Origin of the sequence: Cupriavidus basilensis, assembly GCF_000876015.1 — a bacterium.
Classification (GTDB): Bacteria; Pseudomonadota; Gammaproteobacteria; order Burkholderiales; family Burkholderiaceae; genus Cupriavidus; species Cupriavidus basilensis_B.
The window spans coordinates 52,846-108,806 of sequence record NZ_BBQM01000031.1 but is presented as its reverse complement, the minus strand read 5'-3'; the positions used below and the strand labels follow the sequence as shown (position 1 = coordinate 108,806).

General features: G+C 69.9%; 50 protein-coding genes (2 of these 50 only partly in view). 17 read left to right on the top strand and 33 right to left on the bottom strand.

What is annotated here, in order from left to right; genetic code table 11:
* Positions 1-451, bottom strand: partial view of a zinc-binding alcohol dehydrogenase family protein gene (locus KF708C_RS31740; RefSeq protein WP_059415677.1) — the start only. Its footprint begins 557 nt before the window's first position; the window shows 451 of its 1,008 coding nt (coding positions 1-451); its start codon is at positions 449-451; the stop codon falls past the left edge of the window.
* A 160-nt stretch (positions 452-611) separates the two neighbouring features.
* On the opposite strand from KF708C_RS31740, the gene KF708C_RS31735 reads away from it, so the two are divergent.
* On the top strand, positions 612-1,520 hold the full coding sequence (locus KF708C_RS31735; RefSeq protein WP_059415675.1) for a LysR family transcriptional regulator: 909 nt from the start codon (positions 612-614) through the stop codon (positions 1,518-1,520).
* Between the two features lie 16 nt (positions 1,521-1,536).
* Here KF708C_RS31735 and KF708C_RS31730 read toward each other — a convergent pair whose 3' ends face one another.
* The gene (locus KF708C_RS31730; protein ID WP_020204928.1) at positions 1,537-1,872 is read right to left on the bottom strand and encodes a DUF2917 domain-containing protein; all 336 of its coding nucleotides are present in this window, start codon (positions 1,870-1,872) and stop codon (positions 1,537-1,539) included.
* A 204-nt stretch (positions 1,873-2,076) separates the two neighbouring features.
* On the opposite strand from KF708C_RS31730, the gene KF708C_RS31725 reads away from it, so the two are divergent.
* Both KF708C_RS31725 and KF708C_RS31720 read left to right on the top strand, forming a co-directional pair.
* Positions 2,077-3,483, top strand: coding sequence for an aminotransferase-like domain-containing protein (locus tag KF708C_RS31725; protein WP_020204927.1), 1,407 nt, complete (start codon positions 2,077-2,079; stop codon positions 3,481-3,483).
* An 87-nt stretch (positions 3,484-3,570) separates the two neighbouring features.
* On the top strand, positions 3,571-4,347 hold the full coding sequence (locus KF708C_RS31720; RefSeq protein WP_197090456.1) for an enoyl-CoA hydratase: 777 nt from the start codon (positions 3,571-3,573) through the stop codon (positions 4,345-4,347).
* A 42-nt stretch (positions 4,348-4,389) separates the two neighbouring features.
* Here the strand turns inward: KF708C_RS31720 and KF708C_RS31715 are convergent, their stop codons facing one another.
* The 3 genes from KF708C_RS31715 to KF708C_RS31705 all read right to left on the bottom strand — a co-directional run bounded on the left by KF708C_RS31715 (position 4,390) and on the right by KF708C_RS31705 (position 7,982).
* Positions 4,390-4,833 carry a MarR family winged helix-turn-helix transcriptional regulator gene (locus KF708C_RS31715; protein WP_059415670.1) on the bottom strand — a complete coding sequence of 148 codons (444 nt, stop codon included), beginning with the start codon at positions 4,831-4,833 and terminating at the stop codon, positions 4,390-4,392.
* A 271-nt stretch (positions 4,834-5,104) separates the two neighbouring features.
* On the bottom strand, positions 5,105-6,622 hold the full coding sequence (locus tag KF708C_RS31710) for a CoA-acylating methylmalonate-semialdehyde dehydrogenase (RefSeq protein ID WP_059415668.1): 1,518 nt from the start codon (positions 6,620-6,622) through the stop codon (positions 5,105-5,107).
* Positions 6,623-6,650: 28 nt separating this feature from the next.
* Positions 6,651-7,982, bottom strand: a complete 1,332-nt coding sequence (locus tag KF708C_RS31705; RefSeq protein WP_059415666.1) for an aspartate aminotransferase family protein — start codon at positions 7,980-7,982, stop codon at positions 6,651-6,653.
* A 369-nt stretch (positions 7,983-8,351) separates the two neighbouring features.
* On the opposite strand from KF708C_RS31705, the gene KF708C_RS31700 reads away from it, so the two are divergent.
* A complete protein-coding gene (locus tag KF708C_RS31700) occupies positions 8,352-9,893 on the top strand; it encodes an aminotransferase-like domain-containing protein (protein WP_020204920.1) in 1,542 nt (513 codons plus the stop codon).
* Between the two features lie 32 nt (positions 9,894-9,925).
* Here the strand turns inward: KF708C_RS31700 and KF708C_RS31695 are convergent, their stop codons facing one another.
* The 6 genes from KF708C_RS31695 to KF708C_RS31670 all read right to left on the bottom strand — a co-directional run bounded on the left by KF708C_RS31695 (position 9,926) and on the right by KF708C_RS31670 (position 17,033).
* On the bottom strand, positions 9,926-10,504 hold the full coding sequence (locus KF708C_RS31695) for an acyloxyacyl hydrolase (protein WP_020204919.1): 579 nt from the start codon (positions 10,502-10,504) through the stop codon (positions 9,926-9,928).
* A gap of 356 nt (positions 10,505-10,860) precedes the next feature.
* Positions 10,861-12,681: a putative bifunctional diguanylate cyclase/phosphodiesterase gene (locus tag KF708C_RS31690; protein WP_059415664.1), complete on the bottom strand. Its 1,821-nt coding sequence runs from the start codon at positions 12,679-12,681 to the stop codon at positions 10,861-10,863.
* 242 nt (positions 12,682-12,923) lie between these two features.
* Complete coding sequence (locus tag KF708C_RS31685; protein WP_059415662.1) at positions 12,924-13,808, bottom strand: alpha/beta fold hydrolase; 885 nt, start codon at positions 13,806-13,808, stop codon at positions 12,924-12,926.
* 27 nt (positions 13,809-13,835) lie between these two features.
* The gene (gene leuD, locus KF708C_RS31680) at positions 13,836-14,534 is read right to left on the bottom strand and encodes a 3-isopropylmalate dehydratase small subunit (RefSeq protein WP_269432203.1); all 699 of its coding nucleotides are present in this window, start codon (positions 14,532-14,534) and stop codon (positions 13,836-13,838) included.
* A complete protein-coding gene (gene leuC, locus KF708C_RS31675; protein WP_020204914.1) occupies positions 14,527-15,945 on the bottom strand; it encodes a 3-isopropylmalate dehydratase large subunit in 1,419 nt (472 codons plus the stop codon). Before leuC ends, leuD begins: the two co-directional genes overlap by 8 nt.
* Before the next feature lie 68 nt (positions 15,946-16,013).
* Positions 16,014-17,033, bottom strand: a complete 1,020-nt coding sequence (locus KF708C_RS31670) for a tripartite tricarboxylate transporter substrate binding protein (protein ID WP_082080167.1) — start codon at positions 17,031-17,033, stop codon at positions 16,014-16,016.
* 143 nt (positions 17,034-17,176) lie between these two features.
* On the opposite strand from KF708C_RS31670, the gene KF708C_RS31665 reads away from it, so the two are divergent.
* The gene (locus KF708C_RS31665; protein ID WP_059415660.1) at positions 17,177-18,097 is read left to right on the top strand and encodes a LysR family transcriptional regulator; all 921 of its coding nucleotides are present in this window, start codon (positions 17,177-17,179) and stop codon (positions 18,095-18,097) included.
* A gap of 25 nt (positions 18,098-18,122) precedes the next feature.
* On the opposite strand, the gene chrA is transcribed toward KF708C_RS31665, so the two are convergent.
* Positions 18,123-19,472 (bottom strand): chromate efflux transporter, encoded by a 1,350-nt coding sequence (gene chrA, locus KF708C_RS31660; RefSeq protein WP_059415656.1) that lies wholly within the window; start codon positions 19,470-19,472, stop codon positions 18,123-18,125.
* A 203-nt stretch (positions 19,473-19,675) separates the two neighbouring features.
* Between chrA and dmeF the strand changes: the two genes are divergently transcribed.
* Positions 19,676-20,632: a CDF family Co(II)/Ni(II) efflux transporter DmeF gene (gene dmeF, locus KF708C_RS31655; protein WP_059415654.1), complete on the top strand. Its 957-nt coding sequence runs from the start codon at positions 19,676-19,678 to the stop codon at positions 20,630-20,632.
* A gap of 47 nt (positions 20,633-20,679) precedes the next feature.
* Here dmeF and KF708C_RS31650 read toward each other — a convergent pair whose 3' ends face one another.
* A complete protein-coding gene (locus tag KF708C_RS31650; protein WP_059415652.1) occupies positions 20,680-21,588 on the bottom strand; it encodes a response regulator transcription factor in 909 nt (302 codons plus the stop codon).
* Positions 21,572-24,949 carry a hybrid sensor histidine kinase/response regulator gene (locus KF708C_RS31645; RefSeq protein ID WP_059415650.1) on the bottom strand — a complete coding sequence of 1,126 codons (3,378 nt, stop codon included), beginning with the start codon at positions 24,947-24,949 and terminating at the stop codon, positions 21,572-21,574. The genes KF708C_RS31650 and KF708C_RS31645 overlap by 17 nt, the downstream gene beginning before the upstream one ends.
* Before the next feature lie 298 nt (positions 24,950-25,247).
* Between KF708C_RS31645 and urtA the strand changes: the two genes are divergently transcribed.
* The 7 genes from urtA to KF708C_RS31610 all read left to right on the top strand — a co-directional run bounded on the left by urtA (position 25,248) and on the right by KF708C_RS31610 (position 32,259).
* Positions 25,248-26,471, top strand: a complete 1,224-nt coding sequence (gene urtA / locus KF708C_RS31640; protein ID WP_052165975.1) for an urea ABC transporter substrate-binding protein — start codon at positions 25,248-25,250, stop codon at positions 26,469-26,471.
* A 438-nt stretch (positions 26,472-26,909) separates the two neighbouring features.
* A complete protein-coding gene (gene urtB, locus KF708C_RS31635) occupies positions 26,910-27,824 on the top strand; it encodes an urea ABC transporter permease subunit UrtB (protein WP_029044011.1) in 915 nt (304 codons plus the stop codon).
* 61 nt (positions 27,825-27,885) lie between these two features.
* Positions 27,886-29,091, top strand: coding sequence for an urea ABC transporter permease subunit UrtC (gene urtC, locus KF708C_RS31630; protein ID WP_197090455.1), 1,206 nt, complete (start codon positions 27,886-27,888; stop codon positions 29,089-29,091).
* A gap of 16 nt (positions 29,092-29,107) precedes the next feature.
* Positions 29,108-29,851: an urea ABC transporter ATP-binding protein UrtD gene (urtD, locus tag KF708C_RS31625; RefSeq protein WP_020204904.1), complete on the top strand. Its 744-nt coding sequence runs from the start codon at positions 29,108-29,110 to the stop codon at positions 29,849-29,851.
* 29 nt (positions 29,852-29,880) lie between these two features.
* Complete coding sequence (urtE, locus tag KF708C_RS31620) at positions 29,881-30,570, top strand: urea ABC transporter ATP-binding subunit UrtE (RefSeq protein WP_020204903.1); 690 nt, start codon at positions 29,881-29,883, stop codon at positions 30,568-30,570.
* 56 nt (positions 30,571-30,626) lie between these two features.
* Positions 30,627-31,856, top strand: a complete 1,230-nt coding sequence (gene fmdA, locus KF708C_RS31615) for a formamidase (protein ID WP_059415648.1) — start codon at positions 30,627-30,629, stop codon at positions 31,854-31,856.
* Between the two features lie 70 nt (positions 31,857-31,926).
* Positions 31,927-32,259 carry an FmdB family zinc ribbon protein gene (locus KF708C_RS31610; RefSeq protein WP_029044091.1) on the top strand — a complete coding sequence of 111 codons (333 nt, stop codon included), beginning with the start codon at positions 31,927-31,929 and terminating at the stop codon, positions 32,257-32,259.
* A gap of 127 nt (positions 32,260-32,386) precedes the next feature.
* Here the strand turns inward: KF708C_RS31610 and KF708C_RS31605 are convergent, their stop codons facing one another.
* From KF708C_RS31605 to KF708C_RS31595, 3 genes are read right to left on the bottom strand one after another with little or no spacing between them, the layout of a single operon-like run.
* A complete protein-coding gene (locus KF708C_RS31605; protein ID WP_059415647.1) occupies positions 32,387-33,022 on the bottom strand; it encodes a flavin reductase family protein in 636 nt (211 codons plus the stop codon).
* Between the two features lie 2 nt (positions 33,023-33,024).
* Positions 33,025-33,855, bottom strand: a complete 831-nt coding sequence (locus KF708C_RS31600; protein WP_231586650.1) for a GntR family transcriptional regulator — start codon at positions 33,853-33,855, stop codon at positions 33,025-33,027.
* A 40-nt stretch (positions 33,856-33,895) separates the two neighbouring features.
* Positions 33,896-34,876 carry a polysaccharide deacetylase family protein gene (locus KF708C_RS31595; protein WP_059415645.1) on the bottom strand — a complete coding sequence of 327 codons (981 nt, stop codon included), beginning with the start codon at positions 34,874-34,876 and terminating at the stop codon, positions 33,896-33,898.
* Between the two features lie 293 nt (positions 34,877-35,169).
* On the opposite strand from KF708C_RS31595, the gene KF708C_RS31590 reads away from it, so the two are divergent.
* From KF708C_RS31590 to KF708C_RS31580, 3 genes are all read left to right on the top strand, one after another.
* Complete coding sequence (locus KF708C_RS31590; RefSeq protein WP_020205252.1) at positions 35,170-36,345, top strand: ABC transporter substrate-binding protein; 1,176 nt, start codon at positions 35,170-35,172, stop codon at positions 36,343-36,345.
* A gap of 74 nt (positions 36,346-36,419) precedes the next feature.
* Positions 36,420-37,298 (top strand): branched-chain amino acid ABC transporter permease, encoded by an 879-nt coding sequence (locus KF708C_RS31585; RefSeq protein ID WP_020205251.1) that lies wholly within the window; start codon positions 36,420-36,422, stop codon positions 37,296-37,298.
* Positions 37,295-39,877: a branched-chain amino acid ABC transporter ATP-binding protein/permease gene (locus KF708C_RS31580; protein WP_059415643.1), complete on the top strand. Its 2,583-nt coding sequence runs from the start codon at positions 37,295-37,297 to the stop codon at positions 39,875-39,877. The genes KF708C_RS31585 and KF708C_RS31580 overlap by 4 nt, the downstream gene beginning before the upstream one ends.
* On the opposite strand, the gene KF708C_RS31575 is transcribed toward KF708C_RS31580, so the two are convergent.
* Together KF708C_RS31575 and KF708C_RS31570 are read right to left on the bottom strand one after the other, a co-directional pair.
* Positions 39,871-40,998: a bifunctional nicotinamide-nucleotide adenylyltransferase/Nudix hydroxylase gene (locus tag KF708C_RS31575; RefSeq protein ID WP_082080165.1), complete on the bottom strand. Its 1,128-nt coding sequence runs from the start codon at positions 40,996-40,998 to the stop codon at positions 39,871-39,873. The genes KF708C_RS31580 and KF708C_RS31575 overlap by 7 nt on opposite strands.
* A 37-nt stretch (positions 40,999-41,035) precedes the next feature.
* Entirely contained in the window at positions 41,036-41,479 is a 444-nt protein-coding gene (locus KF708C_RS31570; protein WP_020205248.1) for a GNAT family N-acetyltransferase, read from the bottom strand.
* An 859-nt stretch (positions 41,480-42,338) separates the two neighbouring features.
* On the opposite strand from KF708C_RS31570, the gene KF708C_RS31560 reads away from it, so the two are divergent.
* Positions 42,339-43,028, top strand: a complete 690-nt coding sequence (locus KF708C_RS31560) for an SOS response-associated peptidase (protein WP_059415639.1) — start codon at positions 42,339-42,341, stop codon at positions 43,026-43,028.
* 20 nt (positions 43,029-43,048) lie between these two features.
* Here the strand turns inward: KF708C_RS31560 and KF708C_RS31555 are convergent, their stop codons facing one another.
* From KF708C_RS31555 to KF708C_RS31490, 14 genes are all read right to left on the bottom strand, one after another.
* Positions 43,049-43,339, bottom strand: a complete 291-nt coding sequence (locus KF708C_RS31555; RefSeq protein ID WP_059415637.1) for a hypothetical protein — start codon at positions 43,337-43,339, stop codon at positions 43,049-43,051.
* On the bottom strand, positions 43,336-43,737 hold the full coding sequence (locus KF708C_RS31550) for a hypothetical protein (protein ID WP_059415635.1): 402 nt from the start codon (positions 43,735-43,737) through the stop codon (positions 43,336-43,338). The genes KF708C_RS31555 and KF708C_RS31550 overlap by 4 nt, the downstream gene beginning before the upstream one ends.
* Entirely contained in the window at positions 43,734-44,447 is a 714-nt protein-coding gene (locus tag KF708C_RS31545; RefSeq protein WP_059415634.1) for a hypothetical protein, read from the bottom strand. Before KF708C_RS31545 ends, KF708C_RS31550 begins: the two co-directional genes overlap by 4 nt.
* On the bottom strand, positions 44,423-44,758 hold the full coding sequence (locus KF708C_RS31540) for an oligosaccharide flippase family protein (RefSeq protein ID WP_156174042.1): 336 nt from the start codon (positions 44,756-44,758) through the stop codon (positions 44,423-44,425). The genes KF708C_RS31545 and KF708C_RS31540 overlap by 25 nt, the downstream gene beginning before the upstream one ends.
* 3 nt (positions 44,759-44,761) lie before the next feature.
* Entirely contained in the window at positions 44,762-45,031 is a 270-nt protein-coding gene (locus tag KF708C_RS31535) for a hypothetical protein (RefSeq protein ID WP_059415630.1), read from the bottom strand.
* Between the two features lie 87 nt (positions 45,032-45,118).
* Positions 45,119-45,469, bottom strand: a complete 351-nt coding sequence (locus KF708C_RS31530; RefSeq protein ID WP_059415628.1) for a hypothetical protein — start codon at positions 45,467-45,469, stop codon at positions 45,119-45,121.
* Positions 45,466-45,792, bottom strand: coding sequence for a hypothetical protein (locus tag KF708C_RS31525; protein WP_059415626.1), 327 nt, complete (start codon positions 45,790-45,792; stop codon positions 45,466-45,468). The genes KF708C_RS31530 and KF708C_RS31525 overlap by 4 nt, the downstream gene beginning before the upstream one ends.
* Before the next feature lie 7 nt (positions 45,793-45,799).
* Complete coding sequence (locus KF708C_RS31520) at positions 45,800-47,008, bottom strand: phage head spike fiber domain-containing protein (RefSeq protein ID WP_059415624.1); 1,209 nt, start codon at positions 47,006-47,008, stop codon at positions 45,800-45,802.
* 2 nt (positions 47,009-47,010) lie between these two features.
* The gene (locus KF708C_RS31515; protein ID WP_059415622.1) at positions 47,011-47,220 is read right to left on the bottom strand and encodes a hypothetical protein; all 210 of its coding nucleotides are present in this window, start codon (positions 47,218-47,220) and stop codon (positions 47,011-47,013) included.
* Positions 47,220-47,486, bottom strand: a complete 267-nt coding sequence (locus tag KF708C_RS31510) for a spike base protein, RCAP_Rcc01079 family (protein ID WP_059415620.1) — start codon at positions 47,484-47,486, stop codon at positions 47,220-47,222. The genes KF708C_RS31515 and KF708C_RS31510 overlap by 1 nt, the downstream gene beginning before the upstream one ends.
* 628 nt (positions 47,487-48,114) lie before the next feature.
* On the bottom strand, positions 48,115-49,023 hold the full coding sequence (locus KF708C_RS31505) for a tail fiber domain-containing protein (RefSeq protein WP_059415618.1): 909 nt from the start codon (positions 49,021-49,023) through the stop codon (positions 48,115-48,117).
* Positions 49,023-49,952, bottom strand: a complete 930-nt coding sequence (locus KF708C_RS31500) for a hypothetical protein (protein ID WP_059415615.1) — start codon at positions 49,950-49,952, stop codon at positions 49,023-49,025. Before KF708C_RS31500 ends, KF708C_RS31505 begins: the two co-directional genes overlap by 1 nt.
* A 1-nt stretch (position 49,953) precedes the next feature.
* Entirely contained in the window at positions 49,954-51,438 is a 1,485-nt protein-coding gene (locus KF708C_RS31495; protein ID WP_156174041.1) for a hypothetical protein, read from the bottom strand.
* Positions 51,435-55,961, bottom strand: partial view of a tape measure protein gene (locus tag KF708C_RS31490; RefSeq protein ID WP_156174040.1) — the 3' portion only. The gene runs 306 nt beyond the window's last position; only the last 4,527 of its 4,833 coding nucleotides appear in the window; its start codon lies off the right edge, out of view; its stop codon occupies positions 51,435-51,437. The genes KF708C_RS31495 and KF708C_RS31490 overlap by 4 nt, the downstream gene beginning before the upstream one ends.

Below are 55,961 nucleotides of genomic sequence, written 5' to 3'. Positions count from 1 at the left end.
GGTGCTGGCCCGCGCCGCCGCCTTCGGCGATGTGGAGGCGGTCGAACAGCAGTTCCCAGGCGGTGAGCGCGGTCAGCGGCAGCGCGGCGGCGTGGGCATCGCTCAGCGTGGCGGGCTTGTGGCCGGCGATACGCTCGTCGACGAGGCTGTATTCGGCGTTGGTGCCGGGGCGGCCCAGCGTGCCGGCGTAGTAGACCGCGTCGCCGGGCTGGAACAGCGTGACCTCGGCGCCCACGGCCGTCACCGTGCCGGCGGCGTCCCAGCCCAGCACGCGCGGGGCTTCGGTCGGGAAGTTGGCGCGCACCTTGGTGTCCACCGGGTTGACCGAGACGGCGCGGATCGCCACCAGCAGGTCGCGCGGGCCGGGCGTGGGCACGGGCAGTTCGATGTCGACCAGCGAGGCCGGGTCGGTGATGGGCAGGTCGTTGCGGGTGTAGGCGATGGCTTTCATGGCGGACAGGTTCCTGGACATGGGAATCGGGCGAACAAGGCAGGCGGTAAGCGACGGTGAGCGGCGATAAGCGGCAACCGATGCATGCCGCGATGTTCGCCTATCCGGCTTCCGCGAAAAATGCTCTAATCGAGCAAACACTTTCGCTGATCCGAAGAAAATGCTCAGGCTCGACGATCTCCAGGTATTTGTCCGGACCGCCGAGTCGGGCAGCTTTTCCGCGGCGGCCCGGCTGCTGGACATCACGCCGGCGCTGGCCAGCAGCGCCATGAAGCGGCTGGAGCAGGAGCTGGGCCTGCGCCTGTTCGTGCGCTCCACGCGCAGCCTGCGCTTGTCGGAAGAAGGCGAGCGCTACCTGCCGCACGCGCAGGCGGCGCTGGCAGCCATCGACGGCGGGCGCCAGGCGCTGGCGCAGGCCAGCGCCGAGATTGCCGGGCCGATCCGGCTGTCGGCGCCGTCGGACCTGGGGCGCAACGTGCTGCTGCCCTGGCTGGACGCGTTCCAGCAGGCGCATCCGAAAGTCTCGCTGTACCTGCGCATCAGCGACCAGGCCGCGGACTTCTTCCGCCAGCCGCTCGACATCGGCGTGCGCTACGGCACGCTGGCCGACTCCAGCCTGGTGGCGCTGCCGCTGGCGCCGGCCAACCGCCGCACGCTGTGCGCCTCGCCCGCCTACCTGAAGCGCCACGGCGCGCCGGCCTCGCCGGCGGACCTGCGCAAGCACAACTGCCTGCGCTACGTGATGGGCGACCAGACCCACGAACGCTGGACCTTCCACCTGCCGCGCGGCGTGGAAACCGTGACCGTGAAAGGCGACCGCGTCAGCGACGATGCCGACGTGGTGCGGCGCTGGGCCGTGGCCGGCCACGGGCTGGTGTACAAATCGCGCATCGATGTCTCGCCGGACCTGTACGCCGGCCGCCTGGTCGAACTGTTCCCGCCCGAGCACGGCGAGCCGACGCCGCTGCAACTGGTCAGCGCGCACCGCACGCTGCTCACGCCGGCGGTGCAGCGGCTGCACGAGTTCCTGCGCACGCGCTGCGCTGACATCCTCTATCGACGGAAATAACCGGGCCGCGCGCGCCTCACAGCCCCGGCTCCGGGCACTGCGTGGCGCCGGCGCGCCGCTGGCCCAGGCGCCGGCCCAGCGCGCGCCCGAGGATGGCCAGCCAGCGCCACGACAGCGGCACCGGGGTTTCGGCCAGCGTGAAGCGGGCGCCCTCGCTCTCGCCGGACAGCCAGACCCTGGCGCCGGCCGGCAGCGCGCAGCAGGCGCCGGGCAGCAGCCAGATGTCGGCGTGATGGCCTTCGATCGTCAGCCACAGGCGTCCTTCGACCGCCTTGACGGTCTGCCCTTCGCGGGCGCGCCAGCCCACCGGCCGGCCGGGTTCATCCAGTTCGAAGATCCGTAGTTCACGCATGTTGCCGCTCCTGTCTCTGCATTGCGGTGTGCGCCATGCCCTGCCGCGCCAACTGGCGGGGGCACCTCCTCCGCATGCCTTCCATTATTCACGGCGGCAACTACAATCCCATGAACAGTTGTGAACAGTTTTCCATGCACTGTTCAGTAGTTTTTCCTGACACTTGCCTTTTCCGGCACACGTTCTTCCCCGACACGCGCCCTCATGAAGCTCACTCTCGTCCCCGCCACCGGCGTGCCCATCACCGACCAGATCGTCAACGAGGTCAAGAGCTGGATCAGCTCGAGCGAGGTGCGCCCCGGCGCGCGCCTGCCGTCGATCCGCCAGCTCGCCGCCGAGCACGGCATCAGCCGCTTCCCGGTGATCGAGGCCTATGACCGGCTGGTGTCGCAGGGCCTGCTCGATTCGCGCCACGGCTCGGGCTTCTTCGTGGCGGACAGCCCGCTGCTGGCGCGCGGCGCCAACGGCTGGTCCAACCCGAGCCTGGCCGAGGACCTCTCCGACCACATCCTGGAGCAGTTCAACCACCCGAGCGCCACGCTCAAGCTGGCGGGCGGCTTCGTGCCGGAGCAGTGGCGCGACCTCGAAGGCCTGACCCAGGCCATCCGCCAGGTCTCGCGCACGGAAGTGGCCAGCGTGATCCACTACGCCACGCCGATGGGCCTGCCGGAGCTGCGCCAGCACGTGCTCACGCGCGTGCGGCAGCTCGGCATCACCGCCGAGCTGCCGCAGGTGCTGATCACCAGCGGCGCCAGCCAGGCGCTGGACCTGGTGGTGCGCCGCCTGCTCAAGCCCGGCGACACGGTGTTCGTGGAAGACCCCGGCTACTACAACCTGTTCGGCCTGCTGCGCCTGCACGGCGTGCGCCTGGTCGGCGTGCCGCACACCGCCAACGGCCCCGACCCCGACGCCGCCGAGGCGCTGCTGCGCGAGCACAAGCCCAAGCTGTTCTTCACCAACAGCGTGCTGCAGAACCCCACCGGCTCCACGCTGGCGCCGCCGGTGGCGTTCCGGCTGCTGGAGCTGGCGCGCAAGCACGGCTTCCGCTTCGTCGAGGACGACATCTTCTCCGACTTCCAGACCCACTTCACCGACCGCCTCGCCACGCTGGACCAGCTCGAGCACGTGATCTACATCGGCGGCTTCTCCAAGACGGTGTCGGCCTCGCTGCGCATCGGCTACCTGGTGGCCGACAAGGCGCTGGTCAAGGACCTGGTGGACGTGAAGGTGCTGACCAGCGTGGCCGGCTCGCACTTCGCGGAAGCCGTGACCGCGGCGCTGCTCGAGCGCGGCGCCTACCGCAAGTACATGGAGCGGCTGCGCCTGCGCGTGCGCCAGGCCACCGCGGGCGCGGTGCGGCGCCTGCACGGCGCGGGCTGGGAGGTCTATTGCGAACCGGCCGGCGGCAACTTCCTGTGGGCGCGCACGCGCGGCGTGGCGGACTCGCGCGAGCTGGTGACGCTGGCCGAGCAGCACGGCGTGACGCTGGCGCCGGGCAACTACTTCCGCCCCGGCGGCGAGACCTCGGCCTGGATCCGCATCAACTCGGCGTTCGTGGAGGAGCCGCGCGCGCTGGCTTTCCTGGAAGAGGCCGGCGCGCGCCGGGGATAAGCGGGAGCGAAGGCAGGCCCGCTCCGGGTTTACTTCGCATGCAAAGTAGATATACTTTGCATGCGAACTTTATTTCAGGAGACCGCATTGATCCCGGAACTCGACACCGACCTCGCCGGCGGCGTGCTCACGCTGACCATCTCGCGCACCGACAAGAAGAACGCGCTGACCAACGCCATGTACGGCGCGCTGGCGGACGCCATCGAAGGCGCGCAGGATGACCCCGGCATCCGCGTCGTCGTCATCCGGGGTGCCGGCGACACCTTCAGCGCCGGCAACGACGTCAGCGAATTCGCCGCCCAGGCCGCCGGCAACGGCCCGGCCGAGCGGCACGTGACGCGCTTCCTGCACAGCCTCGCCACCGCCAGGCTGCCGCTGGTGGCCGCCGTGCAGGGCAAGGCGGTCGGCGTGGGCACCACCATGCTGCTGCATTGCGACTACGTGCTGCTGGCCGACGACGCCCAGCTCATCACGCCGTTCATCAACCTCGCGCTGGTGCCGGAAGCCGCCTCCAGCCTGCTGATGCCGCTGCGCGTGGGGCACGCGCGCGCGTTCGAGATGTTCGCGCTCGGCGAGCCGGTGGCGGCCGCGCAGGCGCTGGCCTGGGGCCTCGCCAACCGCATCGTGCCGGCGCACCAGCTGCATGCGGAGGCCAAGGCGATGGCCGCGCGCATCGCCGCCAAGCCGGCCGGCTCGCTGCTGGCGATGAAGGGACTGATGCGCGACGGGCAGGCGCTGGTCGCGCAGATGGAGGCGGAAAGCGCCTGCTTCGAAGCGCGCCTGAAGAGCGCCGAAGCCCGGGAAGCCTTCAGCGCGTTCGCGCAGCGCCGCCCGGCCGACTTCTCGAAGGTGGCGCGCGCGTAGGCGCCTGCCTTCGCTCATTCAGTCGCTCGGTCGCCCGGTCGCTCAGTCGTCGACGGCGGGAAACTTCTCCTGCAGGCTCTGCAGCCAGCGCGCGACGATGGCCATCTCCGCCTCGCTGAAGCCTTCGGTCAGCCGGGCGTTGAGCTGCGCCAGCCCCGCCTTGGCGCGGGCCCGCGCGGCGCGGCCCGCCGGCGTCAGCCAGATGCGCGAGGCGCGCCCGTCGTCCGCGTCGGCGCGCCGCTCCACCAGGCCCGCCAGGGCCATGCGGTCCACCAGGCCGCTCATGCCGGGGGCGCCCATGTCGAGCGCGGCGGCCGCCTCGCTCATCAGCGCGCCGTTGTGCTTGCCCAGGAAGTACAGCAGGCCCGCCTGCGCCGCGGTCACGCCGCCGGCCGCGGCGCGCGCCTGCGTCCAGCGCTGCAGGCGGCGCTGGCCCACGTTCAGCAGGTAGACCAGGCGGCGCTCCGAATCGTCCTTTACCGTCAACTTGTCGTCCTCGATCGTCGTCCTCGAATCGGTGGCTGCCCTTGCTCGTGAAAGGCGCGCGAAGAGATTCGCGTGCGAACCTTATCATGCCGGGCGGCGTTCGGGCACGCCGGCAGGACACTTCGACCTGCCGTGCCCGGATGAGAAAAGAGACGGCGCGGGAGCGACGCGGCGCCAGCCGCAAAAGAAAAATGCCCTTGCACCATCCGGTGAAGGGCATTCGCAGCGCCGGGCCAGGGGCGGACATCGCCGCCCGCCCCCGCCGGCAGCGTTATTTCGCCACCGGCATCGTGAACTCCGCGCCTTTGCCGATGCTGTCCGGCCAGCGCTGCATGATGCTCTTGTAGCGCGTGTAGAAGCGCACGCCTTCCTCGCCGTAGGCGTGGTGGTCGCCGAACAGCGAGCGCTTCCAGCCGCCGAACGAGTGCCACGCCATCGGCACCGGGATCGGCACGTTGATGCCGACCATGCCGACCTGGATCTGGCGCGAGAACGCGCGCGCCACGCCGCCGTCGCTGGTGTAGCAGGACACGCCGTTGCCGAACTCGTGCGCGTTGATCAGCGCCACCGCGTGGGCGAGGTCGTTTACGCGCACCACCGACAGCACCGGGCCGAAGATCTCTTCCTTGTAGATGGTCATGTCCGGCGTGACGTGGTCGAACAGCGTGCCGCCCACGTAGAAGCCGCCTTCGTGGCCGTCGACCTTGTGGCCGCGGCCGTCGGTCACGAGCGTGGCGCCCTCTTCCACGCCGCGGGCGATGTAGCCCTCGACCTTGGCCTTGTGCGCGGCCGTGACCAGCGGGCCCATCTCGGCGTCGGCTTCCATGCCGTTGCGGATCTTCAGCGTCCTGGCGCGCTCGGCCAGGCGCGGCACCAGCTTGTCGGCCACGTCGCCGACCGCCACCGCCACCGAGATCGCCATGCAGCGCTCGCCGGCCGAGCCGTAGGCGGCGCCGATCAGCGCGTCCACGGCCTGGTCGAGATCGGCGTCGGGCATCACCACGAGGTGGTTCTTGGCGCCGCCCAGGGCCTGCACGCGCTTGCCGTGCCTGGTGCCTTCGGTATAGATGTACTCGGCGATCGGCGTGGAGCCGACGAACGACAGCGCCTGCACGTCCTGGTGCGCGAGCAGCGCGTCGACGGCTTCCTTGCCGCCCTGCACGACGTTGAACACGCCGTCGGGCAGGCCGGCCTGCTTGAGCAGGTCGGCGATCAGCAGCGAGGGCGACGGATCGCGCTCGCTCGGCTTGAGCACGAAGGTGTTGCCGCACGCCAGCGCCACCGGGAACATCCACATCGGCACCATCACCGGGAAGTTGAACGGCGTGATGCCGGCCACCACGCCGAGCGGCTGGCGCAGGTTCCAGTTGTCGATGCCGCCGCCGATGTTGTCGGTGAAGTCGGTCTTGAGCAGGTTGGGGATGCCGCAGGCGAACTCCACCACCTCGACGCCGCGCGTGACTTCGCCCTTGGCGTCGGAGAACACCTTGCCATGCTCGCGCGTGATCAGCGCGGCGAGGTCGTCGTGGTGGCGGTCGAGCAGTTCCTTGAACTTGAACAGGATGCGCGCGCGCTTGAGCGGCGCGGTCTCGGACCAGGCCGGGAACGCCGCGTGCGCGGCGGCCACGGCGGCGTCAACGTCCCGCGCGCCGCCCAGCGCCACGCGGGCGGCCACGGCGCCGGTGGCCGGGTTGAAGACATCGGCGAAGCGGTCCGAGGAGGCGGCGCGCACGGTGCCGCCGATGTAGTGCCCGATGTCGGCGATCTGCCGGTTTTCTGCGATGTTCACGTCGGTGTCCCCTGTCTGGTCGCCGCGGTTACTGCAATTCCTGCAGGACCTTCTTCACGGTGTCGAACATGTGGCCGATCTGCTCTTCGGTGATGATCAGCGGCGGCGAGAAGGCCAGGATGTCGCCGGTGTAGCGCACCAGCACGCCGCGCTCCAGGCACTTGAGGAAGGCCTCGTAGCCGCGCGCGCCGGGCTGGCCCGCGCGCGGCTCCAGCTCGATGCCGGCCACCAGACCGAAGTTGCGGATGTCCTTCACGTGCGGCGCGCCGCGCACCGCATGCGCGGCGGTCTCGAACGCGGGCGCCAGCGCGGCGGCGCGGCCGAACAGGTCCTCGTTCTTGTAGATGTCCAGCGTGGCGATGGCCGCGGCGGCGGCCAGCGGGTGGCCCGAATACGTGTAGCCGTGCAGGAACTCGATCGCGCCCGGCGCGGCGGAGTTGATCACGGCGTCGTGCACTTCGCGGCGCACCGCCACCGCGCCCATCGGCACGGCCGCGTTGTTGATGGCCTTGGCCATCGTGATCAGGTCCGGCGTGACGTTGAAGCGCTCGGCCGCGGTGGCCGCGCCCAGGCGGCCGAAGGCGGTGATGACCTCGTCGAAGATCAGCAGGATGCCATGCTTGCTGGTGATCTCGCGCAGCTTTTCCAGGTAGCCCACCGGCGGCACCAGCACGCCGGCCGAGCCGGACAGCGGCTCGACGATCACGGCGGCGACGTTGGACGGGTCGTGCAGCGCCAGGATGCGCTCGAGATCCTCGGCCAGGTGCGCGCCCCATTGCGGCTGGCCCTTGGAGTAGGCAGCCTCGGCGATGTTGAGCGTGGCCGGCAGGTGATCCGCGCCGGGCATCAGGTTGCCGGAGAAGACCTTGCGGTTGCCGCCGATGCCGCCCACCGCCATGCCGCCGAAGCCCACGCCGTGGTAGCCGCGCTCGCGGCCGATGAAGCGCGTGCGCTGGCCTTCGCCGCGCGCGCGGTGGTAGGCCAGCGCGATCTTCAGCGCGGTGTCGACCGATTCCGAGCCCGAGTTGGTGAAGAAGATGCGGTCCAGGCCCGCGGGCATGATGCCGGCGAGCTTGGTGGCGGCTTCGAACGTGAGCGGGTGGCTCATCTGGAACGGCGGCGCGTAGTCCAGAGTCTGGATCTGGCGCGCCACGGCTTCGGTGATCTCGGTGCGGCAGTGGCCGGCGGCCACGCACCACAGGCCGGCGCAGCCGTCGAGCACCTGGCGGCCGTCATGGGTGGTGTAGTACATGCCGCTGGCCGAGGCCAGCAGGCGCGGCGCCGCCTTGTACTGGCGGTTGGCGGTAAACGGCATCCACAGGGCGTCGAGATCGGGGATCACGGTCTTGGCGGCATCCATACGTCCTCCTCAGGGGGTTCGGCTAGGGGCGCGGCGTGCGGGCCGCGCCCGGGTTGTTCGGTCGGTTGTCCGGGGGCACTGCTGGTGAATGCGGCCACTGTAGCGGTACGGCCTGTCTTGAAGAATATACGGTCGGCAAAACCTCGCCTGACCGTACAGGTTCTAGTGCAACAACCGTACAGATCACGGCATGGCGCCGATGCCGGCCGGCACGGCCGATGGCAACGCGATTGCGCATTGCGTCATGGAAATCCGCGCCCGCGCGGGCATTGCGCGGCAGCGTGGCATCGAGGTGCCGCGAGGCCGTGCTTCCCGTTGGCTGGGCGGTGCGCTTAAACTGTACAGGTTCATTTTCATCGCGCGTGACGCATGCTCAACCTGGAACTCGTGCGCGGCCGCCGCAGCGGCGACACCCTGACCGAACAGATCGTGGCCGGCATCGCCAGCCTGGTCGACCGCCGCGTGCTGCGCGCCGGCGTGGCGCTGCCTTCGGTGCGGCGCTTCGCCCAGCAGCACGGCATCAGCACCTTCACCGTGGCCGAGGCCTATGGCCGCCTGACCGCGTTGGGCTACCTGAGCGCGCGCGTGGGCTCGGGCTACACGGTGGCGCACCGCCACGCGCCCGCCGGGCAGGTGCCGGCGGCGCGCTGGGAAGCGCCCGGGCTCAACGCCGCCTGGCTGCTGTCGGACGTGTTCGCCGACCACTCGGTGCCGATCAAGGCCGGCGCGGGCTGGCTGCCCGGCGACTGGCTCAACGAGGAAGGGCTGCACCAGGCCATGCGCGCGGCCGCGCGCGTGCCGGCCGCGCAGGTGTCGGGCTACGGCCATCCCTACGGCTTCGCCGCGCTGCGCGAGCATATCGCCGCCGGCCTGAGCCAGTACGGCATGCCGGTGCAGGCCCAGCAGGTGGTGCTCACGCAGGGCGCCACCCAGGCGCTGGACCTGGTGGTGCGCACGCTGCTGCGCCCCGGCGACACGGTGCTGGTGGAAGATCCCTGCTACTGCAACCTGCTGCAGATCCTGCGCCTGGCCGGGCTGCGGGTGGTGGGCGTGCGCCGCACCGCGGCCGGGCTGGACACCGACGCGCTCGACCACGCCATCCGCGCCCACGCGCCGCGCGCGCTGTTCGTCAACACGGTGCTGCAGAACCCGACCGGCGGCACGCTCACCAGCATGAACGCGCACCGCGTGCTGCAGCTGGCCGAGCAATACCGGCTGCTGGTGGTGGAGGACGACATCTACCGCGAGCTGGCGCCGGCCGGCTCGCCCATGCTGGCGGCAATGGACGGGCTGTCGCACGTGATCTACGTGAACGGCTTCTCCAAGACCATCGCGCCCTCGCTGCGGGTGGGCTACCTCGCGGCCAGCCCGGAACTGGCCAAGGCGCTGGCGCGCACCAAGATGGCGGTGGGGCTGACCTCGTCGGAAGTGACCGAGCGGCTGGTGTACTCGGTGCTGGCCAGCGGCCACTACGGCCGCCACGTGGCGGCGCTGGCCGAGCGGCTGCGCGGCCAGCAGGACCGCATCACGGAGAAGATGGAGGCGCACGGGCTGGAAGTGCTGCTGCGCCCGGAAGGCGGGATGTTCGCCTGGGCGCGCGTGCGGCCGGAGGACAGCGGGAAGAACGGGGCAAGCGGAGAAAGAGAAGGAAGCGACGGCGAGGCCGCGCGCTCCGGCAACCGGCTGGCCACGCTGGCGCTGGAGCACGGCATCTGGCTCGCGCCGGGATCGTATTTCGTGCCGGACGAGGGAGATTCGCCGTGGATCCGCTTCAACGTGGCCACCAGCGACGCGCCGGCGCTGTGGCGCTTCTTCGATTCGCTGCGCGGCGGGCAGGACCGCGCCGCGCCGGCGGAAAGCCCGGCGCGCGGCGCGCGTGGCGCGCGCCCGGGGCTGGCGCGGCTGGCCTGATGGGCGCCGGGCGTCAGGCCCGGCGGCTAGCCTCAGAAGCGATAACGCACGTAGCCGGTGTAGAAGCCGCTGCCCGGATTGGGCTGCTTGATGCCGGCGTTGGAGACGTGCTGGTAGCGGAAGCCGGCCTCATAGGCGGTCTTCGGGCCGAAGGCCACGCCCAGGCCCAGCATGTCCGAGAACTGGAACAGGCTGCCCGAACGGTGCTCTTCCGAAGTGTACTTGCTGCTCAGCATGCGCACGCCGACCGCGGCTTCGAGGAACGGCACCCAGGCGCCGCCGCGCTTTTCCAGGCGCCACACCGGCGTGAAGCCGAATTCGGTCAGGTTGTGGTGGTTGGTGCCGCTCAGGGTATTCCACTCGGCGACTTCGGCTTCCCACTGCAGCTTGAACTGCCAGCCCTGCGGGTTGCCCCAGGCAAAGCCGGAATCCCAGTTGACGCCGACTTCGTACTTGTTGATGTTGTGGCCGGGATCGCGGCCGACGGCCACGTGGACCGCGGGATCGGCGTGCGCGGCAGCGCAGGCGCCCAGAGCGGCGACGGCGCCGAGCGCCTTGAATTGCGATGCGAACCGGCGGGCAAGGCCGGCCTTCTTCTTCTGATTGGTCATGTGCAAGGTGGTGGTGAAACCGCGAGAATGGCAAGTCCTGGCGAAAACCTTGCCACCTCCGCGCGGCAAGGCCGACCACCCGTACTCAGGACCAGAGGCGCTCCATCACCCAGCCCGCGGTCACGGCGATCGCAAGCCAGGTGCCGATGCATCCGGCAATAAAACGGTAAGTCATGGTCAAGTTCCGCAACAGACGCCTGGACTCCCAGGCGAACAATCGCGAAATTATACATCCATTCATGAATGTATGTTGAGCCGGTCGACCACTTCGGCCAGGACGTGTCGTACTGGTGGGCGATTATGCACCTCCGGGCCCCATCGTGCTCGGCATGACTGCGGGTTGTTGCCGCGCTGCGTCATCCGCGCCCGGTGGCTCCGCCGCCGCGCATCACGGCGGCGAACTCGGCCGGCGGCAGCGGCCGGCCGAGCAGGAAACCCTGCGCCGCGTCGCAGCCCTCGTCGGCCAGCAGGCGCTGCTGGGCCTCGTTTTCCACGCCCTCGGCGAGGCTGCGCAGGCCCAGCGAGCGCGCCAGCGCGATCACCCCGCGCATCACCGCCAGCGCCTCGGGCGCGCGGCCCAGCGCGGCGACGAACGATTTGTCGACCTTGAGCGTGTCGACCGGCAGGCGCGTCAGGTAGGCCAGGCTGGAGTAGCCCGAGCCGAAATCGTCCAGCGAGGCGCTGATGCCGGCCCGCTTGAGCTCGCCCAGCGCCGCGGCGGCGTTGTCGAGGTCGGTCATCAGCGCGTTCTCGGTGACTTCCACGTCGAGCAGCGCGCACGGCACCCGGTGCTCGCTCGCCAGCCCGGTCAGGACCCCGGCCAGCCCCGGCATCACCAGTTGCCGGGCCGACAGGTTGAGCGAGATCTTGGGCACCGGCAGGCCCTCGCGGCGCCAGCCGGCGATCTGGCCGCACACGGCGCGCATCACCCACATGCCGACCGCGGCCTCGAGCGGCGACTCGAGCACCACGTCGAGGAAGGCGCCCGGCAGCAGCAGCCCGTGCACCGGGTGCTGCCAGCGCAGCAGCGCCTCGGCGCCCACCAGGCGCGCGTCCGGCAGCGACCATTGCGGCTGGAAGTGCAGCACGAGCTGGTCGTCGGCCAGCGCCGCCAGCAGGTCGGCGCGCAGCTGCAGGCGCTGGCGCATGCCGTGCGCGAGATCGCGGTGGAAGGTGCGGAACTGGAAGCGGCCCGCGCCCTTGGCGGCGTACATGGCGGCGTCGGCGTGGTTGAGCAGCGTGTCGGCGCCGCTGCCGGCCTCGGGCCATTGCGCGATGCCCACGCTGGCGCCCAGCAGCACCGTGTGGCCCTCGACCTGGAACGGATGCGAGACGCCGGCCAGGATGGTGCCGGCGAAGCGCTCGGCCTGGCCGGCATGGGCGCAGCGCAGCACGAAGACGAACTCGTCGCCGCCCACGCGCGCGACGAAGGCGTCGGGACCGAGCAGCGCCAGGAAGCGCTCGGCCACTTCGCGCAGCAGGGCGTCGCCGGCGGCGTGGCCGAACGCATCGTTCACTTCCTTGAAGCGGTCCAGGTCGACGAACAGCACGGCCACGCCGTCGCGCGCGCCGTCGCTGCCGCTGCCGCTGCCGCTGCCGCTGCCATCATCGCTGCCGTCGCCGCCGCCCGCCGCTGCGGCGTGCGCCGCGGCCGCCTCGGCCACCGCGTCAGCCAGCACCTGCGTGCAGCGGCGGCGGTTGGGCAGGCCGGTCAGGTAATCGTGGCCGGCGTGGTATTCGAGCTGCGCGGACTGCTCGCGCTCGCTGCTGACGTCGCGGAACAGGATGGCCAGCCCGCCGGCGTGCGGGAACACGCGCGCCTCCAGCCAGCAGGCCAGCGGCGCATGGAACGCGGTGCTGGTGCGGGGCTCGCCACTGGCGGCGGCCTCGACGCCGGCCTGGTAGCTGGGCGAGCCGTCCAGCTCGGGGCAGCAGTCGCGGATGGCGCGGCCCAGCAGTTCGGCGCGGCTGCGCCTGAACAGGCGCTCGGCGGGCCGGTTGACGTAGGTGAAGCGCCAGTCGCGGTCGAACGCGACGACGGCATCGGCGATGCTGTCGAGCAGCAGGTCCGGCTGCCCGGCGGCGGCGGCCACGCCCGCCGCCGCGCTCGCGTCTGCGGGCGCGGCGAACGTGGCGGGAGGTGACGGGATCGGTGCGCGCGGCGGGGTGTCGTCCATAGGGGAGAGAAGTGCCGGGCTGCCGCGCGTCCCGGACCGGGACACGACGGCAAATGGCAGGCATGGCGCGCATTTTATCCCCGAACACCGCGCTTTGTGCCCTCATTGCGCGATAAAGCGCGGGCCGTGGCGCGCATGCACGCGCGGGCTACCCCCCGTCATCCCCACTCGCGCCGGGCGGCGCAATGCGTCTGCGTGCAGCGCGATGTGCCTCAATGTGTCTCGATGCGGCTCAGTGTGGCTCAGTGCGCGGCCAGCAGGAACGGCAGCGTCTCTTCCAGCAGCAGCTCGGGCGCTTCCTCGGCGATGTAGTGGCCGCACGGCAGGCTCTTGCCGCGCACGTCTCGCGCCACCTTGCGCCACTCGTCCAGCGGCGCGAAGCAGCGGCCCACCGCGCCCTGCTCGCCCCACAGCGCGAGCATCCCGCACTCGACCTTGCGCCCGGCGGCGAGATCGGCGCGGTCGTGCTCGAGGTCGATCGAAGCGCTCGCGCGATAGTCCTCGCACAGGCCGTGCGCGGCGCCGGGCAGCTCGAGGCAGCGCAGGTATTCGGCCATCGCCGCGTCCGTGAACGGCGCCAGGCCGGCGCTGCGCGCGCCCATCGTGCTGCGCAGGTAGAGCGCCGGGTCGGCCTCGATCAGCGTCTCGGGGAACGGCGCCGGGCGGATCAGGAAGAACCAGTGCCAGTACGCGGTGGCGAACTGCAGGCTGGTCTGCTCGTACATCGCCAGCGTGGGCGCGATGTCCAGCGTCACCAGCCGCCGCACCGCGCCGGGATGGTCGAGCGCCATGCGGTGCGCCACGCGCGCGCCGCGGTCGTGCGCCATCACCAGGAAGCGCTCGAAGCCGAGCGCGTGCATGAGCGCGACCTGGTCCTGCGCCATGACGCGCTTGCTGTAGTTGGCGTGGTCCGGCAGGCCGGCGGGCTTGCCGCTGTCGCCGTAGCCGCGCAGGTCGGTGGCGACCACGGTGAAGTGGCGCGCCAGCGCGGCGGCCACCTTGTGCCAGATCACGTGGGTCTGCGGATGGCCGTGCAGCAGCAGCAGGGCCGGGCCCTGCCCGCCCACCACGGCGTGGATCTCGACGTCGCCGCAGGGCACGCGGCGCGGGGTGAAGCCTTCGAACACGATCGGTCCTCCTGAATGCGGCCGCGCCTAGGCGGACAGCCGCGCCATCGTCCGGGCCGCGACATCCTGCAGCCACGGCTGTGCATTGTGATGGCGCCGCGCGAATTCCGCTATGCGCGCCTGCTGCGCCAGCGTAGCGCCGATCATGTCCAGGCCCTGGCGGAACATCAGGCGGTGGCGCTCGGCCAGCGCGAAGCCGAAGCACAGCGCGCCGGCGCGCACGGTCATGGCGGCCAGGTCGATCTCGATGCGCGCGGGCGCGGGCGCCGACACCGCGGCCATCAGCGCGTCCACCTCGGCCTGCGGCAGCATCACCAGCAGCAGGCGGTTGTTGATGGCGTTGGAGTAGAAGATCTCGCCGAAGCTCGGCGCGATCACCGCGCGGATGCCGAACTGCTGCAGCCCCCACACCGCGTGCTCGCGGCTGGAGCCGCAGCCGAAGTTGGGCCCGGCCACCAGCACGCCGGCGCCCTGGTACTGCGGCTGGTTGAGCACGAAGTCCGGGCGCGGCGCGCCCTCGGCGTCGAAGCGCATGTCGTACAGCAGCCCGCGGTCCAGCCCGGCCTTGTCGATGATGCGCAGGAACTGCTTGGGCATGATCTGGTCGGTGTCGAGGTTGCCCACCGGCAGCGGCGCGCCAGTGGCGGCGATCAGGTCGTGTCCGGCCTGGCTTGCGCCGTGTCCGGTCTGGCTTTCGGTGCGGATTTCGCTACGGTTGTCAGGCATCGGTCTGCTCCAGGCGGCGCACGTCGGTGATGCAGCCGGTCAGGGCCGCGGCGGCGGCCATCGCGGGACTCATCAGGTGGGTGCGCCCGGCGCGCCCCTGGCGTCCCTCGAAATTGCGGTTGGTGGTGGAGGCGCAGCGCTCGCCGGGCGCCAGCACGTCGTCGTTCATGGCCAGGCACATCGAGCAGCCCGGCTTGCGCCACTCGAAACCGGCGTCGCGCAGCACCTGCGCGATGCCCTCTTCCTCGGCCTGGGCGCGCACCGCGCCCGAGCCCGGCACCACCATCGCGCGCACGCCCTCGGCCACGCGGCGTCCGCGCACGATGCCGGCCACCGCGCGCAGGTCTTCGATGCGCCCGTTGGTGCACGAGCCGATGAACACGCGCTGCACCGGCAGCCCTTCGAGCGTGGCGCCGGCCTCCAGGCCGATGTAGTCGAGCGCGCGCGCGGCGGCGCTGCGCGCCACGTCGTCGGCGGCGTCCGCGGGCAGCGGCACGCGCGCGTCGATGGCGATGGCCTGGTCGGGGCTGGTGCCCCAGCTGACGTAGGGCGCGACGTGGCTGGCGTCGAACGCGAGCTCGCTGTCGAAACGCGCATCGGCGTCGGAATGCAGCTCGCGCCAGCAGGCCAGCGCGCGCTCGCGCAGCTCGCCGGCGATATCCGGCGCGCGCGCCAGCACGTAATCGACGGTGCGCGCGTCGGGGGCGATCAGCGCGCCGCGCGCGCCGGCTTCCACCGTCATGTTGCACAGGGTCATGCGCGCCTCCACGGACAGCGCGCCGATGGCGCTGCCGCAGAACTCCACCACGTAGCCGCGCGCGCCCTGCGCGCCGATGCGGCTGATGACGTGCAGGATCAGGTCCTTGGCGGTGGCGCCGCGCGGCAGCGTGCCGTCCACGCGGATGCGCATGTCCCGCGCCACGCGGTACACCAGCGTCTGCGTGGCCAGCACGTGCTCGACCTCCGAGGTGCCGATGCCGAAGCCGAGCGCGCCCAGCGCGCCGTAGGTGGTGGTATGGCTGTCGCCGCACAGCACCACCATGCCCGGGCGGATCATGCCGTGCTCGGGCGCGATCACGTGCTCGATGCCCTGCAGCGCGTCGTCGGTGTCGAACAGCGCGATGCCGTGCCGCTCGCAGTTGCGCTTGAGGTTGCGCGCCTGCAAGGCGGAGGCCGGGTCCTGGATGCGGCGCGGACTTTCCGCGTGGGTGGGGATGATGTGGTCCACCACCGCCACCTGCTGGCCCGGCGCGGGCACCGCGCGCCCGTGCTCGGCCAGCCCGGCGAACGCCTGCGGGCTGGTGTATTCGTTCATCAGGTGCAGATCCGCGTAGAGCAGCACGTGGTCGGCGTCGAGCGCCGCCACGGTATGCGAATCCACCAGCTTGCGGTAAAAGGTACGGCCTGGCATGAGACTTGTGCTTGTGGGTGCTTGTTTGTGGGTAGCCGGCCGGCGGCGGTGGCCGCCGCGCGGCACGGCTATTCCGGCGTGATGCCGGCCTGCTTGATCTGCGCGGCCCAGCGCAGGGTTTCCTTGTGCAGCATGGCGTCGGCCTGGGCCGGGCTCATGGTGAGCGGCTCGAAGCCTTCCTTGAGCAGGCGCGCCTTCATCTCCGGCGTGGACAGCGCCTGGTTCAGCGTGCGGTTGAGCGTGGCGATGACGTCCTTGGGCGTGCCGGCCGGCGCGCTGACGATGAACCAGGTCTCGAACGTGTAGTTGGGCAGGCCCGCCTCGGCGACGGTCGGCACGCCCGGCATCAGCGGCGAGCGCTTGGGCCCGGTCACCGCCAGCGCGCGCAGCTTGCCGGCCTGCACCTGCTGCTGCGCGGCCGACAGCACCGGGAAGCTGATCTGCACCTGGCCGGCGATGGTGTCGAGCATGGCCGGGCCGCCGCCCTTGTAGGGCACGTGCAGGATGTTGGCGCCGGACTCGGACTTGAACAGCTCCGCCGCCATGTGGAGGGTGCTGCCGGTGCCGGCCGAGCCGAAGCTCAGCTTGCCGGGCTCGCTCTTCGCCAGCGCGATCAGCTGCTTCACGTCCTTGGCCGGCAGGCTGTTGGTGACCACCAGCACATGCTGCGAGGTGCCCATCGTGCCGACCGACATCAGGTCGCGCTCGGTGTCGAACGGCAGCCTGGCGAACAGCGAAGGATTGACCGCCAGCGCCACGTTGTTGATGGCCAGCGTGTAGCCGTCCGGCCTGGCCTTGGCGGCCTGGTCCATGCCGATGTTGCCGGAGGCGCCGGCGCGGTTGTCCGCCACCACCGGCTGGCCGAGCTGGCGGCCCCACGCTTCGGTGATCAGGCGCGCGGCGATGTCCACGCTGCCGCCCGGCGCGAACGGCACGATCAGGCGGATCGGGCGCGCCGGGAAGGTCTCGGCGGCGCCGGCGGGCGCCAGCGCGGCGCACAGGGCGAGCGCGCCAAGCGCGGCAGCCGGGGCCCGGCGCACGCGGCGGGCCAGGGTGGTCAACGCGCGGGTCGCGGTAAAGCGGGTCATGGTGGGTCTCCTTGGTCCGGCGGCTTGGAAACGGGAACGCTTCCGCCGCGCTGTTTTATGGAGATGCCAGTGTAACCATTGAACGCGCCGCTATAATTTCATCCACAGACTTTCATTCGGTCCTTCAGTTCACCAATTCCCGTTTGGATACCTTCTCCGATCTCGCCTTCTTCGTCACCCTGGTCAAGCGCGGCAGCCTGGCCGGCGCGGCGCAGCAGTTCGGCATCACGCCGTCGGCCGCCAGCAAGCGGCTGGCCGCGCTGGAGGCGCGCCTGGGCGTGCGCCTGCTCCACCGCACCACGCGGCGCCTGAGCGTGACGCAGGAGGGCGAGGCCTACCTGGAACAGGGCGCGCGCATCCTGGCCGAGCTGGAGGAGCTGGAGCAGGGCCTGGGCGGCAGCCGCGTGGCGCCGCGCGGGCTGCTGCGCGTCAATGCCACGCTCGGCTTCGGCCGGCGCCACGTGGCGCCGGCGGTGGGCGCCTTCCTGCTGGCCTGCCCGGAAGTGGAGGTGCAGCTCGAGCTGACCGACCGGCCGCTCAACCTGGCCGAGGCCGGCTTCGACGTGGGCATCCGCGTGGGCGGCCTGCCCGACGCCCGCCTGACCGCGCGCCCGCTCGCCCACAACCGCCGCCTGCTGTGCGCCGCGCCGCGCTACCTGGCCAGCCACGGCGAGCCGGCCTCGCCGCGCGAGCTGCAGCGGCACCGCTGCATCGTGCTGCGCGAGAGCGACGTCACCTACGGCACCTGGCACCTGCGCTCGGCCAGCCGCCAGGAGACCGTCAAGGTGCGCGGCCCGGCCAGCACCAACGACGGCGAGGTCGCGCTGGGCTGGGCCCTGCAGGGCCACGGCATCCTGATGCGCTCGGAATGGGAAGTGGCGCCGATGCTGCGCTCGGGCCGGCTGCGCCAGGTGCTGGCGGAGTGGTCGACGCCGCCGGCGGACGTGTCCGCCGTGTTCCTCACGCGCGACCATCTCACCGCCAAGGTGCGCGCCTTCGTCGACTACCTGGCGCGGCATTTCGCCGCACACCGCGCGCCGGACGCGCCTTACAGCGGCTGGTAGCGGCTGGCAGCGGCGGCTGGCGGACTCAGCGCAGCAGCACGATGGCCATGCCGGCCAGCCCGCAGCCCAGGATCACCGGGATCACGCCGGCCTTGAAGCGGAACAGCGCCACCGCCGCGGCCAGCCCGATCAGCGCCGAGGACCAGTCGAAGCGGCCTTGCAGCCCGGCCGGCCACAGCACGTGATAGGCGAAGAACACCGCCAGGTTGACGATCACGCCGACCACCGCCGCCGTGATGGCGGTCAGCGGCGCGGTGAACTTCAGGTTGCCGTGCGTGCTTTCCACGAACGGGCCGCCCAGCAGGATGAACAGGAAGGACGGCAGGAAGGTGAAGAACGTCACCACCGCGGCCGCCGCCACCGCCGAGGCCACCAGCGCGTGGGCGCCGAACACGGCGTGGGTCCAGCCGCCGACGAAACCGACGAAGGCCACCACCATGATGAGCGGGCCCGGCGTGGTCTCGCCCAGCGCCAGCCCGTCGATCATCTGCGGCGCGGTCAGCCAGTGGAAATGCGCCACCGCGCCCTGGTAGACATAGGGCAGCACCGCGTAGGCGCCGCCGAAGGTCATCAGCGCGGCCTTGGTGAAGAACCAGCCCATCTGCGTGAGCGTGCCCTGCCAGCCGTAGCGCCACGCCAGCGCGCCCAGCGCCAGCGCCCATACCGCCAGGAACACCGCCAGCACGCGCGCGAAGCGCCGCCACGAGAACAGCGCGTGCGCGGGCGTGGGCGTGTGGTCGTCGATCAGCGCCGGGCCGTGCCCGGCCTTGCCGGCGCCATGCCCGCCGCCGCCGGCGAAGCGCTGCGGCGCGATGCGCCCGCCCACGTGGCCGGCCACGGCGGCGGCCACCACGATGGCCGGGAACGGCAGCCCGAGCGCGAAGATCGCCACGAACGACGCCGCCGCGATGGCCCACAGCCAGCCGTTCCGGAGCGTGCGCGAGCCGATGCGCCACGCCGCCGACACCACGATGGCCGTCACCGCCGGCTTGATGCCATACAGCACGCCGGCCACCGCCGGCACCTCGCCGAAGCGCAGGTAGATCCACGACAGCAGCATCAGGATCAGCAGCGAAGGCAGCACGAACAGCCCGCCCGCGATCACCCCGCCCCAGGTGCGGTGCATCAGCCAGCCGATGTAGGTGGCCAGCTGCTGCGCCTCGGGGCCGGGCAGCACCATGCAGTAGTTGAGCGCGTGCAGGAAACGGCTCTCGGAGATCCAGCGGCGCCGCTCGACCAGGTCCTCGTGCATGATGGCGATCTGCCCGGCCGGGCCGCCGAAGCTGATGAAGCCCAGCTTGAGCCAGTACCAGAACGCCTGGCGCAGCGGGATCGGCGCCGGGGCGGCCGCGGAAGTCAGGGTGGAGGCATGCATCGTCTGTGGCGCTGTCTTGTAGGGTGTCTTGTGGGTTATCTTGTGCCTTGCCTGCGGCGGGCAGCGCGCCAACAATAGCAGAGACGCGTGACAGCCCGCGCCGGCGCGCCTGCCCATGCTGCCGGCAGGGACGAATCGCCCCGGTGGCGCCGCGCGCTGTTACGCTTGCGCCCGACGATATTTCCAAGCTGCACAGGACCGCCATGCATACCCAGGATCTCTCCCGCTGGACCCACAGCCACGTCTTCGACACCGGCAACCGCGCCGCCGAGCGCGGCACCCGCCTGGTGATGCTGATCACCGCCGCCACCATGGTCGTCGAGATCGCCGCCGGCCTGTGGTTCAACTCGATGGCGCTGCTGGCCGACGGCTGGCACATGAGCTCGCACGCGCTGGCCATCGGCCTGACCGCGTTCGCCTACGCCGCGGCGCGCCGCTATGCCGGCGACCGGCGCTTCGCCTTCGGCGCGTGGAGGATCGAGGTGCTGGCCGGCTTCGCCAGCGCCATCTTCCTGCTCGGCGTGGCCGCGCTGATGGTGTACGGCTCGGTCGAGCGGCTGTTCAGCCCGCAGGCCATCCACTACCGCGAGGCGCTGGCCGTGACCATCGCCGGCCTGCTGGTCAACCTGGCGTGCGCGCTGATCCTGGGCGGCGCCCATCACGGACATGACCACGGGCATGACCACGGACACGATCATGGCCACGATCACCACGGCCACCACGACCTGAACCTGCGCTCGGCCTACCTGCACGTGCTGGCCGACGCCGCCACCTCGGTGCTGGCGGTGCTGGCGCTGGCCGGCGGCTGGTGGCTCGGCCTGGGCTGGCTCGACCCGGTGATGGGCCTGGCCGGCGCCGCGCTGGTCGGCCACTGGGCGCTGGGCCTGCTGCGGCAGACCGGCACCGTGCTGCTGGACCGCGAGATGGACCACCCGGTGGTGGACGAGGTGCGCGAAGTGCTGGCCGGCTTCGACGACGGCCCCGAAGGCACGCGCGTGGCCGACCTGCACGTGTGGCGCGTGGGCAAGCAGAAGTTCGCCGTGATCGCCAGCCTGGTGACGCACGACGACGCGCTCACGCCGGCGCGCGTGAAGGAGGCGCTGTCCGTGCACGAGGAACTCGCGCACGTGACGGTGGAAATCCACCGCTGCGGGCACTAGGCAGCCTGCATCTCGCCGCACTGCACCGCGCCGCCGGCGCGGCCGGCCTAGGCCATGCCGCGCTGCGCCGCCGCCACCGCCGCGGTGCGCGTCTCCACGCCGAGCTTCTCGTAGATGTGCTCGAGATGCTTGTTGACCGTGCGCGGGCTCATGCCGAGGATCTCGGCGACGTCGCGGTTGGTCTTGCCGCGCGCCACCCACACCATCACCTCCGCCTCGCGCGGCGTCAGCTCGGTGGCCGAGCCGGCCACACCGGCCACGCCGCCCTCCCCGGCGGCCTGCGCGGCATAGGCCGCCAGCTCCACCACCGTCACGCCCGCGCTCACGCCGGTCAGCCGGCGCAGCTGCAGCGCGCCCAGGCGCGCGCACTGCGGGCCGGCATCGTCGCGCAGCGACTCCAGCGCCGAGGCCAGCGGCGCCGGCAACAATTGCCCCGGCGGCACCGCGGCCAGGTCCTGCGCGCGCAGCAGCGCCGCGGCGCTGTCGTTCATCCACATCAGTTGCCCGCCCGCGCCGGCGGCCAGCATCGGCACCGCGCTGCCCAGCACGGCCGCGCGCGCGCTGCGCGCCAGGCGCGCCTTGGCGGCGTGCGAGCGCACGCGCGCCACCACCTCGGCGATCGCCACCGGCTTGGTCACGTAGTCGCAGCCGCCGACCTCGAAGCCGCGCACGATGTGGCCGGTCTCGCCCAGGCCCGTCATGAAGATCACCGGCAGGTCGGCATGGCGGTCGACCAGCGCGGCGCAGGTGGCGAAGCCGTCCATGCCGGGCATGTCCACGTCGAGCAGCACCGCGTCGGGCTCGAAGAAGGCCAGCGCGGCAAGCGCGGCGTCGCCGCTGTGGGCGGCGTGCACGGCCATCGCCTCGCCGCCGAGCGCGCGCGCGATGAAGCCGCGCGCGTCGGCGTTGTCGTCCACCACCAGCACGCGGGTCTGCAGGTCAGGAGCGGGATTCATGGAGCGCCTCGCCTAGGGAATGGTTGAATGCGTCGGCATTGCTGCGCGCCAGCGCCAGCATGCGGGCGGCCCACGGCGCGCTGGCGTCGGCGCCTTCGGCCAGCTCCGCCAGTTGCGCCTCGAGCGCGCGCTGGCGCCCGGTGGCGCCGAGCAGCAGCAGCTCGCGCAGCAGGTCGGCGGACGGCGCCGGATGCGCCGCCGATGAAGCGGTGGCGCTGGCGGTGTCGCTGGCAGTGGCGGCGGCGGCCGCCAGCGCGCGCCGCACCACCTCGATCAGCTCGGCCTCGCGCACCGGCTTGCTGACGAAGGCGAAATAGCCGTGCGTGGCGCGCGCCTCCTCGGTGTTCTCGTGCGCGTTGGCGGACACGATCACCACCAGCGGCGGCTGCGGCAGCGCGCGCAGCATGCGGCACAGGTCCCAGCCCGAGGCGTCCGGCAGGTTGAGGTCGAGCAGCACCAGCTGCGGCTGCCAGCGCTGCACCGCAGGCAGCACCGCGGCGCCCTCGCCGGCCTCGCGCACGGCCAGGCCGAGCGGCGCCAGGAAGCCGAGCAGCACGGCGCGGTGCGCGGCGCGGTCGTCCACCACCAGCACGCGCGCGTTGGCCGGCAGCGGGCTGTCCGGCGCGGCGGCGCGGCGCGCCAGCGGCGCCGTCACCGCCGGCAGGTACAGCCGCACCGCGAACTCGCTGCCGGCGCCGGGCGCGCTGCGCACGCGGATCTCGCCGCCCATCAGGTCGGCCAGCAGCCGCACGATGGCCAGCCCCAGGCCGATGCCCTCGCGGTCGTCGTGGCCGCCGGCGCGCTCGAACGGGTCGAAGATGCGCGCCTGGTCGGCCGCGTCGATGCCGGGGCCGGTGTCGCTCACCACGATGGTGGCCAGCTCGCGCTGGTGCCGCACCGACAGCGTGACGGCGCCCTGCTCGGTGAACTTGATGGCGTTGCTGACCAGGTTGATGACGATCTGGCGCAGCCGCTTGGGGTCGCCGTGCACGTGCGTGGGCAGCGCGCCCTCCACGCGGTAGTGGAACGCCAGCCCGCGCGCCGCGGCCAGCGGGCGGAACATGCGCACCAGCTCGTCGAACAGGCCTTCGAGCGCCACCGCTTCCTGCGCCAGGCGCAGCTTGCCGGCCTCGATGCGCGACAGCTCCAGCAGCCCGTCGACCAGGCTGGAGAGATGCTCGCCGGCGCGGCCGATGGTGCGCACGTCCTCGCGCAGCGCGCCCGGCAGCTGCGGCGCGCGCAGCAGCAGCTGCGAGTAGCCGAGGATGGAGTTCAGGCCGGCGCGCATCTCGTGGCTCATGCCGGTGATGAAGCGGCTCTTGGCGAGGTTGGCCTTCTCGGCGGCTTCCTTGGCGCCCTGCAGCAGCGCGTCGGTGTGGCGGTGCGCGTCGATTTCCTTCTGCAGCAGCATGTTCTGCCGCTCCGACTCTTCCTGCGCCACCGCGCGGCTCTCGTTGGCCAGCACCAGCCACCACGCCGCCACCGCGGCGAACAGCAGCAGCCCGGCGAAGATCTTGACGAACAGGCCGGTGCGCGGCTGCATGGCCGCGTACAGCGAGCCGGACAACTGCTCCTGCGTGTAGAGCAGCCACAGCAGCGTGCCGAACGCGAACACCATGCCCGCCAGCACCAGGCAGAACTGGCCGATGCGGCGCGCCATCACCGGCGGCGTGCCGGCCGGCAGCACGCGCGCCAGCGCCGTGGCGATCTGCTCCTGCGCGCTGGCGCCGGGCTTGCAGCGGTCGCCGCAGCGCGCGTCGAGCGTGCAGCACAGCGAGCAGATCGGGCCGCGGTAGGCCGGGCACGCGGCCACGTCCTCCACCTCGAACGGGTTGCGGCAGATCGTGCAGCGCACGCGCTTGTGGCGCGGGCCGAAATCCACTGGCACGCGCGCGATGTAGTAGCGGCTGTGGGTGGCGAACGCGATCAGCGGCGGGAACGCGATGGCCAGCGCCAGCCCCACGCCGATCGAGGCCGGCCGCAGGGTCTCGCCGAACGCGCCCAGGTGCACCAGCATCGACAGCGCCGAGGCCAGCATCATGGCGCCGAAGCCGGCCGGGTTGATGTCGAACAGGTAGGCGCGGCGGAACTCGATGGTGCGCGGCGACAGCCCCAGCGGCTTGCTGATGACGAGGTCGCCGACGATGGCCCCGACCCACGCCACCGCGAGGTGCGCGTACAGCGCCAGCACCTGCTCGAGCGCCTCGAACACGCCCATCGCCATCAGCATCACCGCGATCAGCACGTTGAAGCCCAGCCACACCACGCGCCCCGGGTGGCTGTGCGTGAGCCGCGCGAACACGTTGGACCACGCCAGCGAGCCGGCGTAGGCGTTGGTGATGTTGATCTTGGTCTGCGACAGCAGCACGAACAGCCCGGTCAGCGCCACCGCCAGCCACGCCGGGCCGGCGCCGCCGAGCGCGCGCGCGAAGCCGGCCAGGTACATCTGCGTGGGCTCGAGCGCGTGCGAGATCGGCACCTCGGCCTGCAGCGCCACGAACGCGAGGAACGCGCCGCCCGCCATCTTGGCCGCGCCCAGCAGGATCCAGCCCGGGCCGGCGGCGATCAGCGCGCTCCACCAGCGCAGCCGGTTGCGCCGCGTCAGCTCGGGCATGAAGCGCAGGAAGTCGACCTGCTCGCCGATCTGCGCGATCAGCGCGGCGGTCACGGTGGCGGCGGCGCCGAACGCATGCCACGAGAAGCCGTCGCCCTCGGCCAGGCGGCCGTTGAACGAGAGGAAGTCGGCGTACAGGCCCGGCTCGCGCCACGCGATCGCCGCGTAGGGCAGCGCCAGCAGCAGCAGCCACAGCGGCTGCGTCCACAGCTGGAAGCGCGAGATCAGCGTCACGCCGTGCGTGACCAGCGGGATCACCACCAGCGCCGAGAGCAGGTAGCCGAACGAGCGCGGCAGCCCGAACAGCAGCTCGAACGCCTGCGCCATGATGGCCGCCTCGAGCGCGAAGAAGATGAAGGTGAAGCTGGCGTAGATCAGCGAGGTGACGGTCGAGCCCAGGTAGCCGAAGCCGGCGCCGCGCGCCAGCAGGTCCATGTCCAGGCCGTGGCGGGCGGCGTAGTAGGAGATCGGCAGGCCGGTCAGGAAGATCGCCAGGCTGACCACGCCGATGGCCCACATCGCGTTGGTGAAGCCGTAGCTGAGCGTGATGGCCGCGCCGATGGCTTCGAGCGCCAGGAAGGCCACTGCACCAAAAGCGGTATTGGCCACGCGGAAGGCGCTCCACTTGCGGAACGTCCTTGGTGCAAAACGCAGCGCGTAGTCCTCCAGGGTCTCGTCGGCAACCCAGCGGTTGTAGTCGCGCCGGATCTTGCTGATGCGCTGTACGGGCTGGCTGGCGGTGGGCATGAGGGTGGATGACTCCGGACGGTGCGGACGCGGGCCGGGCGTGGGCCGCGCTGCGCTGATGCAAGAGCTGTGCCGTGCCGGCGCCGCTGCCGAGCATGCGCAGGCGGGTACGTCGAATGACGTATGGAAGCGTGCGTTGCGCTGCACCATGATCCAGCCGCAGGGTCAATCACCGCCTTCCATCGCCATCCAACCACGCCTCCAAGGAGCGTCGATCATGCGTGACAAAGCAAAGAACGGGTCCCTCCCACCGCAGCAAACCGAAGACGGCGCCACCATCTCGCCGCAGCGCCGGCGCATGATGCAGGGCCTGGCCTCGCTGCCGGCGCTGTCGCTGGCGGGCCTGTCCGGCCTGAGCATGCAGGCGCGCGCGGCGGTGCCCACCGCGGTGGCCAACACCACCAAGCTGGCCGTCACCGATACCGAGGTCACGGTCGGCCAGCTCCATTCCGCCACCGGCACGATGGCCATCTCCGAGACCGGCTCGATCCAGGCCGAGCAGCTCGCCATCGACCAGATCAACGCGGCCGGCGGCATCCTCGGGCGCAAGATCAAGGTCATCAAGGAAGACGGCGCCTCCGACTGGCCGACCTTCGCCGAGAAGTCCAAGAAGCTGCTGGTCAACGACCGCGTGGCGGCCGTGTTCGGCTGCTGGACCTCGGCCTCGCGCAAGGCCGTGCTGCCGATCTTCGAGAAGGAGAACGGCCTGCTCTACTACCCGACCTTCTACGAAGGGCTGGAGCAGTCCAAGAACGTCATCTACACCGGCCAGGAAGCCACCCAGCAGATCATCTGGGGCCTGGACTGGGCGGCCAAGCAGAAGAACGCCAAGAGCTTCTTCCTGATCGGCTCGGACTACATCTGGCCGCGCACCTCGAACAAGATCGCGCGCAAGCACATCGAGAACTTCCTCAAGCTCAAGGTGGTGGGCGAGGAGTACTACCCGCTGGGCCACACCAACTTCAACTCGCTCATCAACAAGATCAAGGTGGCCAAGCCGGACTGCATCTACGCCATCGTGGTGGGCGGCTCCAACGTGGCCTTCTACAAGCAGCTCAAGGCCGCCGGCATCACCGCCGACAAGCAGTTCCTGCTGACCATCTCCGTCACCGAGGACGAAGTGCTGGGCATCGGCGGCGAGAACATCGCCGGCTTCTACGCGGCCATGAAGTACTTCCAGTCGCTCGACAACCCCAACAACAAGGCCTTCGTGGAAGCCTTCAAGGCCAAGTACGGCGCCAAGTCGGTGATCGGCGACGTGACCCAGGCCGCCTACCTCGGCCCGTGGCTGTGGAAGGCCGCGGTGGAGAAGGCCGGCAGCTTCGACATCGACAAGGTGGTGGCCGCCTCGCCCGGCATCGAGCTGAAGACCGCGCCGGAAGGCTTCGTCAAGGTCGACCCCAACCACCACCTGTGGAGCAAGACGCGCGTGGGCCTGGCCCAGCTCGACGGACAGTTCAAGGTGGTGGCCGAGTCGCCGCAGCTGATCCCGCCGAATCCGTTTCCGAAGGGGTATCAGTAAAGCCTGGTTGGCTCCCCTCTCCCGCTTGCGGGAGAGGGGCCGGGGGAGAGGGCCGGCGCTGGCGAATGCCGCCGTGCTGGAAAAAACCGGCGGCTTCGTTTCTCGCCTCTGCGCTGGACAACACCGCTGGCCCCGCTTGATGTGGCTCCTGGCTAAACCGCCCCTCTCCCCGGCCCTCTCCCCGTGAGGGGAGAGGGGGGACACCTTGCCTGGGCCAGCTCTCGCGGTGTGGGCCCGTTCGCGGGCTTCGTCGATCGCCCCGGGGGGGGGTTCTCCCCTCTCCCGCCCGCGGGAGAGGGGCCGGGGGAGAGGGCGGAGGCCGGCCAATGCCGCCGCGCGGGACAAGACCATCGGCTTCGCTTGTTCTGCGCCCCGAAAACCGATAACCGACGCCTTCGTCCGGCGTCTTCTCTGCATTCTTTCCTTGGCGAGCGCGACATGAATCTAACCGACATGCTGAACATCGGCCTGATGCAGGGCTTTGCCGGCCTGAGCCTGTTCTCGGTGCTGCTGCTGATGGCGCTGGGCCTGGCCATCATCTTCGGGCAGATGGGCGTGATCAACATGGCCCACGGCGAGTTCATGACGATCGGCGCCTACACCATCTTCCTCGCTTCCACGCTGACCGAGCGCCTGGCGCCGTCGTGGATGCCGTTCTATTTCCCGCTGGCGATCGGCGCGGCCTTCGTGCTGGCGTTCTGCGCGGGCTGGGTGGCCGAGTGGGCGCTGATCCGCCATCTCTACCGCCGCCCGCTCGACACGCTGCTGGCCACCTGGGGCCTGTCGCTGGGCATGCAGCAGACCTTCCGCTCCACCTTCGGCCCCAAGGAGGTCAGCCCCACGCTGCCGGAGTGGCTGATGGGCTCGTGGGCGCCGGCCGCGGGCCTCGACATTCCCATCAACGGCCTGTTCGTGATGGCGCTCACGCTGTTCGTCACCGGCATGGTGTGGCTGGCGCTGTACCGCTCGCGCTGGGGGCTGCGCGTGCGCGCCACCACGCTGAACCGGCCGATGGCCAACGCCGCCGGCATCAACACGCGCCGCACCGACCGCCTGACCTTCGCCATCGGCTGCGGCATCGCCGGCGTGGCCGGCGCGGCCTTCACCACGATCGGCTCGACCGGGCCCACCAGCGGCTCGCTGTACATCGTCGACTCGTTCCTGGTGGTGACCTTCGGCGGCGCGGCCAGCCTGCTCGGCACCGTGGCCTCGGCCTTCGGCATCGCGCAGGCGCAGTCGATCAGCGAGTTCTTCCTGACCGGCTCGATGGCGCGCGTGCTGACGCTGCTGCTGATCGTGACCATCCTGATGATCCGCCCGCAAGGCCTGTTCGCGCCGGCGGTGCGGCGCTGACGCACCACCGCCCTTCCACCGAACCGCACCGACTCGAACCGGACCGCCCCAGGAGCTTGTGATGTCTCCCTCCGCCCCTTCCTCTTCTCCGTCCTCCGCCGCCGCGCCGGCGCCGCGCCGCCCGTCCCTGCCGCTGCGCCTGCTGCGCAGCGAGCTCTCGGGCTACCTGCTGCTGGCGCTGGTGCTGGTGGTCATCATGCCGCTGGCGCTCGACGTGTTCCGCCTCAACCTGGTCGGCAAGTACCTCAGCTACGCCTTCGTCGCCGTCGGGCTGGTCATGCTGTGGGGCTACGGCGGCGTGCTCAGCCTCGGCCAGGGCGTGTTCTTCGGCCTCGGCGGCTATGCGATGGCGATGTTCCTCAAGCTCGAGGCGTCCGACCCCAAGAGCACCGCGATCCAGTCCACGCCCGGCATCCCCGACTTCATGGACTGGAACCAGATCACCGCGCTGCCGTGGTGGTGGGAGCCGTTCCGCCACCTGCCGTTCGCGCTGGCCGGCGTGATCGCGGTGCCGGTGGCGCTGGCCTTCGTGGTGAGCTTCGCCATGTTCCGCCGGCGCGTGGGCGGGGTCTACTTCGCCATCATCACGCAGGCCGTGGCGCTGATCCTGTCGGTGCTGATCATCGGCCAGCAGGGCTACACCGGCGGCGTCAACGGCATCACCGACCTCAAGACCATGCTGGGCTGGGACATCCGCGGCGACGGCGCCAAGGTGGCGCTGTACTTCGCCAACGTGGCGCTGCTGTTCGGCGCCATCGCGCTGTGCCGCTGGATCCAGCGCAGCAAGCTCGGCGTGCTGCTGCTGGCCATGCGCGACAAGGAAGACCGCGTGCGCTTCTCCGGCTACGACGTGGCCATGTTCAAGGTCTTCGTGTTCTGCCTGGCCGCGGCGCTGTCGGCGGTGGGCGGCGCGCTGTTCACGCTGCAGGTGGGCTTCATGTCGCCGTCGTTCGTCGGCATCGTGCCGTCCATCGAGATGGTGATCTTCGCCGCGGTGGGCGGGCGCATGAGCCTGGTGGGCGCGGTGTGGGGCACGCTGCTGGTCAACTTCGGCAAAACGTATTTCTCCGAAAGTTTCCCGGACCTGTGGCTGTTCCTGATGGCGGCGCTGTTCATCGGCGTGGTGGTGGCCTTCCCCGACGGGCTGGCCGGCCTCTACCGCAAGTACATGGCGCGCCGCGACCACGCCGCCGCCCCCGCCAGCGCGCCGGCGGCCACCGCCGGCGACGCCGGGACCACCGAAGCCGGCGCGCGGCAGCGCGCCTGAACGCGAGGAAGACGCCATGAGCAATACCGATTTCATGCTGGCGGTGGAGGACCTGACCGTTTCCTTCGACGGTTTCCGCGCCATCGACAACCTCACGCTCTACGTGGACCGCGACGAGCTGCGCGTGATCATCGGCCCCAACGGCGCCGGCAAGACCACGCTGCTCGACCTGATCTGCGGCAAGACGCGCGCCACCGGCGGCAGCATCAAGTTCGCCAACCGCGAGATGACCGGACTGGCCGAGTACCGCATCGTGCGCGCCGGCGTGGGCCGCAAGTTCCAGACGCCCTCCATCTACGAAAACCTCAGCGTGTTCCAGAACCTCGCGGTGTCGTTCCCGCGCGGGCGCGGCGTGTTCGGCGCGCTGATGTTCCGCACCACGCCCGAGGTGCGCCAGCGCGTGGCCGACGTGGCCGCCGAGATCGGCCTGGGCGACGCGCTCGGGCGCGAGGCCGCGCAGCTCTCGCACGGGCAGAAGCAGTGGCTGGAGATCGGCATGCTGCTGATGCAGGAGCCGCAGCTGCTGATGCTCGACGAGCCCATCGCCGGCATGAGCGTGCGCGAGCGCGAGCAGACCGCCGAGCTGCTCAAACGCATCAGCCGCGGGCGCGCGGTGATCGTGATCGAGCACGACATGGACTTCGTCAAGCGCATCGCCGACAAGGTCACGGTGATGCACCAGGGCAAGATCCTCGCGGAAGGCTCGATGGAGCAGGTGCAGAACGATCCGCGCGTGATCGACGTCTATCTCGGCCACTGATGCTGGCCACTTTACCGGAGGAAACCAGCATGCTCACAGTCGACAACGTGGTCGTGAACTACGGCCAGAGCGAGGCGCTGCACGGCGTGTCGTTCGCCGCCGCGCAGGGCGAGACGGTGGCCATCATGGGCCGCAACGGCATGGGCAAGACCACGCTGTTCAAGGCCATGATCGGCATGCTGCCGGTGCGCTCGGGGCAGGTCTGCGTGGACGGCCGCGACGTGGCCAACGACGAAAGCTACCGCCGCGTGCGCGCCGGCCTGGCCTACGTGCCGCAGGGGCGCATGATCTTCTCGCACCTGACCGTGGAGGAGAACATCCTCACCGGCATGGAGCAGGGCAGGACGCGCCGCATCCCCGAGGAGATCTTCGCCATGTTCCCGGTGCTGTTCGACATGCGCCGGCGCAAGGGCGGCAACCTGTCCGGCGGCCAGCAGCAGCAGCTCGCCATCGCGCGCGCGCTGGTGGCCAACCCCAAGGTGCTGCTGCTCGACGAGCCCACCGAGGGCATCCAGCCTTCCATCATCAAGGACATCGCGCGCGCGCTGCTGGAGATCCGCCGCACGCGCGACATCACCATCGTCTTCTCCGAGCAGGTGCTCAGCTTCGCGCTCGACGTGGCCGACCGCCTGCTGGTGATCGAAGGCGGGCGCTTCGTGCACGAGACCCAGCGCGACAGCACCGACGTCGAGCACATCCGGCAGCTGCTGTCGGTGTAGACACCTTTCCTACGCTTTCCGACCCCATCCCCTCACGCCAACACTGGAGGCATGTCATGACGGACACCCTGATCAAGGTCGACCTGACCCAATCCCCGTACGAGAACCCCGACGTCCACAACCGCTGGCACCCGGACATCCCGATGGCCTGCTGGGTCAAGCCCGGCGACGATTTCATCCTGGAGACCTACGACTGGACCGGCGGCTTCATCAAGAACAACGACTCGGCCGACGACGTGCGCGACATCGACCTGTCGATCGTGCACTTCCTGTCCGGCCCGGTCGGCGTGGAAGGCGCCGAGCCCGGCGACCTGCTGGTGGTGGACCTGCTCGACATCGGCGCCAAGGCGGAAAGCCAGTGGGGCTTCAACGGCTTCTTCTCGAAGCAGAACGGCGGCGGCTTCCTGACCGACCGCTTCCCGCTCGCGCAGAAATCGATCTGGGATTTCCACGGCCTCTACACCTCGTCGCGCCACATCCCGGGCGTCAACTTCGCCGGGCTGATCCACCCGGGCCTGATCGGCTGCCTGCCCGACAAGGCCATGCTGGAGACCTGGAACAAGCGCGAGCTGGACTTCATCGCCACCGAGCCGGCGCGCGTGCCGCCGCTGGCCAACCCGCCCTTCGCCGCCACCGCGCACATGGGCCGCCTGCAGGGCGACGCGCGCGACCAGGCCGCCGCGCACGGCGCGCGCACCGTGCCGCCGCGCGAGCACGGCGGCAACTGCGACATCAAGGACCTGTCGCGCGGCGCCAAGGTGTACTTCCCGGTCTACGTGGACGGCGCCGGCCTGTCGGTGGGCGACCTGCACTTCTCGCAGGGCGACGGCGAAATCACCTTCTGCGGCGCCATCGAGATGGCCGGCTGGGTGCACATGCGCGTGTCGCTGATCAAGGGCGGCATGGCCAAGTACGGCATCAAGAACCCGATCTTCAAGCCCAGCCCGATCACGCCGCACTACAACGACTACCTGATCTTCGAAGGCATCTCGGTGGACGAGGCCGGCCAGCAGCACTACCTCGACGTGCACGTGGCCTACCGCCAGGCCTGCCTCAACGCCATCGAGTACATGACCAAGTTCGGCTACTCGCCCGCGCAGGCCTACTCCATCCTCGGCACGGCGCCGGTGCAGGGCCACATCAGCGGCGTGGTGGACATCCCCAACGCCTGCGCCACGCTGTGGCTGCCCACGCAGATCTTCGACTTCGACATCCGCCCGAGCGCGGACGGCCCCGTCAAGCACATCAAGGGCGACGTGGACCTGCCGATCTCGCAGGACGTTTGAGCGAACCAGCGCGGCCCGCGCGCGCCGTCGCGCGCGGGCCGCGCCCGCAAACCAGACCGGAGGCCACCGCATGCCCACCTACGACTACCGCTGCCGCGACTGCGGCGACTTCGCCGCGCTGCGGCCCATGTCGCGCCGCGACGACCCCTGCGCCTGCCCGTCCTGTGGCAGCTTCGCCGAGCGCGCGCTGGTCGCCGCGCCGTCGCTGGCCGGCATGCCGGCCGCGTCGCGCCGCGCGCACGCCATCAACGAACGCAGCGCGCACGCGCCGAAGGAGTCCGGGCGCGGGCACGGCGCGGGCTGCGGGTGCTGCGCGGGCGCGGGCAAGGTGAAGCTGGCCGGCGCGCCGGCTGGCGCGCCGAAGGGCAACCCGAACGGGCGGCCCTGGATGATCAGCCATTAGGCGGGAGGCACGCTAGCGCACGAGGCGCACGGGACCGGGCATCGTACGCCCAACTAAACTAAGTTCGGTTGGTCCAGTCCATGCATTCACGCATGGCAAGCGCGGACTGGGCGCCCCCGGCGCACCTTCACATCTCGTCCATAGCCGTACTCGCCGTAGCCACCCCGGCCTCCGTGTCCAGCGAGAACCGGTCGCGCGTGGTCACGTAGAAGCTCGCGCCGAAGCGGCCCACCGGGAAATAGTCCTGCAGGCGCACGCGCCAGGTCTCGGTGTCGATCAGGCCGTCGCGCGCGTGCAGGCGCAGCACGCGGCCGATGAAGATCTGGCGGCTGGTGGTTTCCAGCGTTTCCCACAGCGTGCATTCGAACGCCACCGGCGCCTCGGCGATGCGCGGCGGCGCCACCGCGCTGGAGGGCAGCGGGGTGAGGCCCACGCGCGCCAGCTCGCTCTGGTCGGGCGGCAGGCGCTCGCCGCAGTCGTGCATCTTCCGCGCCATCGCTTCGTCGCTCAGGTGCACCACGAACTCGCGGCTGCGCGCGATGTTGACGGCGGTGTCCTTGAGCGCGCCGTCCTGCATCCGGTTGACGCTGATCATCACGATGGGCGGCTCCTCGCCCAGCATGTTGAACATGGAGAACGGCGCGGCATTGACGGTGCCGTCCGCGGCCAGCGTCGTCACCAGCGCGATCGGGCGCGGCACGATCAGGCTGGCCATCAGCTTGTAGCGCTGGTACTCGGTGATCGCTTCGAAATCGACTTCCATGCTTACTCCTTGCTCAGGCCGAGCAGTTGCGCCAGGCTTTTCTCGCCCTGCATGCGCGAGGTCTCGATGCGCTGCTCCAGCTCGCGCAGGTGCGCTTCCATGCGCTGCACCGCGCCGGCGGCGTCGCGCCGCTCGATGCAGTCGACGATGGCGGCGTGTTCGTCGTGCTCGCACGGCGCGTGGCCGGGCGGCTCGTACAGGCCCACGATCAGCGAGCAGCGCGACACCAGCTCGGTCAGGTAGCGCTGCAGCACCGGGTTGCGCGCCAGCGCCGCGATGCGCAGGTGGAAGCCGCTCGCCAGCCGCGCCCACGAGGGCTGGTCGAAGCGGTGCATGGCTTCGTGCTCGGCGGCGAGCTGGGCGCGCAGCGCGCGCAGGTCGGCGTCGGTGACGCGCGCCACCGCCAGTTCCACCAGCACGCGCTCCAGCGCGCGGCGCGCCTCGAAGATCTGGCTGGTCTCGGCCGGCGTGGGCTCGGCGATGACCGCGCCCTTGTTGGGGCGCAGCTCGACGATGCCGTCGTGCGCGAGCTTTTCCAGCACGCGCCGCACCACCGCGCGGCCCACGCCGAACAACTGGCACAGCTCGGGCTCGGGCAGCTTGGTGCCGGGCGTGAGGCGGTGGTTGAGCACGCCGTCGAAGATGGACTGGTAGATGCGCGTGTCGGCATCCGGCGCGACCGCGCCGGCGGGATCGATGGCGGAATCGATGGCGGAATCCGCGGCGGGATCGGTAGCGGATCCGGCAATGGAATCGGCGGCGGCGCGCTTGCGCGCGGCCTTGGGCGGCGCGCCTGCCGGTCTGGCGGTGCGGGGCGATGCGGTGCGGGGCATGACGTCGGCCGGGGACGGGTTAGCGTTCGAGCGCATGATGTTAGCGCGAAGCGGTGACGGGCAGCGGCGCCACCTGTTCGAGGTGGTCGCAGATCGCGCCCGGCGTGGCCAGCCACACGCCGCCCTGCGCCGCGCGCGCGGCGATGTACGCCAGCGCGCGGCGCAGGTGGCGCAGCCGGTAGGGCTGGCCGACCAGGTAGGGATGCAGCGCGATGCCCATCACCAGCGGCTGCGGGTGCAGCGGGTGGTCCGCCTGCGCCAGCATCTCGTCGAACTGGTCGACGATCATGTCGGCGAAGGCGCGGCCGTCCATCTGGCGGCCCACGATCATCGGGATGTCGTTGAGCTCCTGCGGATAGGGAATCGCCCACAGCGGGCCGGCGCGCGTATCCATGCGCACCGGGCGGTCGTCGTGGCACCAGTTGAGCGTGTAGCGGTAGCCGGTCTCGGCCAGCAGGTCGGGCGTGCGCGCGGTCTCGGCGATCCACGGCGACAGCCAGCCCGACGGCGCCGTGCCCGCGTGCGCGGCGATGCGCGCGCGGCAATGGCGCAGCAGCGCGCGCTCGCCGGCTTCGTCGAGCTCGCTCTGGCGGCGCGCGTTGGTGTGGCCGTGGCCGATCAGCTCGTCGCCGCGCGCGAGGAAGGCGTCCACCACTTCGGGGCAGTGGTCGTAGAGCGCGGTGTTGATGATGACGCCGGCCGGCAGCGCCAGTTCGTCGAACAGCTCCAGGCAGCGCCACACGCCCACGCGGTTGCCGTACTCGCGCCAGCTGTAGTTGAGCACGTCCGGCTGCGGCGAGACCGGGCCGAGGCTGGCGCCCAACCCCTCGCCGAAGGCGAAGTGCTCGATGTTGAAGCCGAGGTAGACCGCCAGCCGCGCGCCGCCGGGCCAGCGGTAGTCGTCGGCGTCGGTGATGGGCCGGTACGGGAAGCGTCCGTGCGTGCGCAGCGGTCCGAACTCGTGGCCAGGCTCGGCGCCGGCCGGCGCCTCGGCGGCGGGGGAAAGCAGGTCTTGCGTCATGGTCCGGTGGTCTCGCGTCGTGCCCGCCCTGGCGCCGCTTCGGTGCAGCCCCGCCACCGCTCAGGGCGCCGGGCACCGACATCGTGCAGGGACGGGCTGCGTTGATCGTATGCAACTTCTTTGTAGGATCGTTCGCAAAAAGCAGGCCATATCGTCTACGTATCGAATTCCGCGTCGTCGCGGGGTTTCACCCCGTTTCGCCGACGGATGGCATGCGTCTTGCGAGCGGCAGTGCCCGTAGCCCATTCCCATCCTCGCCTGCCCCTGCTTTTTCCCATCTCCGGAGAACTGCCATGACCACCGTCTCTCGCCGCGCCGTGCTGGCCGCCATCGCCGCCGCCTGCGCCTTGCCCGCCCTGCCCGCGCTCGCGGCCGACACCATCAAGATCGGGCTGGTCACGGCCCTGTCCGGCCAGTCGGCGCGCGCCGGCGAGGCGCTCACGCGCGGCATGACCATCGCCATCGACGAGATCAACGCCAAGGGCGGCCTGCTGGGCGGGCGCAAGCTGGAGCTGGTGCGGCGCGACGACGAAGGCAACCCCGCCAAGGGCGTGCTGGCCGCGCGCGAGCTGATCTACAAGGAAAAGGTCGCGGTGCTGTTCGGCGGGCTCGACACGCCGGTGTCGATGGCCATCGTGCCGATCGCCAACCAGGAGAAGGTGCCGTTCATGGGACCGTGGGCGGCCGGCACGCCGATCACGCGCAACGGCGCCAATCCCAACTACGCCTTCCGCGTCTCGGCGGTGGACGAGGTGGTCGACAAGGCCATGCTGCAGTACGCGCAGAAGAGCTTCAACGCCAGCAAGCCCGGCCTGATCCTGGTCAACAACCCGTGGGGCGAATCGAACGAGAAGGGCATCGTCGCCGCGCTCGCGGCCAAGGGCATGAAGCCGGCCGGCGTAGAGAAGTTCGAGGCCAACGACGTCGACGTGGTGCCGCAGCTCGGCCGCCTCAAGGCCGCCGGCGCCGACGTGCTGTTCATGGTCGGCAACGTGGGGCCGTCGGCGCAGGTGGTGAAGTCGCTCGACCGCATGGGCTGGAAGGTGCCGGTGGTCTCGCACTGGGGCCCCGCCGGCGGGCGCTTCACCGAGCTGGCCGGCGCCAATGCCAGGAACGTCCACTTCGTGCAGACCTACAGCTTCTTCGGCACCCCCACGCCGGTCAGCACGCGCGTGGTCGCCGAGCTCAAGGCCAAGTACAGCGACATCAAGGGCCCGGACGACATCACGCCGGCGGTCGGCGTGGCCAACGCCTACGACGCCACGCAGCTGGCCGCGCTGGCCATCGCGCGCGCCGGCTCCACCAAGGGCGACGCGGTACGCGAGGGCTTCTACAAGATCGACCGCTACGAGGGCCTGATCAAGACCTACGTCAAGCCGTTCACGCCGGAAGTGCATGACGCGCTGAGCGAGAACGACTACGTGTGGGCGCAGTTCGTCGACAACCGGATCGTGCCGGTGGCGAAGTAAGGCGGGAGCGTCGTTGCGGGCGCTCCCCCGAACTACATCCGCATAGAAAGAGAAAGGCACCACAAGGACTCACCATGTTATGGATCTCCGCCCTCATCAGCGGCCTCGGCCTGGGCAGCATGTACGGGCTGATGGCACTGGGCTTCCACATCACCTACGCGGTCTCGGCCACGGTCAACTTCGCGCAGGGCAGCTCGATGATGCTCGGCGCGGTGCTGGCCTACACCTTCGCGCAGACGCTGGGCTGGCCGATGCCGCTGGCGGTGCTGCTGGCGCTGGCGCTGTGCGCGCTGTACGGGCTGGCGGTGGAGTTCCTGGCGGTGCGCCCGTTCGCCAGCCGCGGCTCCAATGCGTGGCTGATGGCCACGGTGGCGCTGGGCATCGTGCTCGACAACGTGGTGATGCTGACCTTCGGCACCGAGCCGCGCAGCCTGCCCTCGCCGCTGGCGGCATCATCGATGCAGCTTGGCGACACCGGCGTGGGCGTCTACCCGCTGCAGTTGCTGATCCCGGTGATCGGGCTGGCGCTGGCGGGCGTGCTGCATCTCGCGCTGCGCCGCTCGCGCTGGGGCGTGGCGATGCTGGCGGTGGTGCAGAACCGCGACGCCGCGCGCCTGATGGGCATCCCGATCCGGCGCCTGGTGGCGGCGTCGTTCGCGCTGTCCACGCTGCTGGCCGGCATTGCCGGCGTGCTGATCGCGCCGCTGTTCAACGTGCAGTCCGACATGGGCACCGTGTTCGGCCTCAAGGCCTTCGCGGTGGCCATCCTCGGCGGGCTGGGCAGCGCCTGGGGCGTGATGGTGGCGGGGCTGATCTTCGGCGTGGCCGAGGCGCTGGTGACGGCGTCGCTCGGCTCGGGCTACACCCAGATCATCACCTTCACGCTGGTGATCGTGCTGCTGGCCATGCGGCCTGACGGCCTGTTCGGGCGCGCGGAGGTGCGCAAGGTATGAATGATTCCACTCTGGCATCCGCGCCGCGGGCAACGCCCGCCGCCGACGCGCCGAAAGCGCCGCTGCTGGGCCTCGGCACGCCGCTGCAGGTCGGCGCGATGGCGCTCGCGCTGACGGCCGCCGGCGCCGCGGCGCTGCTGGTCAACGGTTACTTCGTCTTCGTCATCGCCGGGGTCGCCATGCTGGCGATCTGCGGCGTGGGCCTGAACCTGCTGCTCGGGCTGACCGGGCAGGTCTCGTTCGGCCACGTGGGTTTCTATGCGATCGGCGCCTACGCGGTGGCGGTGCTGACCGGGCAGGCCGGCTGGAGCTTCTGGGCGGCGTGGCCGGTGGGCGCGCTGCTGGCGGCGGCCACCGGCGCGCTGCTGGCGCTGCCGGCGCTGCGCGTGAAGGGGCCCGGGCTGGCGATGGTGACGATCGCCTTCGGCTTCATCGTCGAGCACGGCGCGGTGGAATGGCGCGCGCTGACCGGCGGGCAGAACGGCCTGATGGGCATCGCCCAGCCGGCGCTGCCCGGCGTGGACGGCGGCGAGCGCGCGCTGGCGCTGATCGCGCTGGTGGTGCTGGGGCTCGCGCTGGCGGCCTATGCGCGCATCGCGCGCGGGCCGTGGGGCGCGGCCATGCGCGCGGTGCGCGACAGCGAGACCGCGGCGGCCTCGGTCGGCATCGACCCGCTGGTGGTCAAGACCGTGGCGTTCGCCATCTCGGCCGCGCTGGCGGGGCTGGCCGGCGGTCTGTTCGCGCCGCTGCAGGGCATGGTCACGCCGGGCATGTTCTCGTTCCTGCAGTCGATCCTGTTCGTGCTGGTGGTGATGATCGGCGGCGCCGGCACGGTGGCCGGGCCGGTGCTGGGCGCGGTGGTGGTGGGCGTGCTGCCCGAGCTGCTGTCGAGCCTGGAGAACCTGCGCCTGCTGTTCTTCGGCGGCCTGCTGTTGCTGGTGCTGTGGGTGGCGCCGGGCGGCATGGCCGGCCTGCTGGCACGGCTGTGGCAGCGCGCGCGCGCGCCGCGCGCCGCGCCGCGCGAGGGTGCGGCCGCCGGGCTGCCGCAGTTGCCCACCGAGGCGCGGCGCGGGCTGGCCGCGCGCGGCCTGTCGATGGTGTTCGGCGGCGTGCGCGCGGTCGACGACCTGTCCTTCGACCTGCCGGCCGGCGCCGTGACCAGCCTGATCGGCCCCAACGGCGCGGGCAAGTCGACCGTGCTCAACATGCTGTCCGGCTACTACCGGCCGCGCGCCGGCGGCCGCAGCCTGGGCGAGGCCGCGCTGCCCGCGCGCGGCGCCTGCCACAGCGCGCGCAACGGCATCGCGCGCACCTACCAGACCTCGCAGCTGTTCGCCGGCATGAGCGCGGTGGACAACGTCGCCATCGCGCTGCGGCGCGGGCGCCTCGGGCCGCTGCTCGGCATCGCCGGCTTCAACGCGCCGGCGGTGCGGCGCCAGGCGCTGGCACTGCTGGCCGCGTGCGGCTACGCCGGCGACCCCGACGCCGGCGCGGCCGACCTCGCCCACGTCGACCGGCGCCTGGTGGAGATCGCCCGCGCGCTGGCCACGCGCCCCGCGGTGCTGCTGCTCGACGAGCCGGCCGCCGGCCTGTCGCGCGAGGACAAGGCGCGCCTGGGCACGCTGCTGCGCGGCATCGCCGCCAGCGGCATCGCGGTGGGGCTGGTGGAACACGACATGTCGCTGGTGATGGACGTGTCCGACGGCATCGTGGCGATCGACGCCGGCCAGCACCTCGCCGCGGGCACGCCGGCCGCCATCCGCGGCGACCCGCAGGTGCGGCGCGCCTACCTGGGCGAGGCCGGCGCGCTGGCCGGGCAGGACGGCGCGCGGGCGCGCAAGGCGTCTTCCGAGGCGTTGCCGGAAGTGCTGGGCGTGTCCGCGCTGTGCGCGGGCTACGGCGCCGCGCCGGTGCTGCACGACGTGGCGCTGCAGGTGCGCGAAGGCGAGATGGTGGCGCTGCTCGGCGCCAACGGCGCCGGCAAGTCCACGCTGATGCGCGCGCTGTCGGGCCTGCACCGGCCGGTGCAGGGCGGCATCACCTTCGACGGCACCGACCTGGCCCGGCTCGACGCCGGGCAGATCGCGGCGATGGGCGTGGTGCTGGTGCCGGAAGGCCGGCAGGTGTTCCCGGAACTGTCGGTGCTCGACAACCTGCGCCTCGGCGCGTTTCCGTCCGGCCCGCTGCCGCACATGGAGATGGTCAAGCGCGTGGAGGCCATGATGGCCCGCTTCCCGCGCCTGCGCGAGCGCCAGCATCAGCGCGCCGGCCTGCTGTCCGGCGGCGAGCAGCAGATGCTGGCGATCGCGCGCGCGCTGATGTCGCGCCCGCGCGTGCTGCTGCTGGACGAACCGTCGCTGGGGCTGGCGCCCAAGGTCATCGCCGAGCTGTTCGATTCGCTGGACCAGTTGCGCGAGGCGTCGATCAGCATCCTGCTGGTGGACCAGATGGCGGCGCTCGCGCTGGCGCTGGCCGACCGCGGCTACGTGATGGAGGAAGGCCGCGTGGTGGCCAGCGGCCCGGCCGACCAGCTCGCGCGCGATCCGGCGCTGGCGCAGGCCTATCTGGGCGGTCACTGAGAAGCCGGCTCGCCGTCGGCCGCGTCGGCCCCGTCGAACAAGTGCAGGAAATGGTCGAGGATCAGCAGGTGGTCCTCGAACATCTGCCCTTCCCGCGCCAGCAGTTCGTGCTGCGGCACCCAGCGCACCGCGGCCGCGTCGTCGGCGGCGTCCACCTCGGGCAGCGCGTCGAGCGCGAGGTCGAAGAAGAACGCATGGGTCAGCGTGCGCCCGCGCTGGCTGCGCTCGGGATGGTCGAACAGCGCCTGCCCGCGGCACGCCTGCCGCAGCGCCGCCCTGGGCAGGTCGAAGCGGGTCTCCTCGTCGAGCTCGCGCAGCACCGCGTCGGCCACGCGCTCGTGCTGGTCGAGGAAGCCGCCCGGCAGCGCCCACGCGCCGCGCCCGGGCTGGCCGCCGCGGCGGATCAGCAGCACGTGGCCGCGGCAGCGCACCACCGCATCGACGGTGACGAACACCGGCGGATACGGCGCGGCCGCCCAGCGGCGGCGATGGTCTTCCAGGAAACGGTACTCCGCCAGCAGCACGGCAAAGGCCTCGCTGCCGGCGAACTCGCGCAGGAAGGCCGCGACCGGGGCCGGCAGCACGTGCGCCGCGCCGTCGAGCGCGCCGGCCTGCGCGAACCACTGGCGGCGCACGTCGGCCGCGTTGAGCTGGCCGAAGCTCGGCTGCGGCACCAGCGGCCAGCCGGGAAAATCGTTGAGATACCCCGAGGACGCATCCTTGAAATGGCCGAACAGGCCGACGCGCGCGGCGGGCTTGCCACCGGCTTCCGCCTCGAGCGCCGCGCCCACGGCGGCGCGCACCGCGGCGGCCCAGCGCTGGCCCTGGTAGTAGTCGCGCACGGCGACGAAGCGCAGGTCGGCCACGCGGGCGGCGTCCCAGCCGGCCACCGCGGCTTCGATCATGCGGCGGCGCTCGGTTTCGGTAAACGGGTTCTTCACGGTGCGCGCGCCGCCGGCCGAGCCGAGCACCACCACCACCGCGCGCGCCTGCGACAGCGCCCGGCGCAGCATGGCGAAGTGCCCGTCGTGGAACGGCTCGAAGCGGCCGATGTAGACCAGGTAGTCGAATGGCGCCGGCTCCGGCTGCATGGGTGCCGCCACCGGCGTGGGCGAGGTCATCGGTATTTCATCTCTGTGTCATCCGGCGCTGGCCGGCCTATTTCAGCTCGCAGCACATGCACAGCGGCAACGCGCCTTCCTGCCGCTGGAACTCGCGCGAGGCGCGCACCGCCGGCGGCAGGCACTCCGCCGAGATCAGCGAGAAGCCGTAGCGGGCGAAGTAGTTGGGACAGTTGGCGCTGAGCAGCACCGCCCGCACGCAGCCGTTGGCGCGCGCGCGCATCATCGCGGCGGACACCATGTGAGTGGCGACGCCGCGGTCGCGGTATGGCGGCAGCACCGCCACCGAACGCACCACCACCGTGTCGCCGTAGGCCTCGGTGCCGGCGCAGCCGACCAGCAGGCCGTCGAGCAGGGCGACATGGAACGACGCCAGCGACGGATCGAGATCGTCGCTGGCAAGCCCGCAGGACTGGAGTATTTCCGCGATGGCCGGCCAGTCGGCCGGTTGTGCGGCGCGGACACGCAGATCTCTTGTCATTGCAATTGTCTCCCCGCCACGCACGATGACGGAGGTTGTCATGGATGGACTGCGTTGACTTCACACTACATGATTCGGCCGACTTGTTCCAGCCGGGAATACGGCAGGAAACCCTCTGTGCGCATGGCGCGGGCGCGCGGCGAACGGCGGGCCACATCGCGCGGGGTCGCATCACGCATTTGGGGGGGAACGGCGGGGAAAAAACGGAAAACGGAAAAGGCGCGCGGAGCGCCTGCCGCATGCCGCGGCGGCCACACACATGGCCGATGCGCGAAGCGGCACCGGCCAGCGATGCTGGAGGCGGGGGGAACGGAATCGAACCGCCGTGTACGGCTTTGCAGGGCGTTAATTATCTAATTTATTCAGTTACTTATATACAAAACCACGCCGAAAAGCCACGCGCCTTCTATCGATTTTCCTCTTTTCTTTCACCAAGAATACTGTATATTTGTACAGTATATGCCTCTGATTCGAGACTCACTGCCCCCGGACCTCCCCGCCCTAACAAGCGAGGAATTGCGCGACATCGGCGTTCGAAACCGCTCGCCCGATGTGCGCGATCTACTATGGGAAATAGCAAGGCTCCGCAGCCTCATACGCCAAGCTCGCTACTTCGTTTCCCTCGTCGATGAGAAGCACGCTGGCGTTCCCGCGATGACCCAATCCACCCTCCGTACATTCAATGCGGAGCCATGTGTCATCGAGGAGATCGAGGACGACTACAAGAGCCCGTTTCCCGGCTCTCGAAACTGGTCTGGCAAGGTGCCCTCAGACAGAGAGGTCAGGATCTTCGAGGACATGCACCGGGGCGCGCAGGAACGCATCGCAAAGCGCCACCTTCGCCGAAGGGGATGACCACATGTGCACGAACTATGCTCCGCTGCAGCGCCAGGTACTGCTGCAGGTGTTCGGCATCAAGCCACCGGACCAAGACTGGAAGCCCGAGACCTACCGCGACTATCTGGCACCCATCGTGCGCGCCGGCGGCGACGGCCACCGCGAGTGCGTACTGGCCGGCTTCGGCATGGTGCCGCGCGCGGAAATCAAGTGGCGCAATGAGGAGGCGGAGCGAAGGACCGGCGCGCCGCCCAAGTTGAAGGACTATGACACGATGAACGCGAGGCTTGAGACCATTGGCTCCCGCGGCTCATTCAAAGGGCCGTGGGCAGCCGGCCAGCTCTGCCTCATTCCGGCCGCCGGCTTCTATGAGCCCTACTACGAGTCGGCAAGCGCCCCATCGGTGCGTTGGCGCATCTACCTGGCCGCCGGCGAACCGTTCGCCATCGCCGGCCTGTGGAGTGCCCGCTCGGACGGCGCGCTGACGTTCACCATGCCGACGGTCAACGCGGAGAGCCATTCGCTGTTGAGCCGGTTCCATCGACCAGGGAAAGAAAAGCGCGGCGTGGTCGTGCTGCCGCGCGCCGAGTGGGACGACTGGCTGACCTGCCGGGACCCGGAAAGGGCACGCACCTTCCTGCGGCTCTACCCAGCCGAGGGAATGGCCGCCGAGCCGGCGCCGTTACCGCCGCGCGTCAAGGCTGGCCAGTAGCGGGACATGCCGGCCGCTGGCTACCGGCACGCCGCGGCGGCCGCCTCCAGCAGGATCTCATACGCCTCGCGCTGGCGCACCTCCACCAGCGCCGCCCGCCCCTTCACATACACGTCGGCCCCCGGGTCAGCTTGGCCCAGCGCCCAAGCCGGCTTCTCCACCGCCTTCACCTTGCACGGCACGGCCACCGGCACCTCAACGGTCTTCGTCTGGTTGATTACCTGCGGTGGCGCACTGCCGCAGCCGGCCAGCAGCGTGCCAAGCCCCGCGAGCACCACGAAATTTCGATTTTTCGAAAACTGGAATTTCATTGCGCTGTCCTCCGTTCCTTGATCGCTTCGGTCAGCAGCTCGTCGAGCGAGCCGCATAGGTCGGCAGGTTTAGACGGCGGCCGGCGCGCCAGGTAGTCGGCCTTCTTCTCCGCCTCGGTGGCCCGCCCCTGCGCCTCGGCCAGCGCCGCGGCCGCGCTGGCGGCGCGCGTCTCTGCCGCCTGTTTCAGCGCCGCGACGGCCGCGTTGGCCGTGCCCACGTCGGCAGCGCAGCGCTCATTCGCGTCCTGCACCCGGCCGGCCAGCTGATTGGCCGCCGCCAGCGCCTGGCCGGCGGCTTCCGCGCGCGGGGCGAAGTAAAGCCAGTTGGCCAGCACCAACGCCAGCACGCCGCCGAGCAGTGCCGCAACGCCGGCGGCGCTCCAGTTGATTACCTTCATCGCATCGTCTCCACGTACTTGGGCATGCGCGCCTCGACGCGCGCGGGATACTTGCTGTTGATCTCGCAGAACGACTCGGCATAGCCGGCCGCTCGCTCGTGCGACTGCGGGCACTGGTGATCGAGATGACCAAACCAGGTACCCGGGTCGCACCCAGCGACCAAGCTGCAGCTACGCACGCGCTTGGCTACCGATCCCGCGCCGCCGTTGTACATAGCGGCCGCGCAGGCCTTCACCTGGCGGTTCTCGTGCATGAGCGGCTGGCACTGCCGATCGTGCATGCGCAGCTTCACCACCACCGCACGCAACTGATATTCCGGGCGCGCGCAGTCAGCCCACGACCAACCAGCGAGCCCGGGATCGAGTGCCCGCGTCTCGGCCAGCGCATCGAATCGGATGCGGCCGCCGGCATCGTAGGCGCGCGTAAATTGCCCGAAGCCGCAACCGTGCTCGCGCGCCGTCCGCAGCGTGGCATTGACGCGCCAAAGGCTTTCCTGCTCGATCAGCGCCGGCACCCAGGCGCGCGGCGCGACATCCGGCCAGGCCGCGGCCAGCTCGTGCTGCAGCTGGGGCAGGTAGCGCGGCGCGTCACCAGGTAGCTGCGCCGCGGCCGGCCCGGCCAGCCACAGGAGCAGGAGCGTGAGCGCCGGCAACAGGAAGACCTCGCACGCGGCGAGGCCCTCGATCAGCGCGCGCCGTAGACGATCCATAGGATCACCCCCATACGCGCCAATACGCCCATCGAGAGCACTGCGAACACGATCGCTGCACCAACGCCCGCCGTCGAGCTGGCCACGGCATCGCGCGCGATGTCCTGGAAGTCCAACCGCGGGTGGAGCGCCACGCGCATGACCAGCACGGACATCTCCACCCAGTAGACCACCGCAAGCGCCGGCAGCACGGCCGCCACCTCCGGCACGGCGGTGGCCAAGGCCAGCGGCTGGAACATGGCGAAGGCAAGCACGGTGGCCAGCGCCGACCAGAACAGGCGCCAACCCAAGCGCCGCAAAACGTTTTTCATGTGTTACCCCTTGATCTTGGATATGAAGTGTTCCCACAGCGCCCACAGGACGCCCGCCAGGGCGGCCCATGAGCTCGTCTTGAGCAGGTGCGTGATGAGCTCCTGGCGCAGCTTCCGGCGGTCCGCCATCGCCTGCATGATTTCCTCGTGGTAGCGCCGGTGCCCATCCGAATCGCCCTCTGGAAATCCCGTCCGCAAGCGCCGCACCTCCTCTGTCAGCTCCGCTATGGCACGCAGCACGGCCTGCAACTGCGTCGGGTCGTCTTCCCCCATGTGCCTCCCCGGCATAAAAAAACCCGCACTCGGCGGGAATGAAAAAACCACCCCGCGGGGTGGCTGACTGGTGAAGCAATCGGCGCGCTAGGCCGTGAGCAGGCGATAGGCTTCCTCCTGCGTGATGTCCAGCCCGTAGTTACTGGCCAGCGACGACGCCATGCCCTGCGCCGCGGCCGGGCCGGCCACCGCCAACTGCGCGCGGTAGGCCTCGAGCTCGAGCCGAAGCCGCCAGTTGGGGCTGAACTCGTACAGCAGGCCGTTGAGGCCCAGGTAGCGCCAGAACTGCCGCACGTGGGTCTGCTCGTGCACGAGGAGCGCCGCGCTGCTGTCCGGCCGCACCAGGACCACGGGGCCAAAGGAATAGCCGTCGAAGCGGGCCGGCAGCAGGCGGCTGGTGACGAACACCAGGCAGAGGGGGTGAAGGTAGATTTTCATTCGGCCCACACCCTGTAGGGAGTCGCCGGCGCCGGCGAGATCTCCATGCCGGCCAGCGCGGCAACCTCGGAGGCCTCAAGGGGACGCGACAGCCGCAGGTTGACGTGCCAGCCCGGCACGGCCACCGGCTCCGTCACCAGGTTGCCGTCGGCATCCCACTCGCCACCCGTGTAAATCGTGCCGATGGTCGAAAGGCTGGCGCCTGCGGCAGGAACGCGCCGCGTCTCGCCGTCGATGTCAACGTCAACCGTCAAGCCCGCGGCCAGCAATGCCGCGCGCGTGGTGTCGCGGTCAGCACCGCGTAGGTAGTAGTCATAGAACATGGCGGCCTCAGGTGGTCAGCGCTTGGAGCTCGGCATTCGTAATGCGGCGGGGGATATAGCGGACGTTGCGCAGCCAGCCGTTGATCGCCCCGCCGTTCGACCGCACGCCGAGCCGCATGGCGTTCAGGCCGGCCGGCAGCACGCCGGCGGCCGAGATGACAGGAGCCGCTCCGCCCATGCACATGGCGAAGTCGCCGGCCTTGTATGCGGCCGCAACTTTCACCGGCCCCACCGGCATGTTGGCGACCGATGCCAGGATGACGGAGCCCGCGCCACCGATGACGGACGCGAAACCGAGCCTCCCGTTGATCTCCTTCGTCAGCGTAAGGCGATTGTTTTCGGTGCCATCGTCGATGCTGACAATGCCTTTCGCCGTGGCGATGGATGAATTGGGCGCCTCAACCTCGGCATAGAACGTGCCCTCCGCGGCATTGAACCCGATCTTGCTCAGGTCAGCGATGACTGCGCTGTCGGGCACGCGAGTGACCTGCGCTGCGGAGGTGAGAATCGGCGCGGTGGCAAAGGCGCCTTGCTCGATCTGCGGGGCGCCGACGCGAAGAGTCACATCAATTGCGCTGCCGACAGTCACGCCAAGCCGCAGTTGGGGAGCAATCGATCCCACCGTGGCACCGCCGGATAGCGTCGGGGAATACGACGGCCGACCCATCGCGAGTTGCACGGCGGCGAGCGGGAAGGCCGCACTCGTATTGGAGAAGACAAACGCACCACCGGATGTGCTCTCGTCCAGGTTGAGACGAAAGCTGCCGATGTTCGTCAAACTCCCCGCAGCAACGCGCACGAATGCCGACAACGACCAAGTTTGGCCCGTTGCCGCAGCCAGCGCCGAATAGTTCTCGGGACCAATCTGAATCGTGCCCGCCGACGGCACTCCCTGAAATCGAATGTCGATATAGGGGATGCCGCCCTCTATGCCTACCCCCACCACACTCCATGCGGTTCCCGCCGAGTTGACGAACCAATTCGTTGGCAAGGTGCCCGGAGTGCCCGCCGTGGCCCCCGCCATCGAGTTGTTGCGGATCAAGTTCGTCCGCTGCTCCTCCAGCAGCAACCCACGCGCGAGCTGCGTCGTGGGATCGTAATCGAGCCGTGGGCCATTGGCCGCGCTCGGCACCAGCACGCCGGCCGGGCTGTAGCTCCATCCCACGGACGCACGCATGAAGGTCACTATGTCACCGAAATTCTTGCTTACCAGCATGGCTATGCCTTTCCCTTGAAAACACCCGTCACGCCATATGGCCAGGACGGATCATCGATCCACGCGCGGTAGGTCCCCGCAACGAAATCGACTACCAGCGTTACGTCGTTGGTAGCGACGAAATTCAGGCTGAGCGTGCCGCTGGCCAGATCGTCGGCGTCATAGCGACGCGCCCCGACACCGGAAATCGAAAGCCCGATGCCCAACTGCATCACAGCACCACCAGGTCGCTGGCCGTGGTGCCGGTCGCCTTGATGCGAAAGCAACGAATCGGCAGGATGGAACCCGCCGGCACGTTCTTGAACAGCACCGCGGTGCCGTCTTCGCGCACGGCGTTGACATCGCCGCCGGTGCCCACGTAGATCGCGCGCGACACCTGCGGCAGGTCCGCGTTGTCGTCCTTGTTCGCCACCACGAAATCGCGCGACGGCGAGGTGAGCTGCTGCTGGTGATACCTGTACTTGTCTTCTGCCGGCATACGGCCCTCCAAAAGAAAAAGCCACCCGAAGGTGGCGAGATAGATGGATCGAGAAAAATGCAGCGTTGCAACTATCGGCGCAAGGCCATGCGAAGCTGACTTCCGACAGCGGGCCGGCTGGCACCATCAGGAGAGACAATCCGGCCAATCCACCTGAAGTAGTAGGCGTCCCCGTTGACGAGAGGACGCTGCTCCACAACTGAGGCCCTAGTCAGCGTGAGGGTGCCCACGCTGAGCGATGAAAAGGTGGGAACTTGCCCAGGAGGCATTGTCAAGACCAGTGCAGTGCTCCCAGCTCCCCCATCCCATACGCTGGTTATCGAACGAACACCCCAACCATTCGTCCATGCCTTTGAGCCAGGATTTCCGCTCTGCCCGTGCCCCCCAAACGGCTCGGTATATGCGTCCCCGCCTATGACCCCTAGATTCGACCCATACACGTCGAGGGTCGAGTGCACACCGACTGTAATGGTGTACTCCTGGATACCGACCAGGTCAGAAAGCGACACGCTGCCCGCCGCCTTGTTGGCGAGCCGCCGGACGTTTGCGTCTGTGAGGCTGATGGGGGTCTCGGGTGCCAACCCCATCTCAGCGTTGATGCTGTAGAAGGAAATCGGATAGTCGAGCATTACCGGGACTCCAGCGCGGTCAGCCGGAGGTCCTGCTCCTGAATCGCCGCAAGCAGCACTGCCGATAGCTTGGGGTAGTTGACTGAGAGCTTTCCGTCTGGCCCCACCACCACCAGCTCCGGCAGATCCATGAGCAGGTCCTGCGCAATGACCCCTATGTCCTTGCGCCCGCTCTCGTCACCCTTCCAGCCGTGGCGCACGACGCGCAAGCGCTTCAGCATGGACAGCACCCCGACCAGCGCCTCAAGGTCAGTCTTTAGCGTGATGTCGGAAGGAGCGGTAACGTTGGTTGCGGTCAACACACCCGTGACCCTGATGTCGCCGGTGAGCTGGTATTTCGTGGCACCGTCATCGGCAACACCCCCGAACAAATGCCGGCCTGCGCCGCTGACGATGTACTCGCTTGTCGCCGTGGAAAAATCCCGCGCTGCGGCCGTGTTACGCACCAAGGCCCAGCTGCCTCCCGTGTTGCGCAGATCGAACAGCCCCAATGCCCCCGCCTGAGCGGTATCGTCCATACGCAGTTGCGGGCTGGCACCCGATAGCACTCCCACGCGAGCAGTCACCGACGTGAGAACAGGAGTGTCCGTCCAACCCACCCCGGTGGCACTGGCGTTCACAGCAAACACATAGTTCGCCTTGCCTGCATAGGATGGCGCGCCGGCTGCTGCCTGCGCGGCAGCGGCAAAGGCCTGCGCGCTGGCCGCCGAAGTCGCGGCGGCATCCCGATAGCCCAGCACCGCCTGCGCGGTGGTCTTGACCCAGATGGTGAGCTTGAGGAACTGCTGCAGCGCGATCATGAACCGCGTGCGGTGGCCACCGTTGGCCAGGCCCGTGGAGGGGTTATCGCTGTCGTCGATGGTGATGCCATCGCCGCCAACGTCCGGCGTGAAAGTTACGCTGGTCATCAGGTGAGCTCCTCGATTTCAAATGCGTTGCTGAAGTTACCGACAAAGGCCCGTGTGATGGGCCCGAGCTGGCGATGGCGGCCGAGATACGACTGCCGCATCAGATTGATCGCGTCGTCCCTGTCCCACACCAGAAGGATCTCGCCGTCGATGCCGGCCTTGCGCTGGATCTCGAACATGCGGCCAAGGGCCTCATCCCGGGTCAGGAAACCGAGATCAAAGCGCGTCACGCGCCGGCCCGCCTTGTGATCGAAATACGGCGTACCGGACAGCGCACGCTGCATCCCGGTATCGGTCTCCCAGGCGATCGACGCGCCATAGTTGGCGTTGTAAAGGGGCTGCCAGGCACTGCCGACGAATATGCGGCCGAACTCGACATAGCCGTCCGGGTTCGTTTCGTCATCGATCTCCACCCGGACATACCGGCCCGCGGTCGGCTTCGGCAAAATGGCCAGCAGCAACGAGGGATATTCCCTGCGCTCCTCCTCGGTGATGCTGCCGGTCCAGAAATTGTCATCTTCCCACTCGAGCACGCTGGTCGGGAACAGCGTTGGCCATGCCAGTTGCCAGTCTGGCTCCCACGCCATAAAGGTCTGCGTGAGGAAATCCATCTGCAGCGAAGGCGACCCGTCCAGCGGCACCGTCACCGCGTTGTCGTAGACCGGCGCGGCAAAGCCCGGATCGGTGGCCAGACGCACACGCCACTTACCGGAGGTCGAGACGTTGTGCCGAACGATGGCAATCACCGTCATCAGTCGACTGCGACCGAGGTCCAGCGTGAATTGCGTGTCGGCCTTGGCTGCCGTTGCCGTGCGCGCCACGCGCGACAGGCGCCGGTCTTTCAGGTTGTCGCGGCTGACCTGCCAGGCCCCGCCGCTCAGCGTGCCGGTATCGGCGATGTTGGGATGCGCAAGAAGAACGTTGGCCACCCTACCCCCACAATGTCAGTTTCACGGTGTCGTTATCGACACCGGCATCCAGCGCGATCACGCACAGCAGCCGCCCGGGCGCCACGTATCTGGCGCCGTCCAGCATCACGACCGCACCCAGGTCGACGGCGGCCAGCTCCGACAGCGGCACGTCGGCGTCAACCAGCATGCGCCGCACGCTATACAGCGCGCTGCGCCTGTTGGCCTCCGCCACCGCATCAGCCTCCGCGATCAAGGCCGTATCGAACGACAGCTCTTCCGAGGAGGGCCACGGCGTTTTGACTGCGGGCACCTCGACGGCCGCCTGCCGGTATTCCTCGGCAAGGAAGGCCTTGCGTGCCTGCGACACGCTGCCGGCGGGCTGGGCCTGGACGGTGTAGTTCCGTGCGTACCGCACCACGGTGCGCCAGTTGGGCACGCCCGCCTCGCGCAACACCAGGCTGGTCACGGCATCCGCCGGCCAGCGTGCAACCGGCACGCCCGCCGGCTGCGTGAGGCGCCCCATGCGCAGGCGGTTGAGCCGGTCGAAGCCGTACCAGGCGCCGATGGCATTGGCGAGCGTATCCATCACCGCCTGCCCATTCGTCTCGCCGTCCACCCACACCCCGACCGCCGCCGCGTTGGCCGCGTTCAGCGCCGCCACGTCTGCGCCCTCGATGTCGGCGGCGGGGATGCCCGCGTCGAGCGCGACCTGCTGGAGCAGCGCACCCGCGCGCTGCTCGACCGTGGCCGCATCCGCTGTCACCTGGCCCGCCGGCGCGGAGCCGAGCCGGAACAGGCCCTGCCAGCAGCGAAACGTGCCGGCCGCCGGCGCGGTAGCCAGCAGCGCCGTCTGGTCGGCGTAGTCGGCGCCGCGAGCCAGCCCCACGCCGTTGTCATAGACCGCGCTCACGGCGCAGGCCTGGTCGGAGACTTGATAGACGAGCTTGGACGTGTTGACCGCCTTCGTGGGCACGTTCAGCACCGCGCCATAGATGCGCGGCTTGTACTGGTCCTTGAGGTCGTCTTTCGTGCCCTCCACACCGTCGGGCAGCACGTTGCTGCCCGCGTATTTGGGCCGGTCCAGCGGCTTGCCCAGGAAGGCCAGGCGGTCGCGCACCTTCAGATTGACAACGCCGTCCTCCGCGGCAACGTCATCGAGCAGACCGGACATCACCGTCGACCAGGTGGCCACCGGCGTGCCGAGCTGCCCGACCTTCACGACGAAGGGCCGGCCGTCGACGGCGTAGTCGGTGGCCAGCAGATCGAGCGCGCCATCGGGATTCAGAAGGCGAATCTGCCCGACCGAGGCGCGCGACGCGCCGTAGGTAGTGGCGCGGTCGAACAGCGACCGGCCCAGCCGCGGCTGCTCCTGCAGGCGGCCGTCGAAGTACGCATTGGCCGGCGTATCAGTCGGCCGCGTGGTGAAGCCCTCGCTTGCAAAGCGCAAGGTCTCCACCGCCGCGGCCGAGATCCGCCAGGCAGTCACCTCAATTGCAATGGTCATGGCTTGATGTTGTTGGAAATATCGTCCAGCCGCCGGCTTTGGCGGCCGGCCACCGTGACGGCCTCCTGGTGGTTGTCCTGGGCCTGCTGCATGCGCGCGGCGGCGAGCTGGCGGTTGTCTTCGCGCAGCGCCTGAACCTCAGCACGCAGCGCTTTGATTTCCGCCGTCATCGCCGGCGCGCCGCCCCGACCGAAACCGGACCAGTCCGCCGGCTTGCTGAACCGCGCGTTTTCCTCCCGGGTCAGCACCCGCTCGCCCTTGTGCAGCTCCGCCATGTACCCGTCGAAAGGCACGTAGGCCAGGCCGTTCGCGTGCGAGCCGTCCGGCCTGAAACCCTGGACCTTGTTGAAGTCGTCGGTATACTGGCCGCCGCTCGCGTAGTAGGCCCGCGATGCTTCCAGGAAGGCCTGCGCGATCTGCGACCACTGCGACCGAGCATCAGCATCACCGCCCATTGCCTTGGCCGATGTTTCGTCATAGCGGCGCTTCGCCTCCGCATACTGCTGCTCGGGCGTGAGCGTCGAGAGGTTGCCCAGTAGCAGCTGGTCCTGAAACTGCTTCACCTGGTCGCCGAATGCCTTGGTGGCGGCCTCCGCCGCCGCCGTGGCATCCGCCACCTGGCCGAAGGACGGCGCCAGGTTCATCATCGCCACGAACAGCTGCTGGCCGTTGTCCGTGCTCAGGTCCAGCGATTCGACCAAGGCCCGGAAGCCCGCGCGGGTCTCCGGCATGGCGAGCCCAAGATCCTTGAAGCTGTCGGAGAGCTGGCTGCGCAACCTGGTGATCTTCTCCTCGTCGGAGAAATAGCCGGCGTAGTAGTCGGCCACCTTGGCGTTGAACGTGTCCAGCCCGCCGCCCAGGTCGACCAGGTTCTGCCGCAGCTTGGCCGTGGCCAGGCCCACCCCACCAAAGGCCTGTTCGGTGGTCTTGCCAAGGACGGACGCCACCGTATTGGTGGAAGTGTAGACATCGGTCAAACGCTGCGCCGCATCGGACACCGATTCCTCGCCCTGACGGAGCGCCTCGAGCTGCGGCAGCAGCTGGCTGCCCATCGAGTTCGACATGTCCTTGAGCAGCTGGTCCACCTGGTCCTGCGAGCGCAGATCCGCTCGCACGCTGTAGCGGAACGAGCCGAGTCGGTCTTGCAGGCCTGCACCGCCCGCGAGCTTGTCCAGATTCTCATAGAACGCCAGCGAACCCTTGGCGGCGCCACCAAACACAGCAGATTGCTGGTCGTCCAGCGCCGAGTAGTCGGTCCATTTCTTGTCGCTGCGGAACAAGCCACCCTTGGCCTTCCAGTCCACGAACTGCTGACCGCTGAACCCGTCGGCGGTGAAGTCGCCCACGATGCCGGCGGCCTGCACTTCCGGCTTCTTGCGGCCGAACAGCGCCGTGATGGTCGAGGCACCGGAAAGCACGTTGGCCAAGCGATCGCTGACGCCGACACTGCGCAGCAGGCTGTCCGCGCCGAACGTGGCTGCCCCGTAGACCTTGCCGAGGGTGTTCATGTCCACTTTCTTGTAGTCCCACCCTTTGGCGAACAAGGCATCTGCCGCCGCCATCCCCGCCGCCACCCAGCCGGCCACCGGCACCGCGGCCATCGCACCGCTGATGCCGGCACCGATGCCGCCGGCGCTGGCGCCAGCGGAGCCGGCCATTGCGCCGAGGCCGGCCGTGCTGCCCGACAGCGACAGGGCGGTACCCGCTCCGTACAGCGACAGGCCGGCATTCGCACCATAGGCCACGCCGGCGGCACCAGCGCCATAGATCGAAGCGCCGGTGCCGGCCCCGAACAGGCCACCAGCCAGGAAGCCGGTCCCGCCGAACGTGGCGCCGGTTGCCGCGCTACCGCCACCGCCCAGCCAGGCCGACACCAGGCCGTAGCCCGTCTTGATCTTGTCGACCATGCCGTAGAGGTCCGCCGCGCTTTGAATGGCCCCGCCGGCGCCACCGCTGCCCCCACCCAGGCCAAAGGCACTCAGGATGCCGTTCTGCACGTACTGGATAGGAATGCGCAGCAGGGTGGTCTTGGCCAGGTTCTTGAGGCCGTCCAGGAAGGTGCGGCCGAAATCCTTGCCCGATTCAAAGGCGCGGAACAGGGAATCGGTCAGGCCCTGTCCCAGCTCGTTGGAGAGCCGCTTCCATTCCTCCTCGGTTTTCTTGGCCAGGTCATAGCGGGCCTCGGTGGTCTCTTTGGCCGACAGCGCCTCCTGCAGGCGCTTGCGCGCGTCGATCTCCGCATCGAGCGCCTTGAGCTGGTCGCTCATGGGGTCGAGCATGGCAATGGCCTCCCGCCGCTCCTGGAGGCGAGCGACCGTCACCGACTCGATCACCGACGGCAGGCGCCCGTACAGCAGCGTTTCGTCCTTCACGGCCACGATGCGCTGCTCGATGCCCATCAGCGTCTTCTGGTCGCTGTCCGCCTGGGCACGGTAGAGCTGCTCGGTCTGGTCCTTGAGCGCGTTGACGCGCTCCTGGTCCAACGCCGCGAGCTCCGCCTCGAGGCGCACGCGCTCGCCGTGGTACTTCTCGCGTGCCGCCAGCTCTTTCTTGCCGGCGGCCAGGTCCTCGAGCTGCTTGGCCTGCGCAATCTCGCCCTGCAGGGCCGTCTCGCGTGCATCGTAGCTACTCTGCAGCGCCTCGCTCTCCGTGATCTGCCCGGTCTTGCGCAGGCGGTCGATGTTGGCCAGCTCGCGCTTGAGCGTGTCTTCGCGCAGCTTGCTTTGCTGCTCGATCGACGCCATCTGGCCGCCCAGCATGTTCTGGAAGGCCTTATTGGCCGTCTCCGCGTCCTTGGAGCCGCCGGCCCACTTGTCATAGGCCACCTTGACACGATCGACGTAGGTAGAGAGGCTGATGGCACCCTCGGCCAGCAAGCCCTTCTGCGTGGTGATGTATTTCTCGTAGTTCTCGTTGATGCCCTTGAGCTGCTGATCGAACTTTTCGTTTTCCGCCTGAAGCTTGCGCACGCGCTCCGCGCGCATGGCTGTCTCCGCCTCGACGATGGCGTTCTCGAGCCGCGCTTCATCCAGCAGATCCGGGTTATAGGGGTTGGCAGCGCGTTGCTCCGGCGTGATGGCAGCATTCCGCGTGTGCAGGTCCGCCAAGCGCTGCTTCTGGTCGACCAGCCTCGCCGTATCGGCCGCCGGCGTGCCGTCGCGCACTTCGTTGCGCTCCCGGTACTTGGCAATCTGCTTGTTCAGATCGTCAATGATCTGCTGCGTCGTCTGAACGCTGACGGCCGCCTGCTTGCCCGACGAATCCGCCGCTTCGCGCGCGGCATCGCGCTGCCTGGCCGAGTAGATCTCCCACGCCGTGACACCGAGGCCCAGCACAGTCACCACCGCCCCCAGCGGGCCGCCCAGCAGGCCCAGGGCCCGAGCGGCGATGCCGGCACCACCAGCGCCCGCCGCCTGGGCAGTTGCCAGCGAGCGCTGGGCCGCTGCATTGGCCTCGGTGGCGGCGGCCACCTCAAGGTTCACGCGCACTTGCTGCTGACCCAGGACGGCCAGCTCCGCCAGCGCCGCCGAGCGCGCCGCCGTTGCCGCGGTCGCCTGTAGGTCGGCCTCGCGCACTAGCCGCAGGGCACCGGACAGCGCGCCGGCGGCCGTGGCCGCGGCAAGCGTCGCCTCAGCGGCTTGCAGCGACGCATTGGCACTGGCCAAACGGGCCGTCTGCTCAGTACGCGCCACACCGATAGCCGCCGAGCTCGCCGTCATGTCCGCCGTGCGCGCCGCGGTGCGGGCAACCTCGGCCTCGATCGCCAGCAGCGTAGCGGTGGTCTCCTGCCGGGTCGCTGCTGCCGACAGCATGGCTGCATCGGCCTTGCGCGCGAACGAAGACGCCGCATTCAGCGCCCAATCTGCCGCCTTGGCGGCGGTAAGGCCGGTGAGCGCCGCCGTCACGTAGTCCAGATTCATGGCCAGGAAGGAAACGCCATCCGCCAGCTTGCGGAACACGCCCGAGGCCTCGTTCATGTCCGAGATGCGCTTCATGAGCGCGTTCTGCAGTTGGGTGAACGACTGCTCGACCGTCAGCGGCATCGAGGCGAACTCCGCGCGCAGTTGCTTGCCGGCCTTGTCGAGCGCATCCAGCAGTTGCGCCGGTACCAGCTTGCCCTCTTCGCCCAGCTTGCGCAGCTCCCCGATGGAGACGCCCAGGCCGTCAGCCAATGCCTGCGCCAGGCGCGGCGCCTGCTCGAGCACCGAATTGAGCTCTTCGCCGCGGAGCGTGCCGCTGGCGAGGCCCTGCGAAAACTGCACCAGGGCAGCCTGGGTCGTTTCCGCAGCCCCGCCGCTGAGCGCAATGGCCTTGGAGGTATTCTCGGTCACGCGCAAGATTTTTTCCTGGCTGACGCCCAGCTCCTGGCCCGCCTTGGCGAGGTAGGAGTAGGTCTGCGTCACCCCTTCCCACTGCTGGCGCGTGCGCTGCGCGATGTCGTACAGCGCAGCCTGCGTTTGCGTCGCCGCCGCGGCCGAGGACGACACCAGGCCGATGCGCGCCGCCAGATTGGTGGAGGCATC

Bases quoted from the DNA above. Each gene is read 5' to 3' on its own strand.
- KF708C_RS31700 (WP_020204920.1), top strand. From the start codon at position 8,352: ATGCTCAACCTGGAACTCGTGCGCGGCCGCCGCAGCGGCGACACCCTG.
- chrA (WP_059415656.1), bottom strand. From the start codon at position 19,472: ATGCATGCCTCCACCCTGACTTCCGCGGCCGCCCCGGCGCCGATCCCG.
- leuD (WP_269432203.1), bottom strand. From the start codon at position 14,534: ATGCCTGACAACCGTAGCGAAATCCGCACCGAAAGCCAGACCGGACAC.
- KF708C_RS31600 (WP_231586650.1), bottom strand. From the start codon at position 33,855: ATGCCCCGCACCGCATCGCCCCGCACCGCCAGACCGGCAGGCGCGCCG.
- KF708C_RS31570 (WP_020205248.1), bottom strand. From the start codon at position 41,479: ATGACAAGAGATCTGCGTGTCCGCGCCGCACAACCGGCCGACTGGCCG.
- KF708C_RS31515 (WP_059415622.1), bottom strand. From the start codon at position 47,220: ATGCAGTTGGGCATCGGGCTTTCGATTTCCGGTGTCGGGGCGCGTCGC.
- KF708C_RS31520 (WP_059415624.1), bottom strand. From the start codon at position 47,008: ATGCTGGTAAGCAAGAATTTCGGTGACATAGTGACCTTCATGCGTGCG.
- KF708C_RS31545 (WP_059415634.1), bottom strand. From the start codon at position 44,447: ATGGATCGTCTACGGCGCGCGCTGATCGAGGGCCTCGCCGCGTGCGAG.
- KF708C_RS31580 (WP_059415643.1), top strand. From the start codon at position 37,295: ATGAATGATTCCACTCTGGCATCCGCGCCGCGGGCAACGCCCGCCGCC.
- KF708C_RS31725 (WP_020204927.1), top strand. From the start codon at position 2,077: ATGAAGCTCACTCTCGTCCCCGCCACCGGCGTGCCCATCACCGACCAG.
- KF708C_RS31555 (WP_059415637.1), bottom strand. From the start codon at position 43,339: ATGAAATTCCAGTTTTCGAAAAATCGAAATTTCGTGGTGCTCGCGGGG.
- KF708C_RS31695 (WP_020204919.1), bottom strand. From the start codon at position 10,504: ATGACCAATCAGAAGAAGAAGGCCGGCCTTGCCCGCCGGTTCGCATCG.
- KF708C_RS31540 (WP_156174042.1), bottom strand. From the start codon at position 44,758: ATGAAAAACGTTTTGCGGCGCTTGGGTTGGCGCCTGTTCTGGTCGGCG.
- KF708C_RS31505 (WP_059415618.1), bottom strand. From the start codon at position 49,023: ATGACCAGCGTAACTTTCACGCCGGACGTTGGCGGCGATGGCATCACC.
- KF708C_RS31530 (WP_059415628.1), bottom strand. From the start codon at position 45,469: ATGAAAATCTACCTTCACCCCCTCTGCCTGGTGTTCGTCACCAGCCGC.
- urtE (WP_020204903.1), top strand. From the start codon at position 29,881: ATGCTCACAGTCGACAACGTGGTCGTGAACTACGGCCAGAGCGAGGCG.
- KF708C_RS31550 (WP_059415635.1), bottom strand. From the start codon at position 43,737: ATGAAGGTAATCAACTGGAGCGCCGCCGGCGTTGCGGCACTGCTCGGC.
- KF708C_RS31585 (WP_020205251.1), top strand. From the start codon at position 36,420: ATGTTATGGATCTCCGCCCTCATCAGCGGCCTCGGCCTGGGCAGCATG.
- KF708C_RS31730 (WP_020204928.1), bottom strand. From the start codon at position 1,872: ATGCGTGAACTACGGATCTTCGAACTGGATGAACCCGGCCGGCCGGTG.
- KF708C_RS31670 (WP_082080167.1), bottom strand. From the start codon at position 17,033: ATGACCCGCTTTACCGCGACCCGCGCGTTGACCACCCTGGCCCGCCGC.
- KF708C_RS31690 (WP_059415664.1), bottom strand. From the start codon at position 12,681: ATGGACGACACCCCGCCGCGCGCACCGATCCCGTCACCTCCCGCCACG.
- KF708C_RS31605 (WP_059415647.1), bottom strand. From the start codon at position 33,022: ATGGAAGTCGATTTCGAAGCGATCACCGAGTACCAGCGCTACAAGCTG.
- urtC (WP_197090455.1), top strand. From the start codon at position 27,886: ATGTCTCCCTCCGCCCCTTCCTCTTCTCCGTCCTCCGCCGCCGCGCCG.
- KF708C_RS31735 (WP_059415675.1), top strand. From the start codon at position 612: ATGCTCAGGCTCGACGATCTCCAGGTATTTGTCCGGACCGCCGAGTCG.
- KF708C_RS31610 (WP_029044091.1), top strand. From the start codon at position 31,927: ATGCCCACCTACGACTACCGCTGCCGCGACTGCGGCGACTTCGCCGCG.
- KF708C_RS31575 (WP_082080165.1), bottom strand. From the start codon at position 40,998: ATGACCTCGCCCACGCCGGTGGCGGCACCCATGCAGCCGGAGCCGGCG.
- KF708C_RS31590 (WP_020205252.1), top strand. From the start codon at position 35,170: ATGACCACCGTCTCTCGCCGCGCCGTGCTGGCCGCCATCGCCGCCGCC.
- KF708C_RS31560 (WP_059415639.1), top strand. From the start codon at position 42,339: ATGTGCACGAACTATGCTCCGCTGCAGCGCCAGGTACTGCTGCAGGTG.
- urtA (WP_052165975.1), top strand. From the start codon at position 25,248: ATGATGCAGGGCCTGGCCTCGCTGCCGGCGCTGTCGCTGGCGGGCCTG.
- KF708C_RS31705 (WP_059415666.1), bottom strand. From the start codon at position 7,982: ATGGATGCCGCCAAGACCGTGATCCCCGATCTCGACGCCCTGTGGATG.
- KF708C_RS31645 (WP_059415650.1), bottom strand. From the start codon at position 24,949: ATGCCCACCGCCAGCCAGCCCGTACAGCGCATCAGCAAGATCCGGCGC.
- fmdA (WP_059415648.1), top strand. From the start codon at position 30,627: ATGACGGACACCCTGATCAAGGTCGACCTGACCCAATCCCCGTACGAG.
- KF708C_RS31495 (WP_156174041.1), bottom strand. From the start codon at position 51,438: ATGACCATTGCAATTGAGGTGACTGCCTGGCGGATCTCGGCCGCGGCG.
- KF708C_RS31595 (WP_059415645.1), bottom strand. From the start codon at position 34,876: ATGACGCAAGACCTGCTTTCCCCCGCCGCCGAGGCGCCGGCCGGCGCC.
- KF708C_RS31535 (WP_059415630.1), bottom strand. From the start codon at position 45,031: ATGGGGGAAGACGACCCGACGCAGTTGCAGGCCGTGCTGCGTGCCATA.
- leuC (WP_020204914.1), bottom strand. From the start codon at position 15,945: ATGCCAGGCCGTACCTTTTACCGCAAGCTGGTGGATTCGCATACCGTG.
- urtD (WP_020204904.1), top strand. From the start codon at position 29,108: ATGAGCAATACCGATTTCATGCTGGCGGTGGAGGACCTGACCGTTTCC.
- KF708C_RS31650 (WP_059415652.1), bottom strand. From the start codon at position 21,588: ATGAATCCCGCTCCTGACCTGCAGACCCGCGTGCTGGTGGTGGACGAC.
- dmeF (WP_059415654.1), top strand. From the start codon at position 19,676: ATGCATACCCAGGATCTCTCCCGCTGGACCCACAGCCACGTCTTCGAC.
- KF708C_RS31525 (WP_059415626.1), bottom strand. From the start codon at position 45,792: ATGTTCTATGACTACTACCTACGCGGTGCTGACCGCGACACCACGCGC.
- urtB (WP_029044011.1), top strand. From the start codon at position 26,910: ATGAATCTAACCGACATGCTGAACATCGGCCTGATGCAGGGCTTTGCC.
- KF708C_RS31510 (WP_059415620.1), bottom strand. From the start codon at position 47,486: ATGCCGGCAGAAGACAAGTACAGGTATCACCAGCAGCAGCTCACCTCG.